General features: G+C 70.1%; 61 protein-coding genes (1 of these 61 running past the window's edge). 41 read left to right on the top strand and 20 right to left on the bottom strand.

Annotation, left to right across the window (positions count from 1 at the left end):
- From AC067M_RS09755 to AC067M_RS09770, 4 genes are all read left to right on the top strand, one after another.
- Window positions 1-706, top strand: a 706-nt coding sequence (locus tag AC067M_RS09755; RefSeq protein ID WP_478696475.1) for a zf-HC2 domain-containing protein, incomplete at its 5' end; no start/stop codon positions are given.
- Between the two features lie 76 nt (window positions 707-782).
- A complete protein-coding gene (locus AC067M_RS09760; protein WP_478696476.1) occupies window positions 783-1,664 on the top strand; it encodes an ABC transporter ATP-binding protein in 882 nt (293 codons plus the stop codon).
- Window positions 1,661-3,196, top strand: a complete 1,536-nt coding sequence (locus AC067M_RS09765; RefSeq protein WP_478696477.1) for an ABC transporter permease — start codon at window positions 1,661-1,663, stop codon at window positions 3,194-3,196. Before AC067M_RS09760 ends, AC067M_RS09765 begins: the two co-directional genes overlap by 4 nt.
- On the top strand, window positions 3,189-3,893 hold the full coding sequence (locus AC067M_RS09770) for an ABC transporter (RefSeq protein WP_478696478.1): 705 nt from the start codon (window positions 3,189-3,191) through the stop codon (window positions 3,891-3,893). Before AC067M_RS09765 ends, AC067M_RS09770 begins: the two co-directional genes overlap by 8 nt.
- A 36-nt stretch (window positions 3,894-3,929) precedes the next feature.
- Here the strand turns inward: AC067M_RS09770 and mshD are convergent, their stop codons facing one another.
- Window positions 3,930-4,856 carry a mycothiol synthase gene (gene mshD, locus AC067M_RS09775; protein ID WP_478696479.1) on the bottom strand — a complete coding sequence of 309 codons (927 nt, stop codon included), beginning with the start codon at window positions 4,854-4,856 and terminating at the stop codon, window positions 3,930-3,932.
- Between the two features lie 253 nt (window positions 4,857-5,109).
- Between mshD and AC067M_RS09780 the strand changes: the two genes are divergently transcribed.
- The 7 genes from AC067M_RS09780 (at window position 5,110) to AC067M_RS09810 (ending at window position 13,898) form a co-directional block, all read left to right on the top strand.
- A complete protein-coding gene (locus AC067M_RS09780; RefSeq protein WP_478696480.1) occupies window positions 5,110-6,927 on the top strand; it encodes a bifunctional metallophosphatase/5'-nucleotidase in 1,818 nt (605 codons plus the stop codon).
- A gap of 80 nt (window positions 6,928-7,007) precedes the next feature.
- Window positions 7,008-8,207 (top strand): LmeA family phospholipid-binding protein, encoded by a 1,200-nt coding sequence (locus tag AC067M_RS09785; protein WP_478696481.1) that lies wholly within the window; start codon window positions 7,008-7,010, stop codon window positions 8,205-8,207.
- A 327-nt stretch (window positions 8,208-8,534) separates the two neighbouring features.
- A complete protein-coding gene (locus tag AC067M_RS09790; RefSeq protein ID WP_478696482.1) occupies window positions 8,535-9,032 on the top strand; it encodes a hypothetical protein in 498 nt (165 codons plus the stop codon).
- A 224-nt stretch (window positions 9,033-9,256) separates the two neighbouring features.
- The gene (locus AC067M_RS09795) at window positions 9,257-10,882 is read left to right on the top strand and encodes a hypothetical protein (protein ID WP_478696483.1); all 1,626 of its coding nucleotides are present in this window, start codon (window positions 9,257-9,259) and stop codon (window positions 10,880-10,882) included.
- Window positions 10,879-11,628 carry an ABC transporter ATP-binding protein gene (locus tag AC067M_RS09800; RefSeq protein ID WP_478696484.1) on the top strand — a complete coding sequence of 250 codons (750 nt, stop codon included), beginning with the start codon at window positions 10,879-10,881 and terminating at the stop codon, window positions 11,626-11,628. Before AC067M_RS09795 ends, AC067M_RS09800 begins: the two co-directional genes overlap by 4 nt.
- The gene (locus AC067M_RS09805) at window positions 11,625-12,842 is read left to right on the top strand and encodes an ABC transporter permease (RefSeq protein ID WP_478696485.1); all 1,218 of its coding nucleotides are present in this window, start codon (window positions 11,625-11,627) and stop codon (window positions 12,840-12,842) included. The genes AC067M_RS09800 and AC067M_RS09805 overlap by 4 nt, the downstream gene beginning before the upstream one ends.
- Window positions 12,843-12,851: 9 nt before the next feature.
- Window positions 12,852-13,898 (top strand): hypothetical protein, encoded by a 1,047-nt coding sequence (locus AC067M_RS09810; protein ID WP_478696486.1) that lies wholly within the window; start codon window positions 12,852-12,854, stop codon window positions 13,896-13,898.
- A 178-nt stretch (window positions 13,899-14,076) separates the two neighbouring features.
- On the opposite strand, the gene AC067M_RS09815 is transcribed toward AC067M_RS09810, so the two are convergent.
- From AC067M_RS09815 to AC067M_RS09835, 5 genes are all read right to left on the bottom strand, one after another.
- Window positions 14,077-14,805 (bottom strand): PH domain-containing protein, encoded by a 729-nt coding sequence (locus tag AC067M_RS09815; RefSeq protein WP_478696487.1) that lies wholly within the window; start codon window positions 14,803-14,805, stop codon window positions 14,077-14,079.
- 87 nt (window positions 14,806-14,892) lie between these two features.
- Window positions 14,893-16,965: a pectinesterase family protein gene (locus AC067M_RS09820; protein WP_478696488.1), complete on the bottom strand. Its 2,073-nt coding sequence runs from the start codon at window positions 16,963-16,965 to the stop codon at window positions 14,893-14,895.
- Between the two features lie 88 nt (window positions 16,966-17,053).
- Window positions 17,054-17,920, bottom strand: coding sequence for a hypothetical protein (locus AC067M_RS09825; RefSeq protein ID WP_478696489.1), 867 nt, complete (start codon window positions 17,918-17,920; stop codon window positions 17,054-17,056).
- Between the two features lie 159 nt (window positions 17,921-18,079).
- Window positions 18,080-19,009 carry an aminoglycoside phosphotransferase family protein gene (locus AC067M_RS09830; RefSeq protein ID WP_478696490.1) on the bottom strand — a complete coding sequence of 310 codons (930 nt, stop codon included), beginning with the start codon at window positions 19,007-19,009 and terminating at the stop codon, window positions 18,080-18,082.
- Window positions 19,006-19,263, bottom strand: coding sequence for a hypothetical protein (locus AC067M_RS09835; RefSeq protein ID WP_478696491.1), 258 nt, complete (start codon window positions 19,261-19,263; stop codon window positions 19,006-19,008). The genes AC067M_RS09830 and AC067M_RS09835 overlap by 4 nt, the downstream gene beginning before the upstream one ends.
- Window positions 19,264-19,452: 189 nt before the next feature.
- Between AC067M_RS09835 and AC067M_RS09840 the strand changes: the two genes are divergently transcribed.
- The 5 genes from AC067M_RS09840 to AC067M_RS09860 all read left to right on the top strand — a co-directional run bounded on the left by AC067M_RS09840 (window position 19,453) and on the right by AC067M_RS09860 (window position 21,051).
- Window positions 19,453-19,794, top strand: a complete 342-nt coding sequence (locus tag AC067M_RS09840) for a Scr1 family TA system antitoxin-like transcriptional regulator (protein ID WP_478696492.1) — start codon at window positions 19,453-19,455, stop codon at window positions 19,792-19,794.
- Complete coding sequence (locus AC067M_RS09845; RefSeq protein ID WP_478696493.1) at window positions 19,791-19,991, top strand: DUF397 domain-containing protein; 201 nt, start codon at window positions 19,791-19,793, stop codon at window positions 19,989-19,991. The genes AC067M_RS09840 and AC067M_RS09845 overlap by 4 nt, the downstream gene beginning before the upstream one ends.
- Complete coding sequence (locus tag AC067M_RS09850) at window positions 19,991-20,212, top strand: DUF397 domain-containing protein (RefSeq protein ID WP_478696494.1); 222 nt, start codon at window positions 19,991-19,993, stop codon at window positions 20,210-20,212. The genes AC067M_RS09845 and AC067M_RS09850 overlap by 1 nt, the downstream gene beginning before the upstream one ends.
- Before the next feature lie 135 nt (window positions 20,213-20,347).
- The gene (locus AC067M_RS09855) at window positions 20,348-20,695 is read left to right on the top strand and encodes a DUF6247 family protein (protein WP_478696495.1); all 348 of its coding nucleotides are present in this window, start codon (window positions 20,348-20,350) and stop codon (window positions 20,693-20,695) included.
- Window positions 20,692-21,051 (top strand): hypothetical protein, encoded by a 360-nt coding sequence (locus tag AC067M_RS09860; RefSeq protein WP_478696496.1) that lies wholly within the window; start codon window positions 20,692-20,694, stop codon window positions 21,049-21,051. Before AC067M_RS09855 ends, AC067M_RS09860 begins: the two co-directional genes overlap by 4 nt.
- Here the strand turns inward: AC067M_RS09860 and AC067M_RS09865 are convergent.
- The 4 genes from AC067M_RS09865 to AC067M_RS09880 form a co-directional block, all read right to left on the bottom strand.
- A complete protein-coding gene (locus tag AC067M_RS09865; protein ID WP_478696497.1) occupies window positions 21,026-22,486 on the bottom strand; it encodes a sensor histidine kinase in 1,461 nt (486 codons plus the stop codon). The two genes, AC067M_RS09860 and AC067M_RS09865, sit on opposite strands and share 26 nt — an antisense overlap.
- Window positions 22,487-22,494: 8 nt before the next feature.
- Window positions 22,495-23,229, bottom strand: a complete 735-nt coding sequence (locus AC067M_RS09870; protein ID WP_478696498.1) for a response regulator transcription factor — start codon at window positions 23,227-23,229, stop codon at window positions 22,495-22,497.
- A gap of 95 nt (window positions 23,230-23,324) precedes the next feature.
- Window positions 23,325-23,504 carry a hypothetical protein gene (locus AC067M_RS09875; RefSeq protein ID WP_478696499.1) on the bottom strand — a complete coding sequence of 60 codons (180 nt, stop codon included), beginning with the start codon at window positions 23,502-23,504 and terminating at the stop codon, window positions 23,325-23,327.
- A 42-nt stretch (window positions 23,505-23,546) separates the two neighbouring features.
- Window positions 23,547-24,581, bottom strand: coding sequence for a S1C family serine protease (locus AC067M_RS09880; protein WP_478696500.1), 1,035 nt, complete (start codon window positions 24,579-24,581; stop codon window positions 23,547-23,549).
- Window positions 24,582-24,871: 290 nt separating this feature from the next.
- Between AC067M_RS09880 and AC067M_RS09885 the strand changes: the two genes are divergently transcribed.
- Window positions 24,872-26,629 carry a trypsin-like serine protease gene (locus AC067M_RS09885; RefSeq protein ID WP_478696501.1) on the top strand — a complete coding sequence of 586 codons (1,758 nt, stop codon included), beginning with the start codon at window positions 24,872-24,874 and terminating at the stop codon, window positions 26,627-26,629.
- Between the two features lie 45 nt (window positions 26,630-26,674).
- Here AC067M_RS09885 and AC067M_RS09890 read toward each other — a convergent pair whose 3' ends face one another.
- Together AC067M_RS09890 and AC067M_RS09895 are read right to left on the bottom strand one after the other, a co-directional pair.
- On the bottom strand, window positions 26,675-27,697 hold the full coding sequence (locus AC067M_RS09890) for a LacI family DNA-binding transcriptional regulator (RefSeq protein WP_478696502.1): 1,023 nt from the start codon (window positions 27,695-27,697) through the stop codon (window positions 26,675-26,677).
- 86 nt (window positions 27,698-27,783) lie between these two features.
- On the bottom strand, window positions 27,784-28,563 hold the full coding sequence (locus tag AC067M_RS09895) for a winged helix-turn-helix transcriptional regulator (RefSeq protein WP_478696503.1): 780 nt from the start codon (window positions 28,561-28,563) through the stop codon (window positions 27,784-27,786).
- A 171-nt stretch (window positions 28,564-28,734) separates the two neighbouring features.
- Between AC067M_RS09895 and AC067M_RS09900 the strand changes: the two genes are divergently transcribed.
- The 7 genes from AC067M_RS09900 to AC067M_RS09930 all read left to right on the top strand — a co-directional run bounded on the left by AC067M_RS09900 (window position 28,735) and on the right by AC067M_RS09930 (window position 33,853).
- Entirely contained in the window at window positions 28,735-29,607 is an 873-nt protein-coding gene (locus AC067M_RS09900) for an alpha/beta hydrolase (RefSeq protein ID WP_478696504.1), read from the top strand.
- A gap of 39 nt (window positions 29,608-29,646) precedes the next feature.
- Window positions 29,647-29,901: a MoaD/ThiS family protein gene (locus tag AC067M_RS09905; protein WP_478696505.1), complete on the top strand. Its 255-nt coding sequence runs from the start codon at window positions 29,647-29,649 to the stop codon at window positions 29,899-29,901.
- 3 nt (window positions 29,902-29,904) lie between these two features.
- Window positions 29,905-31,059, top strand: a complete 1,155-nt coding sequence (locus tag AC067M_RS09910; RefSeq protein ID WP_478696506.1) for a hypothetical protein — start codon at window positions 29,905-29,907, stop codon at window positions 31,057-31,059.
- 103 nt (window positions 31,060-31,162) lie between these two features.
- Window positions 31,163-31,897: an LmeA family phospholipid-binding protein gene (locus AC067M_RS09915; protein WP_478696507.1), complete on the top strand. Its 735-nt coding sequence runs from the start codon at window positions 31,163-31,165 to the stop codon at window positions 31,895-31,897.
- Between the two features lie 406 nt (window positions 31,898-32,303).
- Window positions 32,304-33,143 carry a sulfurtransferase gene (locus AC067M_RS09920; protein WP_478696508.1) on the top strand — a complete coding sequence of 280 codons (840 nt, stop codon included), beginning with the start codon at window positions 32,304-32,306 and terminating at the stop codon, window positions 33,141-33,143.
- A gap of 61 nt (window positions 33,144-33,204) precedes the next feature.
- Window positions 33,205-33,492 carry a DUF1416 domain-containing protein gene (locus tag AC067M_RS09925; RefSeq protein WP_028421436.1) on the top strand — a complete coding sequence of 96 codons (288 nt, stop codon included), beginning with the start codon at window positions 33,205-33,207 and terminating at the stop codon, window positions 33,490-33,492.
- Between the two features lie 97 nt (window positions 33,493-33,589).
- Window positions 33,590-33,853, top strand: coding sequence for a DUF3099 domain-containing protein (locus AC067M_RS09930; protein ID WP_478696509.1), 264 nt, complete (start codon window positions 33,590-33,592; stop codon window positions 33,851-33,853).
- Between the two features lie 37 nt (window positions 33,854-33,890).
- Here the strand turns inward: AC067M_RS09930 and AC067M_RS09935 are convergent, their stop codons facing one another.
- On the bottom strand, window positions 33,891-34,253 hold the full coding sequence (locus AC067M_RS09935) for a DsrE family protein (protein WP_478696510.1): 363 nt from the start codon (window positions 34,251-34,253) through the stop codon (window positions 33,891-33,893).
- Window positions 34,254-34,492: 239 nt separating this feature from the next.
- Here AC067M_RS09935 and AC067M_RS09940 point away from each other — a divergent pair, with 239 nt between their 5' ends.
- The 5 genes from AC067M_RS09940 (at window position 34,493) to ygfZ (ending at window position 38,318) form a co-directional block, all read left to right on the top strand.
- Window positions 34,493-35,068: a heme-binding beta-barrel domain-containing protein gene (locus AC067M_RS09940; protein ID WP_478696511.1), complete on the top strand. Its 576-nt coding sequence runs from the start codon at window positions 34,493-34,495 to the stop codon at window positions 35,066-35,068.
- A gap of 111 nt (window positions 35,069-35,179) precedes the next feature.
- Window positions 35,180-36,226: an N-6 DNA methylase gene (locus AC067M_RS09945; protein WP_478696512.1), complete on the top strand. Its 1,047-nt coding sequence runs from the start codon at window positions 35,180-35,182 to the stop codon at window positions 36,224-36,226.
- Window positions 36,223-36,876: a restriction endonuclease subunit S gene (locus tag AC067M_RS09950; RefSeq protein ID WP_478696513.1), complete on the top strand. Its 654-nt coding sequence runs from the start codon at window positions 36,223-36,225 to the stop codon at window positions 36,874-36,876. Before AC067M_RS09945 ends, AC067M_RS09950 begins: the two co-directional genes overlap by 4 nt.
- Before the next feature lie 28 nt (window positions 36,877-36,904).
- Window positions 36,905-37,342 carry a Fur family transcriptional regulator gene (locus AC067M_RS09955; protein WP_478696514.1) on the top strand — a complete coding sequence of 146 codons (438 nt, stop codon included), beginning with the start codon at window positions 36,905-36,907 and terminating at the stop codon, window positions 37,340-37,342.
- Between the two features lie 10 nt (window positions 37,343-37,352).
- Window positions 37,353-38,318: a CAF17-like 4Fe-4S cluster assembly/insertion protein YgfZ gene (ygfZ, locus tag AC067M_RS09960; protein ID WP_478696515.1), complete on the top strand. Its 966-nt coding sequence runs from the start codon at window positions 37,353-37,355 to the stop codon at window positions 38,316-38,318.
- Here ygfZ and dtd read toward each other — a convergent pair.
- Entirely contained in the window at window positions 38,315-38,740 is a 426-nt protein-coding gene (dtd, locus tag AC067M_RS09965; RefSeq protein WP_478696516.1) for a D-aminoacyl-tRNA deacylase, read from the bottom strand. The two genes, ygfZ and dtd, sit on opposite strands and share 4 nt — an antisense overlap.
- A gap of 168 nt (window positions 38,741-38,908) precedes the next feature.
- Here dtd and AC067M_RS09970 point away from each other — a divergent pair, with 168 nt between their 5' ends.
- The 3 genes from AC067M_RS09970 to AC067M_RS09980 all read left to right on the top strand — a co-directional run bounded on the left by AC067M_RS09970 (window position 38,909) and on the right by AC067M_RS09980 (window position 42,098).
- Window positions 38,909-39,526, top strand: a complete 618-nt coding sequence (locus AC067M_RS09970) for an RsiG family protein (RefSeq protein WP_478696517.1) — start codon at window positions 38,909-38,911, stop codon at window positions 39,524-39,526.
- A gap of 93 nt (window positions 39,527-39,619) precedes the next feature.
- Entirely contained in the window at window positions 39,620-40,876 is a 1,257-nt protein-coding gene (locus tag AC067M_RS09975) for a GNAT family N-acetyltransferase (RefSeq protein WP_478696518.1), read from the top strand.
- Window positions 40,877-41,180: 304 nt separating this feature from the next.
- Window positions 41,181-42,098, top strand: coding sequence for a winged helix-turn-helix domain-containing protein (locus tag AC067M_RS09980; RefSeq protein ID WP_478696519.1), 918 nt, complete (start codon window positions 41,181-41,183; stop codon window positions 42,096-42,098).
- Between the two features lie 39 nt (window positions 42,099-42,137).
- Here AC067M_RS09980 and AC067M_RS09985 read toward each other — a convergent pair whose 3' ends face one another.
- On the bottom strand, window positions 42,138-42,326 hold the full coding sequence (locus tag AC067M_RS09985; protein WP_393622362.1) for a hypothetical protein: 189 nt from the start codon (window positions 42,324-42,326) through the stop codon (window positions 42,138-42,140).
- 171 nt (window positions 42,327-42,497) lie between these two features.
- On the opposite strand from AC067M_RS09985, the gene AC067M_RS09990 reads away from it, so the two are divergent.
- The 7 genes from AC067M_RS09990 (at window position 42,498) to AC067M_RS10020 (ending at window position 49,344) form a co-directional block, all read left to right on the top strand.
- Entirely contained in the window at window positions 42,498-43,382 is an 885-nt protein-coding gene (locus AC067M_RS09990; RefSeq protein WP_478696520.1) for a GntR family transcriptional regulator, read from the top strand.
- Window positions 43,382-44,179: an HAD family hydrolase gene (locus AC067M_RS09995; protein WP_478696521.1), complete on the top strand. Its 798-nt coding sequence runs from the start codon at window positions 43,382-43,384 to the stop codon at window positions 44,177-44,179. Before AC067M_RS09990 ends, AC067M_RS09995 begins: the two co-directional genes overlap by 1 nt.
- 11 nt (window positions 44,180-44,190) lie before the next feature.
- A complete protein-coding gene (locus AC067M_RS10000) occupies window positions 44,191-44,952 on the top strand; it encodes an HAD family hydrolase (protein ID WP_478696522.1) in 762 nt (253 codons plus the stop codon).
- A gap of 117 nt (window positions 44,953-45,069) precedes the next feature.
- On the top strand, window positions 45,070-45,975 hold the full coding sequence (locus AC067M_RS10005; RefSeq protein ID WP_478696523.1) for an ATP/GTP-binding protein: 906 nt from the start codon (window positions 45,070-45,072) through the stop codon (window positions 45,973-45,975).
- A 140-nt stretch (window positions 45,976-46,115) separates the two neighbouring features.
- On the top strand, window positions 46,116-46,748 hold the full coding sequence (locus AC067M_RS10010) for a TetR family transcriptional regulator (protein WP_478696524.1): 633 nt from the start codon (window positions 46,116-46,118) through the stop codon (window positions 46,746-46,748).
- Between the two features lie 40 nt (window positions 46,749-46,788).
- Window positions 46,789-48,807, top strand: coding sequence for a HelD family protein (locus tag AC067M_RS10015; protein WP_478696525.1), 2,019 nt, complete (start codon window positions 46,789-46,791; stop codon window positions 48,805-48,807).
- Between the two features lie 63 nt (window positions 48,808-48,870).
- Window positions 48,871-49,344, top strand: a complete 474-nt coding sequence (locus AC067M_RS10020; RefSeq protein WP_478696526.1) for an HAD domain-containing protein — start codon at window positions 48,871-48,873, stop codon at window positions 49,342-49,344.
- 8 nt (window positions 49,345-49,352) lie between these two features.
- Here AC067M_RS10020 and AC067M_RS10025 read toward each other — a convergent pair whose 3' ends face one another.
- Window positions 49,353-50,267 carry an NAD(P)-dependent oxidoreductase gene (locus tag AC067M_RS10025; protein WP_478696527.1) on the bottom strand — a complete coding sequence of 305 codons (915 nt, stop codon included), beginning with the start codon at window positions 50,265-50,267 and terminating at the stop codon, window positions 49,353-49,355.
- Between the two features lie 71 nt (window positions 50,268-50,338).
- On the opposite strand from AC067M_RS10025, the gene AC067M_RS10030 reads away from it, so the two are divergent.
- Window positions 50,339-50,725: a winged helix-turn-helix transcriptional regulator gene (locus tag AC067M_RS10030; protein ID WP_478696528.1), complete on the top strand. Its 387-nt coding sequence runs from the start codon at window positions 50,339-50,341 to the stop codon at window positions 50,723-50,725.
- A gap of 54 nt (window positions 50,726-50,779) precedes the next feature.
- Here AC067M_RS10030 and AC067M_RS10035 read toward each other — a convergent pair whose 3' ends face one another.
- The 4 genes from AC067M_RS10035 to AC067M_RS10050 form a co-directional block, all read right to left on the bottom strand.
- Window positions 50,780-51,487: an HAD family hydrolase gene (locus tag AC067M_RS10035; RefSeq protein ID WP_478696529.1), complete on the bottom strand. Its 708-nt coding sequence runs from the start codon at window positions 51,485-51,487 to the stop codon at window positions 50,780-50,782.
- Complete coding sequence (locus AC067M_RS10040) at window positions 51,487-52,371, bottom strand: GntR family transcriptional regulator (RefSeq protein WP_478696530.1); 885 nt, start codon at window positions 52,369-52,371, stop codon at window positions 51,487-51,489. Before AC067M_RS10040 ends, AC067M_RS10035 begins: the two co-directional genes overlap by 1 nt.
- Window positions 52,372-52,405: 34 nt before the next feature.
- The gene (locus AC067M_RS10045; RefSeq protein WP_478696531.1) at window positions 52,406-53,656 is read right to left on the bottom strand and encodes an aminoglycoside phosphotransferase family protein; all 1,251 of its coding nucleotides are present in this window, start codon (window positions 53,654-53,656) and stop codon (window positions 52,406-52,408) included.
- Window positions 53,657-53,991: 335 nt separating this feature from the next.
- Window positions 53,992-55,206 (bottom strand): acyltransferase family protein, encoded by a 1,215-nt coding sequence (locus AC067M_RS10050; protein WP_478696532.1) that lies wholly within the window; start codon window positions 55,204-55,206, stop codon window positions 53,992-53,994.
- A gap of 112 nt (window positions 55,207-55,318) precedes the next feature.
- On the opposite strand from AC067M_RS10050, the gene AC067M_RS10055 reads away from it, so the two are divergent.
- On the top strand, window positions 55,319-55,462 hold the beginning of the coding sequence (locus AC067M_RS10055; RefSeq protein WP_478696533.1) for an nSTAND1 domain-containing NTPase. The gene runs 3,615 nt beyond the window's last position; the window shows 144 of its 3,759 coding nt (coding positions 1-144); it begins with the start codon at window positions 55,319-55,321; the stop codon falls past the right edge of the window.

The raw sequence follows: 55,462 nt of genomic DNA on the forward strand, positions 1-55,462 counted from the left end.
CCATCCCCCTAGACTCGACGACGGTGGGGAGAGCCGAGGCGCCGGGCTGGATGCGCTGGGGTCTGGACTGCTGGAGGGGCTGCTGGTGCGGCTCGGTGTGGCCGGCCACACCGCGCGGCTGCTGACCGCGACGCCGGTGCTGCGCCGCTCCTGGCTGCTGGCGGTGGCGTTCGTCCTCGGCCTCACCGTGCTGGCCGTGTATGTCGTCGACGAACCCGCCCTGTTCCTCGCGCTCGCCCCGCTGCTGCCGCTCGCGGGAGTGGCACTGTCGTACGGCCCCGGGCTCGACCCGTCCTACGAACTCGCCGTCGTCGCCCCGATGCACGGGTTCCGGCTGCTGATGGTCCGCACGGTCGCCGTGCTGACCGCCGGCCTCGCGCTGAACGGCCTGGCGACCCTGGCCCTGCCGGAGTACGGACTGCTGGCCCTGGCCTGGCTCCTGCCCGCTCTCGCCCTCACGGCGACGGGCCTGGCGCTGATGCCCCGGCTGGGCCCGGTCCTCGCGCCCGCCCTGGTCGGCGGCGCGTGGCTGACGCTGCTGGTGGTGGCGAAGCAGCACACCCACGGCACGCTCGTGCCCTTCACCACGGCCGGGCAGTCCGCCGCCGCGGCGCTCGCGGTCCTCGCCGCCCTGCTGCTCTTCCAGGTCCGCGACCGGTTCGACGCCCGCCCCACCGGCGGCTTCGCGGGCGGGGGTGCCGCGTGAACACGCCCCCAGGGGCTGTCCGGTGCGCCGGACACACCCCGACCCCGGCCGCCCACCGCACTTTCAGGAGCCCCGCATGACCACCGGCCCTCTCACCGGTCCCACCACCGTCACGGCCACCGGCCTGAGCCTCCGCTACGGCGGCACACGCGCCCTCGACGACGTCTCACTGGAGCTGACCCGCGGCGTGACCGGGCTCCTCGGTCCCAACGGCGCCGGCAAGACCAGCCTGCTCCGGGTGCTCGCCACGGCCGTACCTCCCGACGGCGGCGCGTTCACGGTCCTGGGCCACGACCCGAGCAGGACGAAGGGCCGCCTGGCCGCCCGCCGCACCCTCGGCTACCTGCCCCAGACCCCCGGCTTCCACCCGGACTTCACCACCTTCGACTTCGTCGACTACGTGGCGATCCTCAAGGAACTGACGGACCGCGCGGCCCGCCACCGCGAGGTACGGCGGGTGCTGGAGGCCGTCGACCTCCAGGACGTGCGCGGCAAGCGCATCAAGCGGCTCTCCGGCGGAATGCGGCAGCGTGTCGCCCTGGCCGCCTCCCTCGTCGGCGACCCGGAGTTCCTCGTCCTCGACGAGCCGACCGTCGGTCTCGACCCGGAACAGCGCATGCGCTTCCGCGAGCTGGTCGCCCAAGCGGGCGAGGGCCGCACGGTCCTGCTCTCCACCCACCAGACGGAGGACGTGGCGATGCTCTGCCACCGTGTCGTCGTCCTGACCCAGGGCCGCGTCCGCTTCGACGGCACCCCGGCCGAACTGACCGCCCGCGCGGCCGGCCGGGTCTGGGCCAGCGCCCAACGCGACCCGGGCGCACTGGCCGGCTGGCGCACCGGCACCGGCACCTTCCGCAACGTCGGCGACCCGCCGGCCGGCGCCGACCTGCTCGAACCCACCCTGGAGGACGGCTACCTGCTCGCCCTCGACGGTGAGAACACGCAGGTGACGACGTGAGCACCACGATCACTCGACCCACCCCCGCGGTGACCGAGCCCGCACCCGAGCCCCGCCGCACGGCGGCCGTCCTCGACCTCGCCCGCTTCGAGGCCCGCGAACTCCTGCTCCAGGTCCCGATCCTGGCCGTCTTCGGCCTCTACGTCGTCTACGCGGGCGCCCGCTTGCTGACCCAATCGGGCGGGACCGACGACTACCCGATCCTCAACCAGGTCGACCGTGCCACCCAGGCAGCACCCCTCTTCCCGGCCCTCGCCCTGCTCATCTGCGTCAACTCGGCCGCGCTGCGCTCCCGCAAGCACCACACCGCGGCGCAGTTCGAGGTCCACCCCATGGAGCCGTGGCGGCGCACCCTCGCCCACATGCTGTCGGCGGTGCCGTACGCCGCCCTGACCGCCCTCGTCGTGGCGGTCGAGTTCGCCTGGGAGGCGCTGAAGCCGGGCGCGATCGGTCACGGCTCGTTCGGTGAGCTGGCCGTGGGCCCGCTGGCCGTCCTGCTCGCCGGGGTCCTCGGCGTCCTGCTGGCTCGCCTGCTGCCGTCGACGTTCGTCCCGATGATGTTCGCGATCGTCGGCTACCTGGCCCTCATTTTGGCCTCCGGGATCGAGGCGGAGGGCCACCGCATCGGCTGGCTGTCGCCGCTCATCTTCCAGGACAGCGGCGGCGACCCGGTCCCCGCCGACCTGCTGGGCCGCCCGGCCGACTGGCACGCGCTGTACGTGACGGGCCTGTGCGTCCTGCTGGCCTGTGTGGCGGTCCTGGTCTCCGGCGGCCGCACCCGTGTCATCAAGGCGGTGACCGCGATCGCCGTCGCGGTGACCGCGGTGGGCGCGATCGGTCAGGTCTCAGGCGACGTGCCGGCCCTGGAGAAGGCGCGGGAGACGGCGTACAAGACACCGGAGAAGGTCCAGTCGTGCGCCACGTACGCCGGCTCGACGTACTGCTCGTTCCCCGAGTGGAACGGGGTGCGGGGCGAGTGGGCCGAGGTGGCCGCCCGCGTCCGGGCGGCGGCCGGGGACCAGGCCCGGGACACCCCGCTTACGGTGCGCCAGCGCATCGACACCAGCGGGGGTCTGGAAGCCGATGCCTACCTCAATCCGTCCCGCACTCCAGGCCAGGTCACGGCCGGCACCCGCTGGGGCGGCAACCGCGTCCCCGAGTTCGCCGTCGCGGTCGCCTCGGTTCTGGTCGCCGGCACGGAGGACGAGGCCGGGACCATGTGCGACGCCCGCACGATCACCGTCATGTGGCTGGCCGTCGGCACCGTCCCCCACCCGCTGGACTCCTTCCGCAATGTCCGGCTCGACGACTCCACCGACGGTTCGGCGGTGATCCTGGCCCCCACGGAACCGCTGACGATGACCACCCAACAGACCTCGGTCTTCCGCGCGTTGCTCGACCGGCCGCGCGCCGAGGTGGAGGCCCGCTTCAAGGCCCACTGGACGGAACTGACCTCACCGAAGACGACGACGGCCCAGGCGGCGAAGCTGCTCGGGGTCGAGGCACCGAAGGGGGCGGACAACTGTGAGTAGTGAGGCGGGCGACCGTACTGGACAGACGGAAGGGGGAGCGCCGGAGCTGCGTGTGCTGCTGCGGGCCCTCGTGCCCCCGGTGTGCCGTGCCCTGCCCTGGCGGGCGCTCGCGGTGGCAGGCGCGCTCGGACTGCTGCTCGCCGGGAGCACCAGACTGCCGGACCGGCCGCCGAGCCCCGGGACCGGCCTCGCCGTGCTGCGCATCGTGGCCCTGCTCGGCGCGCTCGGCCTGGCCTTCCTCCTCGACGATCCTGCACGGCACACCACCACGGGTGTCCCGGTGCGTCGCCCGGTCCGTGCGGGCCTGCGCCTGGCGCTCGTCGCGCCGCTCGCGGCGGTCTGGTGGACGGCGGCCCTGTTCCTCATACCGGCGACGTCCCGCCCACCCGCCGCCTTCCTCACCCTGGAGGCCCTGGCTCTGGCCGCCTGCGCCCTCGTCCTTCCTGCCACCGTCATCCGCTTCACGACGGAGACGGAACCCGGCCGGGCCGCGGCCTTCTGGCTGGGGATCGCGACCCTCACCGCGGGCCTCGTCCCCGACAAGTGGGGCCTCCTCGTGGCCGAGGGCACGCAGCAGTGGGGCCCGGCGCACGTGCGGTGGGCGGTGCTGCTGGGGGTGGCGGCGGTGATGTGGGCGATATGCCTGCCGGAACCGTTGAGGCGCCGGTCGATACGTCTCAGTCCGTCCGGCGTTTGAGGGCGAGGCCGTTCAGGCCCCCTTCCTCACCTCGCCTCACGTCTCTGTCCTGTACATCAGATCCACCTCGTGCGTCACGAACCCCAGCCGCTCGTACACCGACACCGCTGCCTTGTTGTCCGCGTCGACGTACAGCATCGCCGTCGGCAACCCCTGTGCCGCGAGATGCCGAAGGCCGATCGTGGTGAGGGACTTGCCGAGGCCGCCGCCCTGGGCGCCGGGGGCGACACCGAGGACGTAGACCTCACCGAGCTGTTGCTCGGCGTGGACCTTGGTCCAGTGGAAGCCGACGAGCCGGTCCCCGCGGAAGGCGAGGAAGAAGCCGGCCGGGTCGAACCAGGGCTCGGCCTTGCGGTCGTCGAGGTCGCGCTGGGTGAGGGAGCCCTGTTCCGGGTGGTGGGCGAAGGCGGCGGCGTTGACGGCGAGCCAGGCCGCGTCGTCGGCGCCGGGGACGAAGGCGCGGACGGTCACGCCCTCGGGGAGGACCGGGTCGGGCAGGTCGAGGTCGGCCAACGGCCGCCGCATCTGACGCAGTTCCCGGAAGAGGGTGAGCCCGAGGACCTGGGCGAGGTGGCGGGCGGCGGAGTGGCCGCCGTGGGCCCACACCCGCAGCCGCTTGCCGGAGGCGGCGAGAAGGGCGGAGCCGAGCGCCCGGCCGTGGCCGTGACCGCGGTGGGAGGGGTGCACGACCAGTTCGGCGGCCGGTGCCTCGACCGGGTCGGTGTCCTCGAGCTGCGCATAGCCGACGAGTTCGTCGCCGACGCTCAGCAGCAGATGGGCGACGCCCTCGCGTTCGCGGCCGCGCAGCTGGAGCCGCCCCTGCTCGGACACCGCCTGCTGGCCGTCGTTGCGGGCGGCGTCGGCGAGCAGGGCGAGGACGGCCTCGGTCTGGTCCGGGGAGAGCGCGGAGTAGGTCTCGATGGAGCGGGAGCCGTAGGGCCGTACGGTGTCGTCGCTGGTCATGCGTATGAGGGTAAAGGGAGGGCCGGGCAAAGTGGCGGCACGGGGGAAGCCGAAGAGGAAGTCCGAGGGGAAGGCCGAGGTGAGGGCCGAGCCGTAGGCCAGGAGGGAGACCGAGCGGGGGGCCGAGAAGGAGGCAAAGAGCAGGGCAAAGGGAAACCAGGATGTAACCATGAACCCCCTGTCGCGCTACGCGCGTTGACCCTAGGCTGCGCCGGACGGGGCCAACCACCTCAAGCAAGCCACAGGGGGGCGAATGCCAGCCACGACCCAGCAGCACCCGACCCGCAGACGCCGTATGTACCGGATCGCCGCGGCCGCCGCCGCACTCACCACCGCCGGCGCGCTCGCCGCCGCGCTGCCCGCGACCGCGTCCGCCGGCGAGAGCCACAAGCCCGGCGGCCACGGCTACCTGCCGAGCCGCTACCAGGACGTACAACTGCTGTCCTTCAACGACCTGCACGGCAACCTGGAGCCGCCGTCCGGTTCGTCCGGCCGGGTCACCGAACTGCAGGCGGACGGCACGACGAAGACGATCGACGCGGGTGGCGTGGAGTACCTGGCGACGCACCTGCGCGAGGCGCGCAAGGGCAACAAGTACTCCGTCACCGCCGCGGGCGGCGACATGGTGGGCGCGTCCCCGCTGATCTCGGGTCTGTTCCACGACGAGCCGACCATCGAGGCGCTGAACAAGCTGGACCTGGACGTCACGTCCGTCGGCAACCACGAGTTCGACGAGGGCGCCAAGGAGCTGGGCCGTCTGCAGAACGGCGGCTGTCACCCGACGGCCGGCTGCTACACGAACGAGGAGTTCGGGGGCGCCGACTTCCCGTACCTGGCGGCCAACGTCCTGAACGAGAAGACCGGCAAGCCGATCCTCAAGCCCTACTGGGTGTGGAAGAAGAACGGCGTCAAGATCGGCTTCATCGGCGTGACGCTGGAGGACACCCCGGGCGTCGTCTCCGCCGAGGGCGTCAAGGGCCTCAAGTTCAAGGACGAGGTCGAGACGATCAACAAGTACGCCAAGGAGCTGGAGCGCCAGGGCGTGAAGTCGGTCGTGGCCCTGATCCACGAGGGCGGGCTCCCGGCGTCTACGTCGTACAACTACGACTGTGACTCGCCCGGTGGCGGCGACGGCATCTCCGGCCCGATCGTCGACATCGCCAAGAACATCACGCCGAAGGTCGACGCCCTCGTCACGGGTCACACGCACGCCGCGTACGCGTGCACCATCAACGACCCGTCGGGTAAGCCGCGCACGGTCACCTCGGCCGCGTCGTTCGGCCGCCTCTACACGGACACCACGCTGACGTACGACCGTTGGACGGGGGACATCGCCCGTACGGCGGTGAAGTCGGCGAACCACGTGGTCACCCGGACCGTCGCCAAGGCGCCGGACATGACCGAGCTGATCAGCAAGTGGAACACCCTGGCGGCCCCGATAGGCAACCGCGCCATCGGTTACGTCTCCGCCGACGTCCCCAACACGGGCACGGAGTCCCCGATGGGTGACCTGATCGCGGACGCGCAGCTCTGGTACGGCAAGAAGCTCGACGCGGAGACGGACCTCGCGCTGATGAACCCGGGCGGAGTCCGGGCGGGCCTCACCTACGCGGCCAAGGGCAGCGAGGGCGACGGGGTGGTGACGTACGCCGAGGGCTTCACCGTGCAGCCGTTCTCCAACACCGTGAACCTGCAGAACTTCACCGGCGCCCAGCTGATCCAGGTGCTCAAGGAGCAGGTGAGCGGCTCGAACGCGGCCTCGCCGAAGATCCTCCAGCCGTCGGCCAACCTGACGTACACGCTGGACCTGACGAAGACCGGCGCGGACCGGGTCGTCACGGACTCCATCAAGGTCAACGGCACGGCGGTGGACCCGGCCGCCACCTACCGCGTCGCCACGAACAGCTTCCTCGCGGGCGGCGGCGACGGCTTCACCACGCTGGGCCAGGGCACGAACGACCTCGTCGGCGCCGACGACCTGACCGCTCTGGAGCAGTACCTGACGGGCAACTCCTCGGCGTCCGCGCCGATCGCGCCGCCGGCGACGAACCGGATCACGGTCGTTCAGTAGCGTTCAGCAGATCGTGAGCTGGGTCGCATAACCGGAGTAGAAGTTGCGGGTGGGGGGCATGTGCATGGTCGGATGGATCGATGCGTTCCCCCCACCACACCTCAACGCATCCCTACCCGAACTCCTATGAGGAGCCCGGGCCTGAGCTCTACCCCGAGCCCGGGCCCGAGCTCTATCCCGAGGCCGGGCCCGAGCCGGAGCCCGAACCCTGGGCCCCGCCGCATCACGGCCGCAGTCGTCGGCGTCGTCGGCGGGGCCGCTTCGCAGGTCTGCCGTTCGTGCTGAAGACGGTCGTCGCGCTGGCGGTCGTCGCCGCCTTTCTCACCCTTGCGGACCGCTGGGCCCTTCTCTACGCCGAACACAAGGCGGGGGACTCCCTCAAGGACCGCCTGAAGCTCACCGCGGCACCCGAGGTGGAGATCGGCGGCTTCCCCTTCCTGCCCCAACTCGTCGGCGGACGCCTGGACTCGGTGAAGGTGACCGTCCCGGACGTGGCAGCCGACCGGGTCACGCTGGCCGCGGTGTCGGCGTCCGCCCGTGACGTACGGCTCGACGGTGACGGGCCGACATCGGTGCGCGGGGCCCGTGTTCCCGAGCTGCACGGCGACGTCCTGCTGTCCTTCGCCGACATGAACCGCGAACTCGGCGCGTCCCAGGTGACGTTCACCGGCGCGGGCCGCGACCGCGTCTCGGCCCGTGGCACCCTGCCGGTCGCCGGGCACGATCTGCGGCTGCGGGCCGACGTCCGCGTGCAGCGCAACGGCGATCAGGGCATCGCCACGGAGATCGGTGGAATGCGCCTGGACATCGGGGACCTGGCGACGTACCGGCCCGGCTCCCGCCCCTCGGAGGGCCTGCACCTGACGCCGAAGTCGGCCGCCGACCTCGCCCGTGAGACCCGCAAGGTGCGGGCGCTGCTCGCGGTGCCGTCGGTCGTGGAGCGTATGGGCGTGCCCGACGCGACCGTTCGCGAGGCGCTGGACAACGACGACCGGCTCGCCGCGCTGACCGGCAATCCGCGCTTCGTCCATCAGGCCATGCGGGTCAACCTCCTCGACCTGGCCCTCGCCCACCCCGAAGTGCTGGACCGCCTGGGCTTCGACCCGGCCCTCCTCGACGCCCTCTCCGGCCTCACCCGCCCGGTCCTCACCGACCGGCTCTCTCTCGCCTTCCGGCTGCCGGAACTGCCCCAGGGTGAGCTGCGGCTGCGGGACGTACGGGTGGAGAAGGACGGGATCAGGGTGCGTGTGGCGGGGCGGGGCCTGGCGTTCGGTCAGTAAGGGCGCGACTGGCGTGTTCTGGTCAAAAGATCCCCATGTCGTCGTGAAGGAGTTGTGGCTGGATTTACCTTTTCGTGGTGCGACGAAGACCAGTTTTTGAGTTATTCCACACAGGTCCATGGAAAAGCGGGGTCCGAGAGGTGAAAAATCTGCTCACGGTTCCTCTCTTTTCTGTGATCTGGAGCACTCGGCCGGATGATCAAGGTCCTTGCGTGGCTGGATCTTTGTGATTTCAATAACCCCTGCAACGGCGCCCGGTGACTCGGGCGCCGTACGTGACGGCTGACAGACCGGTCGCCGTCTCGTTCGTCTCACGGGGAGATACAAATGAAAACGGGTATACGCATGCGCCTGATGTCGGGGGCGGCCGCCGCGTTCGCGGCCGGGGCCCTCGTCCTGACGGCCGCGCCGGCCCACGCCACCTCGGCGTCCACCTCGGTGGGCCTCCCGGGCGGCGACAAGGTCACGATCAACGCCTGGCACTGCGGCTTCTACGTCAGCGCGTGTGACTGGAAGGCGTCGACCAAGCTGTCCGGGACCAACCCCCGCAAGGCCAAGTGGATCCAGAACCGCACGGAACTGGCCGCTCACGGCATCAGCGTCTCCATCAAGATCTCCAAGAACCCCGAGGCCACGCTCACGATGAAGAGCCGGTCCCTGGGGGAGGTGCGCTGGAAGAACACCAACGCCAACATCTCCGACACCTACGGCCAGATGAAGCCGGGCGGCACCACCACGTACGTCTCGACCAAGAGCTGCGGCTCGGCTCAGGTGACCAGCTCGATCAAGGTCAGCGAGAAGTGCGCCTACGCGGGCGCTGCCTGATCTTCCACCAGTGAGGGTGTCACACCGTCAGGGCCCGGCGGTGTGGCACTTTTCGCTGCGGTCCAACATGGCCGCTCGATGAATTGCGGGACGACGCACGGGGGCGTTCGGTGAAATTCGGTTCGGTGACGCGCGGCGGAAAGCCGGCGTCCCGCTTGGCAGGGGCGGTCATGTGCGCCGTTCTCGTCACGGCATGCACATCCACTTCTGGCTCTTCTGATTCCGTGCAGCGTGAATCCGCCGCTGCCCGGCAATTCGACCTCCTGGTCAGTAAACAGAACGGCTACTACTACCACCCGTTCCTGCGGAACCAGCCGGCCGCCCCGGAGGCGCAGTCCTATGCGCTGCGGACGCTTTCCGAGCTGGGCCGCGATCCGAAGACGAGCGCGGCGAGGGCGGAGGTCGAGTCGCTGCGCCGGGAGGCGCTCGAGGCTTCCCCGCTCTGGGGCCGCGACTGGCTGATCCCGCTGCGGCAGGCCGGTGCCGGTACCGCGCTGGGCGCGAGCGATGCCGCGGCCGTGAACAAGCTCCGGGCCAAGGGCGGCTGGTACGTCGACTCGGCCCTCGGCGACGACAGCGACGCGGCACGCCTCGGTGCCACCTGGGCCGCCCTCGAAGTGCTCGACGCACTCGGGTGCCTGGACGGCCTCCCGGCGTCGGACCGTTCCGCCACCGTCTCCTGGCTGCGTTCGCTGACGAAGCTGACGCAGCCCACGAAACCCACGCAGTCCACGCAGCAGGTCGGGAAGCCCCGGCCGCTCGACGAGAGCAGCGCCCTGGCCCGCTCGTTGTACCTGCTGAAGGAGCCAGTCCCCGCCACCCTCACCCGGATCGCCGCGCCGCGTACGGACGACTTCGCCGACCTCACGCCGGACGCCCGGGCGACCCGGCTCGACGACACCTACAGCTACACGCTGATCCAGCAGGCCGCGGGGAAGCGGCCCGTCGTGAACCGCGAGGTCTGGGAGCCGGTGCTCAGGGACGGTGCCACGACGCTGACGTACGAGCAGCTCTACGAACTGGTCCACGTGCTCAAGGCGGCCGGTTCACCCAAGGCCGTGTTCGCGCCGGTGCTGAAGCGGCTCGACGGCGAACGGCTCGACGACGGGACGGTACGCGACCCCGACGCCTACATCGGCAACCCGGACGCCTCCCTCTTCGTACAACGCCTGCGCGTGCTGGCCGGCTGGTCGAGGAAGGACCCAGGCCTGCTGGCGGCCCTCGATCGCGAGGAGAAGTCCGACGACGCCAGCCAGGAAGGTGCCGAGCGACTGAGCCGGGCCGCCCTGCTGAAGGTCACCGCGGGCGGTGGCGCCGGCGAGCAGGCAAGGCAGCTGTGCGCCGACCCGCAGGTGCTGCCCACCACCGTGACCGAGCAGAACGCCACCCAGTGGCAGCGCACCACCCTCAACTGCGCCGACGCCGGGGCCTCGACGCCCGTACCGAAGATCGGCACCTGGAAGACGGACACCCCGGAGCGGGTGGTCGCGGCGGCCACGGTCGCCGTCGGCCTCGCCGACCTCGGACAGCGGGACGACATCCCGTCCTGGATCACCGCCGACGCCCTGGAACACTGGGCGCGAAATCCGGTCCGGTTCACCTCCGTCTACACCTACGCCCTCGTCGTACGGGCCTACTTGCTGGTCGGCGGCGCGATGGACGCACCGCTGCGCGAGGCCCTGGCGCGCGGTGTCACGCCGTACAAGGGCTGTCCCGGACTGCCCGGCCTGTACCAGGTCGGCGGCGGGGACCCCGCCTGCGATCTGAAGACCACCTGGGGTGTGTGGACCCTGGACCGGCAACTGCACGGCGCCATGGGCTGGCTGCCGGCCACGGAGAACGGAAAGTGAGCGAGAGTCCGGTGAACGCACTGCTGCGGGCCGAGGGCGTGGGCAAGTCCTACACCCTGCGCGGAAGGAGGGTCGACGTCCTGCGCGGAGTCGACCTAGCCGTGAGAGGCGGCGAGGTCACGGCCCTGGTCGGCCACTCGGGCTCCGGGAAGACCACGCTCCTGCACATCCTCGGGCTGCTGACCCCGCCGGACAGCGGCCGGGTGTTCGTGGAGGACACGGACGTCTCCGGCCTCGGCGACGGCGCGTTGGCGGATCTGCGCCGCGGTCGGCTCGGGTTCGTCTTCCAGTCGTACAACCTGCTGCCGCAGCACTCGGCACTGCGCAATGTCGTCCTGCCGTACGTCGGCCGCCGCGCCGAGGGCGAGGCACGCGCGCGTACGTTGCTCGAGCGGGTCGGGCTCGCGGAGCGTGCCGACCATCTGCCCAGTGAGCTGTCGGGCGGTGAACAGCAGCGGGTGGCGCTGGCGCGGGCGCTGATCAACGACCCGACCGCCGTGCTGGCCGACGAGCCGACCGGGAATCTCGACTCGGAGAGTGAGGACGTGCTGCTCGGGCTGTTCCGCGAACTGGCGGACGAGGGCCGGGCGGTGCTCCTGGTCACCCACAACCCGGCGGTGTCGGACTTCGCGGATGTGGTGCACCGCCTGGAGGGCGGTGCGTTCACGCAGGTGGCGGCCGACCAGCCCGTGGGCGAGCGGTCCAGGGCCAACACGCGGACCACGCGGACGGAGAGCGCCGAATGAACGTCTTCAGTCTGGCGCTGGCCAACGTCCGCGCCCTGCGCCGCCGCCTGATCGGCCTCGTGACCATGGTCTCGGTCGCCGCCGCCGTCTGTCTCGGCGCGTTGGGCATCGCCGACAGCGCCCAGGGCGTCACCGACTCGGGCGTCACGGAGAGCAGCGCCAACCGCAGCATCACCGTCGACCGTCCGGACTCCCGCCCCGACACCCCACAGTTGACGGACCGTACGGCCGCCCGGCTCGCGAAACTGCCGCACGTCGAGTCGGTGCAGCACCGCGCGCAGGTGTCGTTCGGGGTGCTGACCAAGGCGGGCGACACCGTCCTGCTGTACGCGACGACGTACCGGCCGGCCCTCACCCCGCCGGTCACGAAGTCCATCCGCAAGGATCTCTTCCCGCTGAGGCCCGGCGAGATCGTGGCGCCGGCCGCGTCGCAGGGCGTGGACCTGAGCAAGCTGGTCGGCCAGAAGATCGACATCGAGACCACCCGCTACGTACGGCAGGGCGAGGGGACCGGAGTCAGTGGCCACGCCCGCCTGGTCGGGGTGTACGACCCGACCTGGCAGCTGGACAACCCGGATGCCGCCTACGCCGCCGACTCCACCGTGGTCAGGTGGGCGGCCCAGCGGTCCGGCGAGCCGGAGAAGAGCTACCTCTCCACCATCGGATACGACCAGCTGACCGTGGTCGCGAAGACGGCCGCGGACGTGCCGGACGTGACGCAGGCCGTGCAGAAGCTGGGTTATCCGGCGGTCACCCTTCAGCAGCAGCTCAACGCGCTGCCCGGTGTCCTGGAGATGATCAAAATGGTCGGCCGGGTGCTGCTCGGCGTGCTCGGTGTGCTGGCGTTCGTCGGTGCGATCACCGTGACCGGCGCCCTGTCGCGACAGCGCGCGCAGGAGATCGGCATCCTCAAGGCGGTCGGATTCCGTACGAGGTCGGTGCTGGCGATGCTCGTCACCGAGATGGCGCTGGTCGGAGCCGTGGCCGCGCTGCTCGGCACCGTGCTGGGCGCGGTGCTCGGCTCGGGTGCCGGGGCCCTGCTGCGCGGCAGCGCGGACCTGGCGCCGTACGTCAAGGGCTGGGTGCTGCTGCCGTCGGCGGGCACTCTCCTGCTTCTTCTCGGACTGACGGTGCTGGTGGTGGCGATGGGTTCGCTGGCCCCGGCGCGCAGGGCCGCGAGGATGTCCCCCACAGATGCGATGAAAGACTGGTGAGCCACCCCCATGGCACGTTTCACGACCCGCCGCTCCCTGTTTGTGCCCGCGCTCTTGTCCTCACTCGCCGCCACGGCCGTGCTGACGACCGCCTGCTCCGGCCCCGGCGGTGTCGACCTGGGCAAGGACTGGAAGGGCTCCACGACCTTCGTGCTCGCCAAGGTCGACGGCCTGGTCACGGTCGTCGGGATCAACCCGGACAAGGCACGGGCGGAGAGCCTCGCGGTCGTCCCGCAGCAGGCCGATGACGACGACGCCGTCAGCCCGCAGATCGTCGAACTCGCCGACGGGCGCTGGCTGCTCACCGTGCCCCGCAAGGGCAACAAGCCCGACCGGCGCTACGAGATCTCCCGCAAGGACCATGTCCTCGACGGCCTCAGCGCCGACGAGCGCCTGCGCCGCCTGCTGCCCGGCAAAACCCTGGTCGCCGAGGTGGCCGGGCTGCCCGACACCAAGTCGGCTCGACAGGCCACCGCGTCCACCGTGCTGGTCAAGGACCCCACCCACTGGACGACCAAGCGCGAGCTGAAGATCCCCGGCACCGTCGGGCTCGCGGCATCGGACCCTTCAGCGGACCGTATCTGCCTGGGCAACGACTCGAAGGTCTTCGCCGCCGACCTGACCACCGGCCAGGTGACCCCGGTGTCGGTCCCGCGCGGTCTGGACGTCGAGAACCTCGCCTGCCCCGCCGGTCACCCGGTCATCGTGGGCGGCACTTCATCGAGCACGTCCGGGACGGTGAAGGCCACACTCACCCGCGCAGCCGCCGAAACGACGGTCTCGGTGTCCGGCGGCCGAGTCGACGCGGTGTCAACCACCGGCTCGTCACTCCTGATCGCGACGGCCACGGGCGGGGACACGGACATCCTCGAACTCGACACCACCACCGGCAAGGAACTCCACCGAGCCCGGGTCAAGGGCACGGCAGCCTCCCTGGGCATCACCTCCACCTCCGCGGGCTGGCTCCTCTACACGGAGAAGACGGTGACCCGCGTGGACCCCGCCACGGGCCGCACCAAGAGCTTCGACCTGCCGGGAACGCTGCTGGACAGCTGAGCGGACCCGCCCCGGAACGCGCCCGCCTTCTTTTCCCCGACCGGCCTCGCGGCCACGGGCGTTGAAGGCGGACGCGTCCGGACAGCGGCATACAGCGGCTCACGTCAGCCCTGCGATGACAGTCGGGTCAGGAAGTTCGCGTTGCCGGGGGCCCTGCTGGACACCTGACGGGGGGAGGTCAGGGTTTCCGTAGGTGATCCGGTACCTGCGACTCCCAGCGCCAGTGCAGCAACGCTGCGAGGAGGGTGAAGGAGGCTGTCGGGACGCATACGAGGAGCAGGACGGGGCGGACGACGGCGCCGGAGAGGGCCTCGGCGAACAGCACCACCAGCATGACCAGCAACACGACCACCGCACCGGTCACCGCCCGCTGCCACGCCTTGCGGTGTCCCGCGCGGCGGCGGATCCGTTCCTCCACCTCGGGCCGCCGCGCCCAGGCCGCCCCGCGCCGCAGGTGGGCGGCCTCGCGCAGGGCGCCGACCTCCGCGCGGAGGCCGTAGAGGCCGGGCAACTGCCAGTCGTCGAGGAAGGGGAGACGGGTGCGGCGGCCGTCTTCGCAGTACAGGTAGGCGAACCAGCGGGGCCCGTCGGTGCGCTGGGCCGGGCCGGGTTCGATGCGGAGGTCGTAGACGTCGGGCCAGGCGAATCGGTGGACCCGCAGGGGGCCGTACGCGGTGATGCCCTCGGGGCCGGCGACCGTGCGGCCCCGCCAGTGCAGCAGCGCGGCCCAGCCCAGGACCGTCAGCACCAGCGCCGTCGGGGCCGCTCTGCCCCACCACGGCATGACGTGGTGGTCGCGGGTCAGCTGGAACAGGGCATTCCCGAGACAGATCACGATGAAGCCGAGCGGGCGGCCCGATGTCCGTCTGCGTCGGCCGTACTCCCGTCGGAAACCGACCTCGCCCACCGCACCTCCCCGGGCGCGCGGTTCCAGGTGAAGGCGCGACCGGGGAGATGCTAGGCGCCCCAGGTGAGAACGAAGGTAAACGTGGCGTCAGGAAGCCGACGGAGTCCAGCCGGCCAGCCAGTCCGCGACCTCCTGGTTCGCGGCCTGGGCGTCGGTGAGGATGGGGCGGTCCGAGGTGGCGCCACCCGAGCCGGCGCCGGTGTTCTTGTACTCGGCGAAGCGGTCGTCCTTCCAGGAGAAGCCGCTCATGTCGGTCCACGGGGTGGCCTTGATCGCGGCGCTCAGGCTGGTGTTGCGGACGGTGGTCTGCGGATCGAGGCTCGCGTCGCCGCCGGCGTGCCAGGGGCGGCCGAGGTAGAAGCTGCGGTCGGAGACGTCACCGTTGATCGTGGAGTTGGCGATGAGGATGCCCTTGCGGTTCGCCGCCGTGCTCGGAGCGGTGACGTAGCCGGCCGACGTGCCGTTCCAGCGCTTCTTCAGGGTGATGACGGACTTGTCGATCACGGCGGTGGCCCGGCCGAAGATGAAGTCGACGTTGCCGATGACGTACGAGTTCGTCATGTAGACACGGCCCAGCTTGTCCTTGGACGCCGTGTCCACCAGCAGCGTGTCCTGGTCGCCACTGACGATGACGCCGTCGAGGAAGATCCTGTCGGCGGCGGTGCGCAGGGCGACCGCCTGGTTGGCGATGTCCTGGTGCGCGGCCTCGTCGAAGTCGTTGGAGATGGTCAGGTTGCGGGCCTGGAAGTCGTCCGCCTCGACGGCGACGGAGGCGCTGCCGCCGGTGCCGTACGTGCCCCCGCCGGGCTTCGGAGTGCCCGACGCGTTGTTGTAGACGATCACCGTGTCCTTACGGCTGGCCCCCGTGCCCTGGATGGTGACGTGCGGCTTGTTGGACGGGACCTTGACCAGCTCGCGGTACGTGCCCGGCTTGACGGCGATCACCACGCGGGAGGTGTTGTTCGCGGGTACGGCGTTCACGGCGGCCTGGACGGAGGTGTACTGGCCGCTGCCGTCCTTGGCGACGGTGAGGGTGGTGGCCGCGGCCGCCTTCGTCGTGGCGGTGGTGCCGATGGAGGCGCGCGGGCCCACCCCCGCCTTGAGCAGCGCCGGCACGTCCGCCGCCTTGTCCAGCGTGTACGCGTAGTACTTCTTCGGGTCCCAGGCCGCACCCGAGCCGCCGTTCTCGTTACGGCCGCTCGTGCCGGAGAGGACGTTGCCGCGCTGGACGACGGTGGCCGTGGCGTCACGCGTCACCGGGTTCTTCAGGCCCTGGAAGTAGGAATTCTCAAGCACCATGTTCGTCTTGCCGCGCGAGTAGTTGCCGTACGAGGCGGTGATGGAGGTGCCCGCCGCGTCCTCCAGGTAGTTGTTGTAGAGGTGCGCGTGGGCGACGTTGTCCGTGGAGGGGTTGCGCTGCTCGGTCTCGCGGATCCAGTTGTGGTGGATGGTCATGTCCGCGGTGACGTTGTCGGTCCAGCCGATGCCGAACGCCTTGTTCTCCTGGCTCAGCTTGTTCCAGGAGACCGTCAGGTACGTCGTGTCCTTGCGGCTGTCGATGAGCCCGTCGGCCATGTGCCGCAGGTCGTTGTGGTCGATCCACACGTGGTGCGCGCCGTCCATCTGGATGGCGTCGAAGTCGTGCTCCTTGTCGTTCCACACGCCCTGGTACGCGTCACGGATCGTGAGGTTCCGGATGATCACGTTGTGGACGCCCTGGCCGAGGAAGAAGCCACCGCCGACGATGTGCCCGGAGGTGCCGGCACCGACGATGGTCTTGTGCGACTGGACCTTGATCTCTTTCCCGACCGGGTTCATGTTGATGGTCGCCGCGACGACGATGACGTACGGCTCCGGGGCCGTCGCGTACTTCTCCAGGTCGGCGAGCGTCTTCACGGTGACGGTCTTGCCGTCGCGTCCGCCGTAAGTGCCGTTCTGCCCGAGCGCGTTGACCGACGCGAAGCCGTCCGCGGCGGCGGTGGCCCAGGCGGGAGCGGCGGCGGTGGCGGTGGCGGCGGAGGCCTGGCGGGCGTCCGTGCCGAACATGCCGAGGTCCGTGCCGTAGCTCAGGACGCCGGCGGCGATCAGAGCCAGCGGGACGCCCGCCACCACGGCGGTGCTGCGCCTGCGGTGGCGGGCCTTGCTGCGGATCTCACTCATGCGGGTTCCGTTTCCGTGCGGGGGGATGACCGCTGTGCAGTCGCCTCCCCGCACGGAAAGGTTGCCGCCGACGCGACCGCTTTCCGGCCTACTTGGAGCAGGTCTTCGGGTCCAGCTTCTGCTCCCACTTGTCCTCACGGCCGTCGGGCTGGCCGTTGGGCAGGAGCTTGTCCGAGGTGCCGTCGATGTAATAGCCGTAGGAGTAGATCGTCTTCCACTGGGCGTCCCGGCCGCGCCAGGTGTTCACCGTGGCCTTGTTGCCGTTGTCCTTGTCCCAGCTGTACTCCTCCACCTGGAAGACCGGGTTGACGCGGACCACGCGCTGGTACGGCGTCCAGGTCACGGCGACCTGCGTGCACGGCGGGATGGTCTTCTCGCTGCGGCGCTCGAACGACGAGGTCTTCTCCCAGCCCCACTCGTAGCCCGCGCTGCCGCCCAGGCTGCCCGAGAAGATGCTCTTCGCGAGGGAGAGGCTGATCGAGCCGCCCACGCTCTTCTTCGCGAACGTCTTGGTGCTGTAGCTGCTGACGAAGGTCTCCTTGTCGTCCTTCGATCCGTGATTGCCGATCCACGGCGAGGTGCGGACGGTCTCGCCCTTGGTGGACCAGGTCGAGGCCTGCGCGTAGCCGCACCAGCCGCGGAAGACCTCCCACGGGCCGGCCGGTATCCACAGCGGGGCGATGTCCCGCAGGTACTCGTCGTGGGTCTTGAACTCGCCGGTGTCGACGTTGTACGCGCCGTAGACGCCGGTCAGGCTGGTCTCCTGGTTGCAGAGCCGCTCGATCATCAGGTCGGTGTCGCCCGGGTCCGTACCCCGGACGTTGGTCGCACCGCCCGGCCCACTGCCGGCCGCCTGCGCGGAACCGGAGCCGGCCAGCAGACCGGTCAGGGCGAGGGCGGTGGAGGCGGCGACGAGGCCGCCCTTCTTGAGAGTTGACGTGCGAAGGAGACGCATGGGGGGTGGCTCACTCCTGCTATGCGGTCACAGGTGCGGTGGGGCACCTGTCTGACAGCCGGAGAAGATCGCAGATAACTCACAAGTAGGGTTCGGATCAGGTGAGGAATGACAGGACATTGACAGGAAGCTGGGGGCGCCTGTCGTCGTATGTCCGCTTTACGTGAGCAACTCAGCAAGCTGATCCGCGAGTTGGGTGAGCCAGTCCAGTTGAGGCCCCCCGCGGGCGATGCGGAATCCGTGCCGGCGGCCGTGGAACGCGGTCGTGACGGCATGGAACTGGGCCCAGCGGCGTACGCGTTCGCGATCGAGTTCGGCGGCTTCGGCGAAGAGGTCCAGGATGCGGTGGATGGCCTTGGGGAGATCCACGTCCCGCGCTGCGAGCAGTGCCGGCAGGCGCGACTTGAGCAGGGTGCCGCCGTCGTAGGCGGGGTCCCCCACGTAGCCCTTCGGGTCGACGGCCAGCCAGGGCTCACGGTCGGCGCGGAGGATGTTCCGGGCGTGGAGGTCGCCGTGTATGAGGGTGTCGGGCTGTACGCGGCCCAGTTCGCGGACGGTTGCGAGCGCGGCGTCGAGGGTGCGACGGGACATGGCGTGGGTGAGCTCGATGGCGTCGCGGCGGATCTCCTCCTCCCAGGTGTCGGCCTGGGCTTGGAGCCGGGGGAGGTGGGGTGGCGCGGGTAGGGCGAGCCGACGAGCGAGCTGCCCGGCGACGATCACGATCTCATCGCCGTCCTCGATCTCGGAGAGGGTGGATGTGTGGGCCCGCTCCAGGAGCATGGCGAAGTGTTCGTCCGCGCGGTCGTGGAGGAGTACGGCGCCGTGACCACGCCATGCGGTGAAGGCGTCGGGCTCGTGGACGTTGCCGGGGTGCGGAAAGGACACCTTGAGCACGGCGGCAGTCCCGTCCGGCCGTCTTACGGGGACGATGAGGCCGACACCGCCGTGCAGGACGTCTCCGTCGGGCAGGCAGGCCCAGCGGTCGAGCAACGTGCTTACGATCTCCGGCAGTTCGGCGAGCCAGGCCGCTCCGGCCTCTCCCTCGCGCTCGGCGGTGCTCGTGGCGAAGGCCTCCGGTACGTCGATCATTCGGGCACCCTACGCTCCGCGATGCGGAGTACGTCTCCCAGGGACTCGACGGCCCTGGTGAGCGCGAAACGTACGGCTCGCTCACCGGCCTTGGGATCGGCGAGCACGGCTCTGGCCCCTTCGAGGACCTGCTCTCCCGAGGCGAGTTGAGCGGCCTCGATGTCATCGGCGAGGCGGGAGAGCCGACTGTCGTGACGGTCGGTGCTGAGGTAACAGGGCTTGCCGTCGGGGGTGGCCCAGGGCAGGAGCCTCATGCGCAGACCTCCTGTCGGCGTCGCGCCTGCAGCTTGCGCTCGCGTCGCTCTTCCTCGGTGAGGAGGTAGGGGCGTACGAGGTTGTGAGCGGGCTCGAAGGGCCAGACGTCGAGGGGAGGGCCGGGGGGCCGGGGAGGGTGCGGCGGCGGTAGGCAGGGCGGCTGGGGCGGGGCGGCACGGTGTCGGCTCGTGGACGAGGTTGCGCTCCGGCGACCTGCTGCCCGCGCCAAGACCTGGCACGACCAGCTGCTTCATCTTGAGTCCGCAGCGATGTGGCCCAATCTCGTACTCCAAGTGCTGCCCTTCTCGGCAGGGGCTCACCACCACATGACGGGATCGCTGACGCTGCTTTGGCAGGAAGATGGAAGTGCCGTTGCTTACAAGGAAGGCAACGGTTGCAGTCAGCTGGACGAGGATCCAGACGAGGTTCTGCGGCGACGACTGTCCTACGATCGGCTCCGCGACCTGGCGCTGTCCCCGTCGGATTCGCTGGCGTTCTTAAGGGGCGTACTGGAGGAGCACAGATCATGACGCACTCTCCCGACCTCAGCATCGCCAGGTGGCGCAAGTCGAGTTACAGCGAAGGGGGAGCCAACGACTGCGTGGAGGTCGCGGACGGCTACCCCGGCATAGTCCCCGTCCGCGACAGCAAGGTCGCCGACGGCTCACTGCTCGTCTTCAGGGCGACCTCGTGGACGTCGTTCCTGACACAGCTCAAGGGCGACTAGTGCACACCACCCCCGACCTCACCACCGTTGTGTGGCGCAAGTCGTCCTACAGCGATGGCGGACAGACGAACTGCGTCGAGGTCGCCCACGGCTACCCCACCCTCGTCCCTGTCCGAGACAGCAAAACCCCGGCGGCCCGTCCGCTGCTCCTCTCAGCCGCCTCCTGGTCCGTCTTCGTGGACGGGGTCAAGGGGGAGACGGGGCTGCACACCTTCGGGTGACGTCACTCGGAGTTCCTGACCGGCGATGCTTCGCCACCAACAAGCTGATCTTGTGCTCAGGACACGGGCGACTGATCCAGGAAGTGCGAGGCGGCTATGGTCGTAGACACGGCGCGGCGAAGGAGGGCATCGACCATGACTGCTCACGCTACAGAGAACGATCCGGTCATCCCTCCCATGCCCGAGCGGACCCCGAAGGCATTGCGTGAGGCCATCGCCGAGCATGCCCCCGTGCTCCTTCCTGACTTCGACGAGCACTGGAAGTGGGCGATTGCCGACACTTACGACCTTGGTCCCGTGCCCGCGTTCATGGCCCGCTGGTGGGGTGAGTACGCCATCGCCCGCGACCCCAAGCTCGACGCGCACGTGCACGATCTCGAGCACCGCGCCGCGGAGTCCACCGACATCGCCGAAGCCAGGGCTCTGCTCGAAGAGGTGGCGAAGATTCGCTATCGGGTGCGAGAACTGGAGCCCGGCGAGTGACTGACGGTTTCATGGGGCCGCCTTGGCAGATGGACTGGCGGCTCGATGCTCTCGCTGCCCGCGAAGCGCTGCCGGTGCACGCACGGGAGATGGTCGACGCTGCGCGTGCCGAACTGGTCACGGCGAAAGATCCGTATTTCCGGGGCATCGAGACTGATGCCGACCTGCCCGACGGCATGAAGGTCAGGCCGGACCGGTCCAGCGATCCGAAGGGCCGTCACATCTTCTTCTTCGCCCACGGAAACGGCTGGCTGAAGTACGTCTTCGTGCCCCGCGTCGAAGATCCCCAGATCGTGGTGGAGGAGATCTTCTGGCAGGGAACCGGACCTCTTACGGAATCTCCGGCGGAGCCATAGGCGCCCCCGGCAGCCGTACGGTGACCACCGTGCCGCCCCCCTCCGCGCGAGCCAGCGTCACCTCGCCGCCCCCCTGCTGTACCGTCCGCGCCACGATGGACAGGCCCAGCCCCGACCCCGGCAGAGCTCGCGCACTCTGCGAGCGCCAGAAGCGGTCGAAGACGTGGGGGAGTTCGTCCTCGGGAATGCCAGGTCCGTGGTCCCGTACCGTCAGGACACCCTCGCTCAGCCGCACCTCGATCGTGCCGGCCTCGGGGCTGAACTTCACCGCGTTGTCGAGGATGTTGACGATCGCCCGCTCCAACGCGGCCGGTTCCGCCCGTACGTACCAGGGGTCCAGCGACGCCGTGATCGTCAGCTCGGGGCCGCGCAGGCGGGCTCGCCGCAGGGCCGCCTCGACGGTGTCCTCCAGTGACACCACCTGGACGCGTTCTCCCCGCTGGCCCTCCGAGCGCGACAGCTCCTGCAAGTCTCCGATCAGCGCCGCCAACTCCGTCATCTGCGCCTTCACCGACGCCATCAGTGCCTTGCGGTCCGCCTCGGGGATCGGGCGGCCCGTCTCCTCGCTGCGGGTGAGGAGCTCGATGTTCGTGCGGAGCGATGTCAGGGGAGTGCGGAGTTCGTGGCCGGCGTCCGCGATCAGCTGCTGTTGCAGCTCCCGCGAGCTCGCCAGCGCCGACGTCATCGAGTTGAACGAACGCGACAGGCGCGCCACCTCGTCCTCGCTGTCCTCGTCGACCGGGATGCGGATGCTCAGATCCTCCGTGCGCGCCACGTGTTCCACGGCCTCCGTCAGCTTGTCGACCGGGCGCAGGCCCGCCCGCGCCACCGCCAGACCTGCCGCGCCCGCGCCCACGACTCCGATGCCGGAGACGGCGAGCAGGATCAGGGCGAGTTCGTTGAGGGTGGACTGGGTGCCCTTGAGGGGGATCGCGACGAGGAGAGCGGCCTGCGCGAATGGCTGGGGCTCGCTCCCCAGGCCCTGGCTGACGTACAGCGGCGTGGTCAGCACCCGCACCGCGTTGCCGTCCTCGTCCGTGCCGTTGCGGGTGACCTCCTTCCGGCTGGTCACGTCACCGACGAGATCCTTGTCCGCGTCGGTGACCTTGACCGTGCCCTCGGAGTTCGACGAGACGCACGCTTTGCCGTCCGCCGTGACGAGCTGGAGGTAGATCGAGTCCCGCACCCGGAAGTCACGGCGGGTGTCCACCGGCGTCTCGGGGCAGTCGGTGAGGGTGCTCGCGACAGCGGCGTACGGCTGGGGCCCCGCCGCCTGTTGCAGATCCTCGTCGAGCTGGTCGTACAGCTTCCCCTGCACGATGAACCAACACGTCACCGACACCGCCGCCACCGCGAACGCCACCGCCGCCGCCACCAGCAGCGCCAGCCGGGACCGGATCGGCAGGGAGCGGAACCGGCGTACGACCCTGTGCACCGAGGAACTCACTCAGCGCCGCCCTGTCGCAACACGTACCCCACACCCCGCACCGTGTGCACGAGCCGAGGCTCGCCGCCCGCCTCCGTCTTGCGGCGCAGGTACATGACGTACACGTCGAGGGAGTTGGAGGAGGGCTCGAAGTCGAAGCCCCAGACCGCCTTCAGGATCTGCTCTCGGGTGAGGACCTGGCGCGGGTGCGCCATGAACATCTCCAGGAGCGTGAACTCGGTGCGGGTCAGTTCCACCGGGCGCCCGCCGCGCGTGACCTCCCGTGTCGCGATGTCCATGCGCAGGTCGGCGAAGGTGAGGGCGTCGTCCTCCTCGACCGCGTCCGCCACGGCCGCCGCATAGGAGCTGCGGCGCAGCAACGCGCGGACGCGGGCGAAGAGTTCGTCGAGTTCGAAGGGCTTGACCAGGTAGTCGTCGGCGCCCGCGTCGAGGCCGGTGACGCGGTCGCCGACCGTGTCGCGGGCGGTCAGCATGAGGATCGGGGTCGTGTCGCCGGCGCCGCGGATGCGGCGGGCGGCGGTCAGGCCGTCCATGCGGGGCATCTGGATGTCGAGGACGACCAGGTCGGGGCGGTAGGCCGTGGCCTTCTCCAGGGCGTCGGCGCCGTCGACCGCGACCTCCGTGTCGTAGCCCTCGAAGGCGAGGCTGCGCTGGAGTGCTTCGCGCACCGCCGGCTCGTCGTCGACGATCAGGATGCGCTGGGGGTCACGGTCGCCTTCGGCGGGGCTCATGGGCTCGGGATCCTCGGGTGCGGTGGGACGACAGGGGCGGGCGGAACGCTTTCAGCCTCGCATGTTTCCCGGTGGGAACGTGGGGGGAGAAGGGCTCAGCCGCGGGCCGGCGTACGGCGGCGGCCGCGGGCGGTCGCCCGGTGGGCCTTCGTCGTAGGGGGCGTGACCTCCGGCGCCCGGCCCACCGGCGCGTGCAGTGCGCACGCCACGCCGAGGGCCAGGCCGAGATCGGCCGTGCCGGCGCCGGTCACCGGATGCGAAACCTGCTTGATCATGACGTACTCCCTGACTCGGTGCTCGTCGCTCGTGGGGACGGCTCAGTCGTCGGAGCCGCCGGCCCGCAGACCGGCCAGGTCGGCTTTGACCGTGTCGACCGGGATGGCGAAGCCGAGGCCCACGCTGCCCGCGTCCGAGGAGGAGGACGAAGCGGCCGAGTACATCGCGGAGTTGATGCCGATGATGTTGCCGTTCATGTCGATCAGCGCGCCGCCTGAGTTGCCCGGGTTCAAGGACGCGTCCGTCTGGATCGCCTTGTACGTCGTCGTGGACGAACCGGTGTCGCCGTTGAACTGCTGACCGCCGAACTCGAACGGCCACCCCCCGCCCTGCTCCTGCTGTTGCTGCTGCCGGCCCTCGTCCGTGGAGACGGTCACGTCCCGGTTCAGGGCGGAGACGATGCCGCTGGTGACGGTGCCGGTCAGGCCCTCGGGGGAGCCGATCGCCACCACCGTGTCGCCTACGTCCACGCCGGAGGAGTCGCCGAGGCTCGCCGCCTTCAGACCGGAGGCGTTCTCCAGCTTGATCAGCGCCAGGTCCTTCTTGCTGTCGGTGCCGACGACGTTCGCGGTGTACGTCTTGCCGTCACTGGTCCGCACCTTGATCGACGAGGCGCCGGAGACGACGTGGTTGTTGGTGACGATCTCGCCGTTGCTCGTGATGATCACACCGGATCCGGTGGACTCACCGGCGTTCGAGTTCGCGTTGATCTCGACGATGCTCGGGCTGACGGCGGCGGCTATCGCCGCGATGTCGCCCTTCTTGCTGGAGGGCACCACGTTGGTCGTGGTGCTGCTCGCGGTGGCCTGGTCCTTGCCGGTCAGCTCCTGGATGCCGTAGGCCGTGCCGCCGCCGATCGCCGCGGCGACGATCGCCACGGCGGCGAGCAGCGCGACCGGGCCACGGTTGCGCTTCCTCCTCGGTGCGGAAGCAGGCGCCGGTGCGGGTGCCTGGGCGACCGTCGGGTCGTACGGCGGCGGAGGCGGCCACTCCGGGTTCACCGGGGCGGAAGACACCTGCTGCTGGTCCTGGTACGGGTTCTCGTACTCGCCGCTGCGGCGGATGCTCTCGGTCATGGAACAGAGAGTCGCGCCCGACCATGAGAGCTTCCTGAGTCCTCCCTGAGAAGCCCGACAGAACCTCGTATGCCCGATATAAAGCCGCACCGGGAGCGCTCCCGGCGGGTCAGGGAAACGGGAGATGGCCGGGGAGTGAGATCACGGCCTGCGGCGAACGAAACCTTGCCGGCACTGCTGTGAAGGAGGTGTGCAAAGGGGCTGTTGGGGCGCAATCTTGCTTGGTTCTGCATCTCAGCCACCTCCCTCACCCCACTTCAGCCCACTTCAGCCTTTTTCAGGAGCCTTGAGTGATACGTGCCCTGCGCGGCCGCTGGAGACGCCCCGTCACGGCCCTCCCCGCGACCGCCCTCGCGCTCGCCCTGAGCTGTGCCAGCCTCCTCGCCGCCCAGCCCGCGACCGCGGCGGACGGACCGGCCGGACTGCCCGCGGCGGGTGTCGTCGCCCCGTCGGAGACCCCGCAGCCGACCGCCTCCACCAAGGAACTGCACGACCGCCTCATCGCGGCGGCGAAGTCCCAGGCGACCCCGGCGACCAAGCCGGCGAAGACGCCGTTCATCATCGGCGGCGGCGAGACGACGATCTCGAGCGCCCCGTGGATGGTCCAGCTCGCCTACTACGACGACACCACCGGCGACGGCTACTTCTGCGGCGGCACCCTCGTCGCCCCCAACAAGGTCCTCACCGCCGCCCACTGCGTCGCGGGCCTCGACTGGGCCAAGAACGGCTCCGTCCTGGCCGGCACCACCGACCTCGACGACACGAGTTCGGGCGACCTCGCCGGCGTCTGGCGCCAGTGGACCCACCCGCACTTCAACGGCGACACCCTCCAGAACGACATCGCGGTCCTCACCCTCGACCGCCCGCTGGAGCAGCCCTGGCTGCGCCTGGCCGCCTCCAACGACAGCACGCTGTACAAGGCGGGCACCAGCGCCAAGGTCTACGGCTGGGGCCTGACCTCCGGCGCCGACGGCGCCGACCTGTCGGCCAAGCTGCGCACCGCGACCCTTCCGATGGTCGCCGACTCCACCTGCAACAGCGCGATGCGGTCCGTCCTCGGCGAGGACGACTTCGTCGAGGGCTCGATGATCTGCGCGGGCACCCCCGCCACCGGCACCGACGAGGGCACCAACAGTCCCTGCAACGGTGACTCCGGAGGTCCGCTGGTCGCCGGCGGCAAGATCGTCGGCATCGTCTCCTGGGGTGTCTCCGGCTGCACCGCCAAGGGTGCCTACCCGGTCTTCACCAAGGTCTCCTCGTACACCTGGGCCGCCCAGCCCCGCATCGACGACACCGACCTGTCCTTCGACGGCCGCGCCGACATCCTCGCCCGTACGCCCTCCGGCGGCCTCTTCGAGCAGGACAGCAAGGGCACCTCGCTCGCCCAGCGCGCCTTCCAGGGCAGCGGCTACGAGACCATCAGCTGGGGTCTGCAGGCCGACCTGGACCGTGACTTCTTCCAGGACCTGATCGTCCGCGACAAGACCGACGGCAAGCTGTACCGCAGCTACCTGGACCACGCCTCCGACGAGTACACCTGGATGCAGATCAGCTCCGTCTGGGGCGGCTACAAGTCGTACGCCATCCCGGGCGACCTGACCGGCGACGCCCGACCCGACCTGGTCGCCGTCGACTCCGACGGCTCGGTCTACCTCTACCCCGGCAAGGGCAACGGCCAGTTCTACGCCAAGGTCAAGATCGTCGACCGCGCCTGGAAGGGCGTGCGGATCTTCGGCCACGGCGACCTCTCCGGCGACGGCAAGGCCGACCTCCTGGTCCGCAACAGCTCGGGCGTCCTCTACCTCTACCGGGGCACCCAGCAGCAGAACACCCCGTTCTCCGCCCGGGTCCAGGCCCGTACCGGCTTCACCTTCACGTCCTACGTGGCCAACGGTGACGTGACGGGCGACGGTATCGCCGACCTCATCACCCGCGATTCGTCCGGCAACCTCTGGCTCTACCCCGGCACTAACAAGACGTCGAGCAGCCTGTTCGGCTCACGCATCAAGCTGGGCACGGGCTTCAACCAGTACAACCTGCTGTTCTGAGAGCCGCGTTGGGCCGGTCTCGCAGAGATGCGGGGCCGGTCCGGCCTACTGGCAGCCGCAGGACGTGCGAACAACCAACCGCGACGGAAACACCTTCAACCTCTCCCGCCGCGACCCCGCGACCCGCACCCCGTCATCCAGCACGAGATCAACCGCGGCCCGCGCCATCGCCGACCGATCCGACGCCACAGTGGTGAGCGGCGGATCCGCCAACGCCGCCTCCTTGATGTCGTCGAACCCGGCCACGCCCAGCTCCCCCGGCACATCGATCCGCAGCTCGCGAGCCGCCCGCAGCAACCCGATCGCCTGGTCGTCCGTGGAGCAGAAGACCGCCGGCGGCCGCTGCGGCCCGGAGAGGACCTCCAGCGCGACCCGGTACGCGTCGTACCGGTTGTACGGCGCCTCGAACAGCCGCCCCTCCGTCGATATCCCCGCCTCGGCCATCGCCCGCCGCCAGCCCTCGACGTGGTCGGAGACGGGGTCGCCGACCGAGGGGGTCTCCGCGGTACCGCCCATACAGGCGACGTAGTCGTAGCCGTGCTCCAGCAGATGCCGTACGGCGAGCTGTGCGCCCCCCAGGTCGTCGGTGACGACGGCGACGTCGTCGATGGCCTCGGGCCGCTCGTGCAGGAGGACGACCCGGGCGTCCCACGCCTCGATCTCCGCGGCGGCGAGGTCGTTCAGCGCGTGGCTGACGAGGATGAGTCCGGAGACGCGCATGCCGAGGAACGCCCGCAGATAGTGGACCTCGCGCTCGCTGACGTAGTCGGTGTTGCCGACGAGCACCATCTTCCCGCGTTCGGAGGCGGCCTGCTCGACCGCGTGCGCCATCTCCCCGAAGAAGGGCTGGCGGGCGTCCGGGATGATCAGGCCTATGAGGTCGGTGCGCCGGGACGCCATCGCCTGGGCGACCCGGTCGGGCCGGTATCCCAGTTCCTTGATCGCGGCGAGGACACGCTCGCGCGTGGCCGGGGCGACCGGCCGGGGTCCGTTGTTGATGACATAGCTGACAACGGCGGTGGAAGTTCCCGCCAGCCGCGCCACATCATCCCGAGTCACCTTGGCCACGCGCGGAGTCTACGCGGATGGATCCGCTCTGGGCAGGGCGTCATGCCCCCGCGCTGCACGAGGACAAGGCCCTGGCCGCGCGTCCGCTATGCCTCCGCCCTGGCCTCCGTTGCGTCCAGAGCGGCCGAATCGTCCGTATTCTCCGGCTTTGCCTGGTCTGCCTTGCCCTTGGCCTCGTCGGTGGTCCGCTCGGCCTTCTCCGGCGTAACGAATCGATAACCGACGTTCCGGACGGTTCCGATCAGCGACTCGTGCTCGGGGCCGAGCTTCGCGCGCAGCCTTCGTACGTGCACGTCGACCGTCCGGGTGCCGCCGAAGTAGTCGTAGCCCCACACCTCCTGCAGCAGCTGCGCCCGCGTGAAGACGCGGCCCGGGTGCTGTGCGAGGTACTTCAGCAGCTCGAACTCCTTGAAGGTGAGGTCGAGGACGCGGCCCTTGAGCTTGGCCGAGTAGGTCGCCTCGTCGACCGACAGGTCGCCGTTGCGGATCTCCATAGGGGAGTCGTCGTTGACGATCTGCTGCCGGCCCATGGCCAGACGCAGCCGCGCCTCGACCTCAGCGGGACCGGCGGTGTCGAGCAGGACGTCGTCGATGCCCCAGTCGGCGGTGACGGCGGCGAGGCCGCCCTCGGTGACGACGAGGACGAGCGGGCAGCCAGGGCCGGTCGAACGCAGCAGCTGGCACAGGCTGCGAACCTGGGGAAGGTCGCGGCGACCGTCGACCAGGATGACGTCGGCGCCGGGGGTGTCGACGAGGGCGGGGCCCTCCGCCGGAGCGACCCGCACGTTGTGCAGGAGCAGGCCGAGTGCGGGAAGCACCTCCGTCGACGGCTGGAGGGCATTGGTCAGGAGCAGCAGAGAACTCATACGTCTGGTTCCTCCTCGGTCCCTGCGAGGACGTTTGTTGGTACAGCACCGCTCTGCGATCCCGAAGGCCCGTACACCTGCGGTTTCCCGCGTCGTATACAACGCTTCCGAAAGCACAAAAGGACCCGGGGGCTACGCTGCCCGAGTCCTCTGTCCAGCAGAATAGCCCACATGAGCACTGGTCGGGCAGGTCATGTGGCGCGATCCATCCCTCGTCCGAATGACGAGACACCCAGATGTGTGCCTTTGCGGACGTTTCTGCGCACGGTCGACGGCGTTCCGATCCATTCCGTATACGACCCGGGTGCGGCCGTATACGACGCCCGGCGGCCACCTTCCGTTGACCCGGTGTTCGTGATCGCACACGGATTCACCGGCGCGGTGGACCGCCCGCACATTCGACGGGTGGCGCGGGCCTTCGGCCGGCACGGAGCCGTCGTCACCTTCTCCTTCCGCGGGCACGGGGCGTCGGGCGGACGCTCGACCGTCGGCGACCGCGAGGTGTACGACCTGGCGGCCGCGGTGCGCTGGGCCCGCGAACTCGGGCACACGCGCGTGGTCACCGTCGGCTTCTCCATGGGCGGCTCCGTGGTGCTGCGGCACGCGGCGCTGCACAGTTCGGACGGCACAGCGGCCGACGCCGACGACATGGCCCGTACGGACGCGGTGGTCTCCGTCAGCGCGCCGGCCCGCTGGTACTACCGGGGCACCGCCCCCATGCGGCGGCTGCACTGGCTGGTGACCCGCCCCGAGGGCCGTCTGGTGGGCCGCTACGGGTTCGGTACGCGCATCCACCACCGGGAGTGGGACCCGGTCCCGCTCTCCCCTGTGGAGGCCGTCCCGCGCATCGCGCCGACCCCGCTGCTCATCGTGCACGGCCTGCAGGACGGCTACTTCCCCGTCGATCACCCCCGGATGCTCGCGGCCGCCGCCGGTGACCACGGGGAACTCTGGCTGGAACCCGGCATGGGCCACGCCGAACACGCGGCGGACGACCGGCTGCTGGCCCGCATCGGGGACTGGGCGGCGGCGCGGGCGGGCTAGCCTGACCGTGTACACCGCCGAGTCTGATTGAGGAAACCGATGGCAAAGGTCACGGTGCGCTACTGGGCCGCCGCCAAGGCCGCCGCCGGCGTCGCCGAGGAGCCGTACGACGCGGCCACGCTCGCCGAGGCGCTGGACGCGGTGCGCGAGCGGCACCCGGGTGAGCTGACCCGCGTGCTGCGGCGATGCTCGTTCCTCCTCGACGGCGATCCCGTGGGCACGCGCGGGCATGAGACGGTACGGCTGGCCGAGGGCGGCACGGTTGAGGTGCTCCCGCCGTTCGCAGGAGGGTGAGCAGTGAGCAACCAGCCGTATGAGGGGGCTCCGTACGACGGGGCTCCGTACGAGGAGGGGTACGACCCCTACGCGCAGCAACAGCAGCAGGGGTGGGCTCAGCAGCAGGCGTACCCACAGGAGCCGTACCAGCAGGAGCCGTACCCGCAGCAGTACCCGCAGCCCTACGAGGACCCGCAGCAGTACACGCAGCAGTGGCAGGGGCAGACCTGGGAGACGCAGGTGCACGCGCCTGTGACCGCGCCGCAGGGATACGAGCCCCCCGCTTACGCGGAGCCCGGCGCTGCGGGCCCTGCCCACCCGTCCGGCCCCAGCGGGACGACTGCCCAAGGCGGCGGCGACGTGTCGGCCGGTGGCGAAGCTCCCTCCTACGGCCCCGCCACCGTCGCCGGAAACTCCCGCCTCACCGACGCCCAGCGCGCCCGCCAAGAAGGGCGCTCCCCGATCATCGAGCCGGGCATGCAGCCCGCCGCCCTCACCGCGCTGCTCGGGCTGCTGCTCTCCGGTGCCGCGGCGATCGGGTCGTACGGCCTGGTCGTACCCCTCGTCCTGCTCCAGGCCGTCACCGCGGCGGGCTGGTTCCGGCTGAACGGGATGTGGCCCGCCCGGCAGGGCATCGCGCTGGCGTTCCTGGGGGCGCTGGTGTCGGACGTGGCGCTGCTCGTGGCGGGCCGGGACAACGCGCCGGCCGCGATCCTCGGCACGCTCGGCGTGTGGGTGCTGCTCTGTCTCGTCCTCCAGCTGCGCTCGCACGCGGACCCGGACGAGCGGATGTACGGCCTGATGGCGACCGTGACGTCCTCGGCGCTGGCCATCGTCGCGACGGGATACCTCGCGTCGGAGCCGGACGCGGTCACGGTCGGCGCGGCCGCGGTGGCGGTCGCCGTACTGGCCCGTGCGCTGCCGCTGCCGACCCCCGCCTCCGTGGTCGTCTCGCTGCTGGCCGCGGCCGGTGCCGGGATCGCGGTGGGCGGGCTGACGGACCTGGGGACGCAGGGCGCCCTGCTGGGCGCGGGAACGGCGGTCTGCGCGCTGATCGGGCACCGGGTCGCGAGCTACGACTACCCGTCGCGGTTCGTGCACTTCACGGCGGGCGTGGCCCTGCCGCTGTCCGCCGCCGCGCCGGTTGTGTGGGTGCTGGGGCGGGCGCTCGGCTGACCTGTGTACGTGTCACAGGTGATCGACAAAAGCCCTGTGGCCCCGCGACCCAGGGTTACCGTGGGCTGTCGTCGTCACGGACAGCCAAGTGGGGGAACACGGCATGCGCGCGCTGCGGACACTTCTGATCACCGTCATCGTTCTGGGCGTGCTGTTCGTGATCGTCGACCGGGTCGCGGTGCACTTCGCCGAGGGTGAGGCTGCGGACCAGCTGAAGTCGAGCGAGAACCTGGCGTCCACGCCGGACGTGTCCATAGGCGGCTTCCCCTTCCTCACCCAGGTCGCCGACGGTGAGCTCGACGAGGTCGAGGTCGGCATCAAGGACTACGAGGCGCCCACGGGCACCGGCGGCAAGACCATCCGGATCGACGACATGAAGGCCGAGATGAAGGGCGTCACCTTCTCCGGCGACTACAGCTCCGCGACCGCCGCCTCCGCGACGGGGACCGCGACCATCGCGTACGACGAGCTGCTCAAGGCGGCCAAGTCGGAGCCGACGCGGGTCGGGCCCGCGGTGAGCGCGCAGGTGGTGGGCCTGTCCGACGGCGGCAACGGGAAGATCAAGGTCCAGATCGACGCGACCGTCCTCGGTGTGAAGCTGCCCAAGCCGGTCTCCGTGCTCAGCTCGGTCACGGTCGAGGGCGACACCGTGCGGGTGCGTGCCGACTCGCTGCCCGACCTCGGGATCGACCTCGCGGAGAGCGCGATCCGCTCGATCACCGACTTCCAGCAGACCATCGAGCAGCTGCCGGGCGGCATCCGGCTGGACAAGGTGCAGGCTGTGCAGGACGGTGTGGAGATCACGGTGAAGGGTTCGAACGTCAGGCTCGCCGGGTAGGACGGCGTTCGGTGAAGGCCATGTGTCCGACCAGCGAGACGCCGGTGTCCGCTCCGTAGATCGAGTGGGTCAACCGTGGAACGCGGGCGCCCGGGAACCGTGCGGGACATGGTCGGGCGCCTTCTGTTCTCACATCCTGGACGATCGCATCTCATAATGCGACACACCGGTGACATGCCAGCCTCTCCCTCCCTACGATCGACAACCATGAAGCGACAGGCGGATCTCACGAAGCGGCGGGCAGTAGACCTGTGCCGCGTCGCCGCCATGCTCTGTCGCCCCTTCTGAGTGGAAGCGCCGACTTCCGCATCCCCCACTGCCCTGAAGAGGGCATATGTGTGCTGCCCCAACCCGTGCGGCACCTCACTTGCACGCCCCGCCGCAACTGCCCCGGAGGAGAAACAGCATGAGCCGCAGCGACGTCCTGGTAGACGCCGACTGGGTCCAGGAGCACCTGGACGACCCGAGCATCGCCATCGTCGAGGTGGATGAGGACACGTCGGCGTACGAGAAGAACCACATCCGGAACGCCATCCGGATCGACTGGACCCAGGACCTCCAGGACCCGGTCCGTCGTGACTTCATCGACCAGGAGGGCTTCGAGAAGCTCCTGTCGGCGAAGGGCATCGCCAACGACACGCTGGTGGTCCTGTACGGCGGCAACAACAACTGGTTCGCGTCCTACGCCTACTGGTACTTCAAGCTGTACGGCCACGAGAACGTCAAGCTGCTCGACGGTGGCCGCAAGAAGTGGGAGCTGGACGCCCGCGAGCTGGTCGAGGACGTGCCCGAGCGCGCCACGACCGACTACAAGGCCAAGCCGCAGGACAAGTCCATCCGCGCCTTCCGTGACGACGTCGTCGCCGCGATCGGCTCGCAGAACCTGGTCGACGTCCGTTCGCCCGACGAGTTCTCCGGCAAGCTGCTCGCTCCCGCGCACCTGCCGCAGGAGCAGTCGCAGCGTCCGGGTCACGTCCCGAGCGCCCGCAACATCCCGTGGTCGAAGAACGCCAACGACGACGGCACCTTCAAGTCGGACGACGAGCTCAAGGAGCTCTACGCCGAGGAGCAGGTGGACCTGGCCAAGGACACCATCGCCTACTGCCGCATCGGTGAGCGCTCCGCGCTGACCTGGTTCGTCCTGCACGAGCTGCTCGGTGTGCAGAACGTCAAGAACTACGACGGTTCCTGGACCGAGTACGGCAGCCTCGTCGGCGTGCCGATCGAGCTCGGCGCCAACAAGTAAGCGAAGAAGCAAACCCATCCCGACCGGCCTTCCTTCCGGTCAGACCCCTCTGGAGAAAGACATGTGTGGAGCGAAGGCCGGCGGCCCCGACGCCTCGACGATCAAGCCCGGTGAGACCACGATCCAGGGTCAGGTGACCCGCGACGGCGAGCCGGTGACGGGCTACGTCCGTCTGCTGGACTCGACCGGCGAGTTCACCGCGGAGGTCCCCACCTCCGCCACGGGCCAGTTCCGGTTCTACGCGGCCGAGGGCACCTGGACCGTACGCGCCCTCGTCCCCGGCGCCACCGCCGACCGCACGGTCGTCGCCCAGAAGGGCGGCCTCGCGGAGGTCGCGATCGCGGTCTGAGCAACCTCAGCACCGTAAGGAGGGCCGCACCCCCCGGGTTGGACGCCTGGGGTGCGGCCCTTCGGCATGCACGCGCCTTCGGACCTACCCTGAACCTATGTACGCACGGCGACGACACATGTACTTCGCCATGATGGGGACCTGCATCGGTCTCTTCGTCCTGGCCTGGGGAGTCGTACGCCTCTGGTCGGTTCCGGCGGCGGTGGGGATGTGTGTGGTGGCCATGGTCATCCCGCCCGTGGCGGCGATGGTGGCCAACCGGCGCGGCCCCGAGGACCGCTGGTGGGACGACCCTTCGGGGGACCCGAAGTCCGACGAGTGGTGGGACGAGCTGGACGGCAAGAAACGCCCCCGCCCGTAGCGGCCGTGTCTCAGGAGCCGTACTCAGGACCCGTGTCTCAGTAGACGAGCGCCTGCGTCTCGTCCCCGAGTGCCTCCTGCACGAACACCTGCGCACCCGCGATCCGTACGCCCTCGATGACGTCCTTCTCCGTGATCTCCCGCCGGGCCGCGCACTGCGTGCACAGCGTGACCCGCCCGCCGGCCAGCAGCGAGTCCAGCAGATCGGGCAGCGGCGCGGCATGCGGCAACTCGAACTCCGCGGCCCGCCCCGGCAACGCGAACCACGCGGACTCCCCGGTCAGCCACAGCGACACCTCCACCCCACTGGCCACAGCCACCGCCGCCACCGTGAACGCCTGCGAGCAGCGCTCAGGAGCATCGACCCCGGCAGTCACCTTGATCACGAGCTTCTTCGCCATGCCCGCATCGTAAGCCCGGCACCGGGAGGGCCCACCTCACAAGGAGAGCCCGACCCCGGCCGCGTAAGCTGGGGCCCGGCTCTGTCGTATGACCACCCTCGCTCAAGGAGCACCCGTGGAGATCTTCTTCGAAACCCTGCTGGTCCTGGTCTGCGTCGGCGTTCTCGCCTTCGCGGGACTGACCGTGAAGAAGCTTTACCAGGGCCAGCGCTGACCACGTCGTCTAGGAACTTCCCCTCATGATCGAGATCCCGTCCGACCTGCACAAGGACCTCGTCCCGCTCGCCTTCCTGCTCGGCAACTGGGCCGGCGCGGGCGTGCACGACTTCCCCGGCTCGCAGAAGTGCAACTTCGGGCAGGAAGTCAGCTTCAGCCACGACGGCCGGGACTTCCTGGAGTACCACTCCCGCACCTGGGTCCTGGACAACGACGGCAACAAGGTGCGGCCGCTGGAGACGGAGTCCGGCTTCTGGCGCATCGTCGAGGCCCGCAAGGTCGAGGTCACCATGACCCGCGACGACGGCGTCATCGAGATCTGGTACGGCGAGCTGGCCGACAAGAAGCCGCAGATCGACCTGGTCACGGACGCCGTCGCCCGCACGGCCGCCTCCCAGCCCTACAGCGGCGGCAAGCGGCTGTACGGCTACGTCAAGAGCGACCTGATGTGGGTCGGCGAGAAGCAGACCCCCGAGGTCGAGCTGCGCCCCTACATGTCGGCCCAGCTGAAGAAGGTCGTCACCCCGGAGGAGGTCGAGCGCTGGGCCAAGGCCCTGCCGGACGACATGCCGGACGACGGCATCGCTTTCTTCAAGTAGGCGCCCCTCCACGGCTTCAGGGCCCCGTCAATTCTGCGGGGCCCTAACACGCTCGCCCGCACCAGCGCCGGCTCCGCGCAGGAGAGCCGAGCGGCGTTCGACCATGCCCTGGTGCGGTGGCGGGCAGCGCACGCGCGCGAGGGCGGTGCGTTCTTCACTCCGCCCTCCGTGAGCCGGGTCATGGCCGGGGCGCTGGCCACCGTTCGGCCCGGGGCGGCGCGGGTGCACGATCCGTACGGCCGTACCGGAGAACTGCTCGTCGCCTACCTCGATGCGGTCGCCGCGCACGGTGACAGCGCGCTGCCCCGCATCAGCGGCCGGGTGCCCGAGGGCCTGGAACGGCAGGTCGCGCAGATGAACCTGCGGGTGCACCACGGCCGTGCCGTGCGGCTCGGCGAAGGACCGTTCACCCCAGCGCTCGACCCTTTCGCCGATCCCCTCGGCGCCTTCGACGTGCTGTTGACCAACCCGCCCTTCGGCCGTCGCCTGGAGGACGTGGCCCCGCCGCCGTACTGGTCCTACGGCGCTACCCGCCGGACCGAGTTCGACTGGCTCCAGTACGCCGTCTCGCGGCTCGCTCCCGAGGGCAGGGCAGCCGTGCTGATGCCGGCAGGGGCCGCTTTCAACGCCGGTGCCGCTGAGACCGTGCGGGCCGGGCTGGTCGAGGCCGGGGCCGTGGAGTGCGTGATCGCGCTGCCCGCGGGGCTCTTCACACTCACCGCTGTCAAGACGCAGATCTGGTTCCTGCGCGCGCCCGGCTCCGAGGAGGCGACGGACGTCGAGGTGCTCTTCGTGGCGGGTGAGCACCTCGGACACCACGTCACCCGGACTCAGCGGTCCCTGTCCGACGACGACATCGCGCGGCTGGTGGGGGAGTACGTGTCCTGGCATACGGCCCGTGCGGAGGGGCGCTCCTTCGCGGGCACCCCCGGCCTGAGCCGGGCCGTACCGGTGCCGGACGTGGCGGAACAAGACCACAGCCTGGACCCCTCGCGGTATCTCCGGGCGCCCGGACAGGCCTCGGCCGCCGGTGCGGCCGGCCCGGCCGAGACCCGGGACCGGCTGGCGAGGTTGAGCGAGGACATCGCGACCCTGCAGGCGCGAGCGGAGGCGGCCGACGCCGAAGCGGCCCGGTGGCTCAGGAGGTACGGACTGTGACGACGACCGACGCACTCGAGCCGCGGGGCGGCTGGTCGCGTCGCCCCCTGCGGGAACTGTGCGCGTCCATCCAGGCCGGGCCGGGCCAACGCGGCCAGGACAGGAGCCGTACGCAGGCGGACGGCGGAACCCCAGTTGTCCTGCCCCGCGACCTGCGAGGTCAGCGGATCGTCACTGAGGAAACCGCGGTCGTGCCCGCTGTCCCCCGGGACCGGGCGCGGACGCTGGTGAAGTACCAGCTGGCCGCAGGGGACATCCTCCTCACCCGGACCGGCACCGTGGGCCGCTGCGCACTGGTCACCGAGGAACACGCGGGCTGGCTGTTCCACCCCAACCTGGTACGGCTGAGGCTGTCCGAGGCGGGGCCGGTCGGGGCTGCGTATCTCGCTGCCTATGTGAGTGCGACCGCCGCACAGGACTGGATCAGGACCCGGGCGGCCGGTGCGGTCATCCCGTCACTGAGCATCCGCACTCTGGGTGAGCTGCCCGTGCTCTTGCCCCCGGCCGCCGAGCAGGCGGCGATCGGAGCCACGCTCGCCGCCCTCGACGACAAGATCCAGGCGCACGCCGATATCGCCGCAGCGACCCGTGCCTACCGCAGCACGCTTGCCGACGCCCTGATGAACGGCGTCCTGTCGGACGAGCCATGACCTGGCCGCCCCGTCCTAGACTGGGCGTGTGGTGAGCACCGACTGGAAGAGCGACCTCAGGCAGCGTGGCTACCGGCTGACGCCGCAGCGTCAGCTTGTTCTCGAGGCTGTGGACACCCTGGAGCACGCGACCCCCGACGACATCCTCGTGGAAGTGAGGAAGACGGCGTCGGGGGTCAACATTTCCACCGTGTACCGGACCCTGGAACTCCTGGAGGAGCTGGGTCTGGTCAGTCACGCGCATCTCGGGCACGGGGCGCCGACGTACCACCTCGCCGACCGGCATCACCACATCCACCTGGTGTGCCGGGACTGCCAGAACGTCATCGAGGCGGACGTGAAGGTGGCCGCCGAGTTCACGGCCAAGCTGCGGGAGACGTTCGGCTTCGACACCGACATGAAGCACTTCGCGATCTTCGGCCGGTGCAAGGACTGCTCTCTGAAGAGTTCAACTACCGAGTCGTAGGCTTACGTATATGAAGAGCCCCCTGCTGTCCCTGCCCGGCGCCGTCCCCGCCGAGGGCGTGGACGAAGGCGTAGCCGCCCACTACGGCGACCTGTTCCGCGAACAGCGCGCCCTCGCCGACGGCACCGGCTTCGTCGACCTCTCGCACCGCGGCGTCCTCTCCGTCTCCGGCGACGACCGGCTCAGCTGGCTGCACCTGCTGCTCACCCAGCACGTCAGTGAGCTGCCCGTCGGCGAGGCCACCGAGGCCCTGATCCTCTCCGCGCACGGCCACATCGAGCACGCGCTCTACCTCGTCGACGACGGCGAGACCGTCTGGGCCCACGTGGAGCCCGGCACCCAGGACGCGCTGATCGCGTACCTGGAGTCGATGAAGTTCTTCTACCGCGTCGAAGTCGCCGACCGCACGGACGAGTTCGCGGTCGTGCACCTGCCGGCCGGCTCCATCGCCGAGGTGCCGGAAGGCGTCGTCGTGCGCGAGACGCCGTACGGGCGTGATCTGTTCCTGCCGCGCGCCGACCTGGAGGCGTACGCCGAGAAGGCCGGCCCCGCGGCCGGGATCCTCGCCTACGAGGCGCTGCGCGTCGAGCACCACCGCCCGCGCCTCGGCTTCGAGACCGACCACCGCACCATCCCGCACGAGCTGGGCTGGATCGGCTCGGCGGTGCATCTGCAGAAGGGCTGCTACCGCGGCCAGGAGACGGTCGCCCGCGTCCACAACCTGGGCAAGCCCCCGCGCCGGCTCGTCTTCCTGCACCTCGACGGCAGCGAGGTCCACCTGCCGACGCGCGGCACCGAGCTCCGGCTCGCGGACGACGGCCCGGACGGCCGGAAGATCGGCTTCATCACGACCTCCGTACGCCACCACGAGCTCGGCCCGGTCGCCCTCGCGCTGGTCAAGCGCAACGTACCGGTGGACGCGCCCCTGGTCGCCGACACCACGGCCGCCGCACAGGAGGTCGTGGTCGCGCCCTAGACCTCGACCAGGACCGTGAACGGGCCGTCGTTCGTCAGGGACACCCGCATGTGTGCGCCGAAGCGGCCCGTCTCCACCGTCGCGCCCAGGGCGCGCAGCTGGGCGACGACCTCGTCCACGAGGGGCTCGGCGACCGAGCCCGGGGCGGCCGCGTTCCAGGTGGGGCGGCGGCCCTTGCGGGCGTCGCCGTAAAGGGTGAACTGGCTGATCACGAGGAGCGGGGCGTCGATGTCGCTGCACGACTTCTCGTCGTGCAGCACCCGCACCGACCACAGCTTGCGGGCGAGCTGGGCCGCCTTCTCCTCGGTGTCCTCGTGGGTGACCCCGACCAGGACGCACAGCCCCTCGCCGATGATCTCCCCGACCGTCTCGCCGTCCACGACGACGCTCGCGCCGTCCACCCTCTGCACCACTGCACGCATAGGACCATCATGCCGGGTGACGAACCGCGGTCCGCGTTTGGTCCGGACCAGGCATCTTTTTGATCCTTAAGCCCCTATCTGCGGCCGTTCGGGGGCACTCGGTCACATAGGGGCCACTTGGGGTGGCACGATGCTGGCACACGCCGGTCGAGGGGACGGTAGAGGCACATGAGCACACCGAGTACCGGGCAGCCGTCCGGGGCTGTCTCGTTGACCCGTGAGGGAGACCGGGACAGCCCCCGACCGCCCACGCAGCGCACCGACAGCCCGCTGCTGCCCGTGAATCCGCCCGAACACGACCTGACCGTGCTGAGCCTGCCCGAGCTGCGCACCCTGCGCTGGGACGCCCAGCGCGACGAGGCCGATCTGAGCTACGTACGGCGGCTGTTGCAGGGCCGGATCGACATCCTGCGGGCGGAGCTGGCGCGGCGCGGTCCCGCGTCGGTCGTGGCGTCGGGGGAGTCGTCCGTCGTGGAGCGGCTGCCGGAGATCCTCACGGACGCCCCGGCCCGCCACCGTTCCTCGGCCCGCCACGTCACGCTGGGCACGCCGCACAACGAGGAGTACCGGCGGCTGGCCGCGGACATGCTCGGCGAGGTCGAGCTCTCCGACCTGGGCGCGCGCACGGACCTCGAGCTGAACACCGCGATGGGCCGGCTCGTCCGCTACGAGCAGCAGGTCTCCCGGCGCAGGCAGCGGTTGCAGCGCACGGCCGACGACTGCAGCGCCGAGATCACCCGCCGCTACCGCGACGGTGAGGCCCAGGTGGACGACCTGCTGGTGTGAGAGCCCGCCGACGCGCGGGAGGGGGCGGGGCGCCGGTCGGGGCCCGGGGAAAACCTCACGACACCCTGACCACCGTCCCCCTACCGTGGGCCCATGACCCCCCGCGCCGACATCGACGTACGTCCCATCACCGAGGCGGAGCTCCCCGAGTGGCTCCGCGCCATCAACGCCGGCTTCCTGCGGGAGCCCGTCACCTCAGCGGCCGAACTCGAAGGCCGGCGCGCCCAGTTCGTGGCCGGCCGCTATCTCGGCGCCTTCGAGGGCAGCCGCTGCGTAGCGACCTTCAAGTCCTTCGCCCAGGAGCTCACGGCCGTGGGCGGCACGACCGTTCCCGCGAACGCCGTCACGGGCGTCTCGGTCACCGCGACGCACCGCCGCCGCGGCCTGCTCACCCGCATGATGAGCCAGGACCTGGCGGCGGCGAAGGAGCGCGAGGACGTGGTCGCCACGCTCATCGCCGCCGAGTACCCGATCTACGGCCGTTACGGCTTCGGTCCCGCCACGTCGACGAGCGAGTGGACGATCGAAGTGCCGCGGTCCGGCCTCGACCCGCGGTGGGCCGGTCCTGAGGACGGCGGCCGGATCGACCTCGTGGACGGCGAGGACGTCCGCAAGCTGGGCCCCGGCCTGCACGAGCGGATACGCAGGGCGCAGCCTGGCGCCGTCAGCCGCGACGAGATGTGGTGGCGGGTGAACACCGGTGACGTGCCCTTCGAGCCCTCGTGGACCGAGCCCTTCTACGCCGTCCACCGCTCGCCGGACGGCGAGGTGCAGGGTCTGCTGTCGTACCGCTGCGACGACCACTGGGCCGACGGCAAGCTGCAGCCGGCGAACACGGCGAGCGTGCGGTGGCTGATCGCGGCGAGCCCGGCCGCCGAGCGTGCGCTGTGGCACTACCTGTGCTCGATCGACTGGGTCGTGAAGGTGAAGTCGGGCTGGCGGGCCCCCGACGACCTGCTCCCGCTCTACCTGCCGGACCCCAGGGCGGCCAGGATGACCTGCCAGGCGGACTGGCTGTGGGTGCGGCTCCTGGACGTCGTACGGGCCCTTGAGGCGCGTTCGTACGACGGTGAGGGCTCGCTGGTGCTGGAGGTCGCCGACGGGGCCGGGCTGGCCGGGGGCCGCTACCTGCTGGAGGCGTCGGCGGCCGGGGCGTCCTGCACGCGGACCACGCGCGGTGCCGACCTCGCCCTCGACGTGCGGGAGTTGGCGGCGCTGTGGCTGGGCGACGAGTCGGCGGTGCGGCTCGCGGCGCTCGGCAGGGTGCGGGAAGAACGAGCGGGCGCCGCCCGGTCGGCCGACGCCCTGCTGCGTACGTCCAGGCGGCCTTGGTGCCCGGACCTGTTCTGAGCTCCTCCCGACGGACGGTGGGGACGGTGGGGAAGTACTGCATCCGTAGCTGTGCTCTGGTGAGCTGTATGGAGTTGTCGGTGTGGAGTTGTCGGTGTGAAGTTGTGGCTGTGCCCTGCCCTGTGGAGTTGTGACTGTGCTGGATGGCCGGGCTCCCGGCTCCCCTCCGGAGGGGAGCCCGGTCCTCCAAGTTTGACCATGTCGTTGGAGTTGGCGACCAACTTCACTGTACTTATCTCCGCTTGGAAGCGTCTCATAACCACCTTCCCATGAACTGCCGAAAGATGGCGGGAAGTTGTAGTGTTTGGTTGTGGACCCGGAACATGCCCCCGTCAATGGACGGAAGAGGCCACAACGGCCACAGAAGTCACCCCACGAAGTGGCCGAGGAGCTGCGCACGCGGATCAGGTCCGGCGTGCTGCGGCCGGGCGAGCGCATGCCCACCCAGGCCAGGCTGGCCGACGAGTTCGGGGTCGAGCGCGGAGCCGTACGCCAGGCCCTGCGCATCCTCCAGGCGGAGCACCTGCTCACCAACGTTTCGAAGGGCAGCCCGGCCACCGTCGCCCCGGACCTGGGGCACGCCCGCGCCCTGGCCGGTCCGGCCGCCCCGCCGCTGCCCACCACCGTGGCCCTCACCCCGCGCATAGCCGAAGCGTTCGCGGCCACCCACGTCGAGATCGACGCCCTCTGTCTGACCTCCATCTCCCTCACGCTCGCCCTCGGCGAGGCGCTGCGCCGCATCCACGCGGGGGAGCTGAAACCGGCCAAGATCGACGTCCGGGTCCTGCTGCCCAGCCGGGACATCGTTCTCGCCTTCCCGACGCTCGTGGACGCCGCCACCGAGCACAACCGGCTGCAGCACCGCTGGTTGGCCCAGCGCAACGCCCAGGGGCAGGTGCTGCGGCACAACCTGCTGGCGCTGCGCGCGACGCACGGCATCGACGTGCGGGTCACCTTTCGCGCGGTGCCCTTCACCCCGCCGGTGAAGCTGTATCTGCTCAACGGCTCCGAGGCGCTCTTCGCGTACTACACGCTCGCGCGGCGCGAGCAGGAGATCGACCACGAGCAGTTGGAGATGTACGACGCCGAGGGCACCCGGTCGATGCTGTTCGCCTTCGCCCAGAGTGCCGGGCTGCGTGACACGACGTTCGTGGAGCAGTCCCGCCTGTGGTTCAACGCGCTCTGGGAGACGATCAGTTCGGAGCTGGTGCTCACGAGCTGATCGTCCCCCACGGCGGCTGACCCGGGTGACTCGCCCTCCTCACAGGGCGGGTCCCGCGACCAGGAGGGCGAGCACGACCGCCCCGACGGAGCTCACGGCCGGGCTCTTGGCCTTGATGCCGACGGTGAGCAGCATCAGGCCGATGAAGCCGGCGGCGCCGTACTTCACCTGGATGGCCTGTTCGAAGCCGACGATGAAGACGGCGGAGAGAATGGCGAGGGCAGGCATGATGGTTCCCCCTTAGGTGCTCCCGGGCGTTGTCGAGATGTCGAGACGGAGGCAAAACTTCCGCCAACTTCATCAAGTTGGCAGCCAACTCTGTATAGGTTGTCCCCACTTGGCAGCTACCTATAAACAACTTTTAAACAACTCCCCATAGATGGATCAGGGTTGTAGCGTTTGGTCGTGACTCAGGAGAACGTGGCAGTGAACGGCAGCAGAAGAGTTTCGCCGCAGGAGATCGCCGACGTGCTCCGCGAACGGATCCGAGTCGGAGAACTCAAGGCGGGGGACCGCCTGCCCACCCAGGCCGAACTCGCCGAGGAGTTCGGCGTGGAGCGCGGCACGGTTCGCCAGGCCCTGCGGGCACTTCAGGACGACGGCCTGCTCAGCAACGTCAGCAAGGGCAGCCCGCCGCGCATCGCGGAACCGGCGCCGGCCCTTGCCCGCGAGGAGCCCCGGCCGACGATGGTGGGACTCGCGCCGCGGCTGACCGAGACCTTCTCGGCGAAGCAGGTGCGCATCGACGTCGTCTGTCACACGGCGGAGACCCTGATGCTGGCGCTCGGTGAGTCGCTCCGGTTGATCCACGAGGGCCGGATCCGCCCCGAGACGATCAACGTGCGCATCCTGGTGCCGTCCCGTGACATCAACCTCGCCTTCCCCGTCTCGGTGGAGGGTGACGGAGTCGGCGACCCGGTCCACCAGCGCTGGCTGTCGATGCGCAACGCCCAGGGCCAGGTCCTGAGCCACAACCTGCTGGCCCTGCGCTCCACGCACGGCATCGATGTCCATGTCGCCTTCCGCGCACTGCCGTTCACCCCACCGGTCAAGTTGTACCTGCTCAACGGGGAGGAGGCGCTGATCGGCTACTACACCCTCACCCGGCGGGAGGAGGAGTGGGGCAGCCAGACCCTCGACATGTACGACGCCCTCGGCTCCAAGTCCCTGCTCTTCTCCTTCGTGAAACGAACGGGTCAACGCGACGCCGCGTTCGTCAAGGAATCCCAGAAGTGGTTCGACGCCCTCTGGGAAACCATCACCTCGGACGTAACACTCTCCTAGTGACCTCTGAGACGACGCAGACTGAACAGGCGGCCGAAGGACCTGAGAAGGACACGGAGAACCTCCGGGAATTGATCACCCGTGCCCGTGTCGTGCTGTGGGACTTCGACGGGCCGATCTGCCGGCTCTTCGCAGGACACTCGGCGGAACACGTGGCGGACGAATTGACGGAGTCGTTGGAGGGGCGCGGACTGCGCGGGTTGTTGACGGATGCCGAACGGCGGAGCCTGGATCCACACGTCGTCCTGCGCGCCGTCGACCGCCGGCGTCCCGGCAGTGACCTGGCGGTGGAGCTGGAGGAACGTCTCACTCAGGAGGAGCTGCGGGCGGCGGAGTCGGCCATGCCCACGGCCTACGCTGACGTTCTGATACAGACCTGGACCGCGGCGGGCGTCCGGTTGGCGATCGCCACGAACAACTCCGCGCGGGCCGTGCTCAAGTATCTGGCGAGCCGTCGGCTGGTCCAGTGCTTCGGCCAACACATCTACGGCCGGACGCAGGACCTGCACCTGCTCAAGCCGGACCCGGACACCCTCAACCGGGCCCTGCAGGCGCTGCGTACCCCACCGTCCGCCGCGCTGTTCATCGGCGATACCCCCTCGGATGTCCAGGCCGCGAGCAAGGCCGGCGTGGCCTTCGTCGGCTATGCGCGTAACGAGCGGAAGGCGACGCTGCTCAAAGAGGCAGGGGCGGAGCACGTAGTGGGCTCTCTGAGTCCCCTGCTGGAGGTGGTCCGGGGGCGAGCCCTGAAGGACGCCGAACGCGTTGTTGCAAGCATTCCGAGAGAGAGCCATTAGCCTCTGCAGCCATGCCCCCTCTGCCACAGGACACCGGGCCCGAAGACGGACCGATCCTCGACGACCCCAGCCGGATGCGGGAACTGTCGCGGCACATGAGGCGTGGGCGCTGTGTGCTGTTCGACTTCGACGGGCCGCTGTGCCGTCTCTTCCCGGACGGGGCGTCGGCTCCTCTGGCGGACGTACTGCGTCGACACCTTGCCGGGCGCGGCGCCCTGGATCTGCTGCCTCCGGACGCCTTGGTGTCCATCGATCCGCAGGCTGTGCTGCGCGCAGTGGATCAGGCCCGGCCTGGTGATGCTCTGGTGGCCGAACTGGAGCAGCTGCTCGTGGCGGGCGAACGGGCCGCCGCGGCGATCGCGCCACCCACGCCGGACGCGGACCTGTTGGTGCGGCGACTGGGGAGCGCAGGGGTGCGCATGGCGGTGACCACGAACAATTCGCCCTCGGCAGTGGCCGTGTATTTGAAGAGAGCAGGCCTCTATGAACATTTCGCAGGTCACATCCACGGCCGCACCGACAATCCCAGGCAGCTGAAGCCGAATCCGCACTGCCTGCTGCGGGCGTTGGACGGGCTCGGGGCGAGGGCCGACGAGGCCGTGATGATCGGCGACACGGCTACGGACCACCGAGCAGCGGACCTTGCCGGCGTGGCCTTCGCGGGGTACGCGGCGGACGCGGACGAGGCGAAAGGGCTCTGGGAAACGGGTGTGGACTTCGTCTTCTCCCGCTACGACCTCCTGTCCCTCATGATTCCACCGCGCTCTTCCTGACAGCCGTTGCACCGGGCACGATGAACAGGCTCGGATCAACGCACATGTCGGACGGGGGATTTGGTGGCATCGCTGAGAAGCAGAGTCACGGCCGGCTGGGCGCGTGCGGAGAGCACGGTGTCCCGGCTTCTGCTGCTGGCGGTCTTCGTCGTCGGTCTGATCGCACAGTTCGTGAAGCCGGTGGGTGACGCGCTGGAGGGAAAGGCCTACATCGGCGGGGCGTTGCTGAGCCTGGTCGGCTATGTGCTCTACAGCGAGGTGCAGCGGCTGAACACGGCGCACGAGACCCAGCGGGAGATGACGGAGAACCTGCGGGACATGATCCAGCGGCTGAGCTCGGCTCAGCAACCGGGGGCGGGTGCGCAGGTCACCCCGGAGGCGCTGGTGGAGAAGTTCAGGGAAGCGCTTCGGGACGGAGAAGAAGTCGAATTCGCCGTGATCGGTTTCACCGGAGAGACTTTCGCTCCCCCGTTGAAACAGTTGCTCGGAAGCCTGCCCCGTAATTCGGACCGGAAGGTCACGGTCCGGGTCCTGGTCCCCGACTTCACCCAGGAGATACAGGTGCCCGGCCTGATACGGGCGGACGGAAAGATCACGGACGCGCTCGGCTTCCGGCGGCACCTGGTGGAACAGATCAGTGGGTACGAGGCAGAGCTGAGGGGAATGAAGCGCAGGATGCAGCACAACGGGCAGGGCAGGCTGCTCGTCGACTTCCGCGTCATGCATATGTCGCCGTCACTCAAGCTCTACCTGATCAACAACGAGCAGGCGTTCGAAGGCATCTACGACAAGATCGAACTGCGCCCCGACGAGTACAGCCCAGACCCTCGAGAGGGGGACCAGTTGCTGGACCTCATCGGGCACGACTCGCTGCTGACGCACTGGCACAGGGACGACGGACGCCGGGCGCGCGAGATCATCGACCGTCGCCGCGAACTCTTCGACACACTCTGGAACGTGGCTCACGGACTCTCGGCAAACGCCCTGACCGGCGATCCCAACGGTTCCTCGGCGGCCTCCTGACCCCCACTCTCGGCCTCGCCCGGGTCCGGCACCGGGGCCGGCAGCCTCACCAGGAGCAGCGCCTCCGGGCGCCGAACTCCTACGCCTCGGTCGGATTGAGGCCAAGCGTCGACGGGCGGACGATGCGTAGGCTCGGCGGCATGAGTGAGATCGGGCTGCGGGAACGCAAGAGGCAGCGGATGTACCAGGCCGTGTCGGACATCGCCGTCCGGCTCTTCCTCGAGAAGGGGTTCGACGCGGTGTCCGTCGCCGAGGTCGCCGCCGCGGCGGAGATCTCCAAGCCCACCCTCTTCCGGTACTTCCCGGCCAAGGAGGACCTTGTCCTGCACCGGATCGCCGACCACGAGGACGAGGCGGCGCGGGTCGTCACCCGGGCGGCCGAGGGCGTCTCCCCGATGGGGGCGCTGCGCCGGAACTTCCTCGACGGTCTCGACCGCTGCGACCCCGTCACCGGCCTCAACGACCACCCCGAGGTCCTGGCCTACCACAGGCTCCTCTACGGCACGCCCGCCCTGGCCGCCCGTATGTACGCCCACCAGGAGCGCTCGGAGGCGGCGCTCGCCGAGGCTCTCGGCGGCGATCTGGCGGCACGGCTCGCCGCCGCCCAGATCGTCGTCGTACAGCGGGTCCTGGCGCTGGAGAACTGGCGGCGGATCGCGGACGGGGAGCGGTTGGAGGACGTGCGGGAGGACGCGGTGGCGGCTGCGGAACGGGCGTTCGGGCTGCTGGAGAAGGGGCTGCCGTGGCTCGCGGAAGAATCTAAGTCTCGGTAAAATATTTAACCGAGTAACGTTTTCTGGGTACGCTCGACGCATGACGACGAGCCTCGACCACCAGCTGCACGCCGAACGCACCCACCACGACACCTGCCGTTCCGCACTCGCCGCCATGATCGAAGGCGCCGACGAACACGTCGTCACCGGGGAGGACGTCTCCGCCTCCGGTGCCGACGCCGAGGTCCTCGGGTACCGGCTGCGCAGCCGGGCCAAGGAGCTGCGGGAACTGCCCGAGGGGCCCCTGTTCTTCGGGCGGCTGGACTTCGCCGGGGGTGAGCACGACGGACTGAGCTACCACGTCGGGCGGCTGCGGATCAGCGAGCACCCGGCCGCCCCGCCCCTCGTCGTCGACTGGCGCGCTCCCGTCTCCCGCGCCTTCTACCAGGCCAGCGCCCACGCCCCGCAGGGCGTCGCCGTCCGCCGCCGCTTCGGCTGGGCCCCGGGCAGCCGGGGGGACTCCGCCGACCTCACCGGTCTGGAGGACGAACACCTGGGCCGGGGCGAGTCCGGGCCGAGCGACATCGTCGCCCGGGAGATCGAACGGCCCCACGTCGGCCCGATGCGTGACATCGCGGCGACCATCCAGCCGGAGCAGGACGACCTCGTACGAGAGGACCTCACGGTCTCGGTGTGCGTGCAGGGCGCCCCCGGCACCGGCAAGACGGCCGTCGGCCTGCACCGCGCCGCCTACCTCCTCTACACCCACCCCGAGCGCATCCGGCGCGGCGGTCTGCTCATCCTCGGGCCGAACCGCACCTTCCTCTCCTACATCGCGGAGGTGCTGCCCTCCCTGGGCGAGACCGGCGTACGGCAGTCCACCCTCGCCGACGAGATCGCGCGCCACTCCGTCACCGGGGCCGACGACGAGCGGGCCGCCCGTGTGAAGCACGACGCGCGCATGGCCGAGGTGCTGCGGCGGGCGCTGTACGCGCGCGTGGACGTCGCCGGTGCCGGCGACCTCGCCGTGCCGGACGGCTCGTACCGCTGGCGGGTGTCGGGCGAGGAGCTCGCGCGGATCGTGTCCGGCGTGCGGGCGGAGGAGCCGCCGTACGGCGTCGGGCGGGAGCGGGTGCGGATGCGGATCGTGCGGCGGATCCTGGAGCAGGCCGAGCGGCGCAGCGGGCCGCCCCCGAACGCGTGGGTGCGGGGGCTCGAACGGGCCCGGGCGCTGAGCGCGTACGTCGACGCCGTGTGGCCGAAGGTGCGCCCAGAGGAGGTCGTCGCCCCGCTCCTCTCCGACGCCGGGGAGTTGGCGCGGGCGGCGGAAGGGCTGCTGGACGCCGACGAGCAGCAGGCGGTGCTGTGGACGCGGCCGCCGCGCTCGCCGAAGTCCGCGCGCTGGTCGGCCGCCGACCTGGTCCTGCTCGACGAGGTCGCCGGGCTCATCGAGCGTCCTGAAGGGTACGGGCATGTCGTCGTCGACGAGGCGCAGGACCTCTCCCCGATGGAGTGCCGGGCGATCGCGCGCCGGGCGGACTTCGGTTCGATGACGGTGCTCGGCGACCTGGCCCAGGGGACCACGCCGTGGGCCGCCCGGTCGTGGCCGGCGCTCCTCGCCCACCTGGGGAAACCGGACGCCGCGGTGGTCCCGCTGACCACCGGTTTCCGTGTCCCGGAGGCGGTGCTCACCCTCGCCAACCGGCTGCTCGACCGCCTCGACGTCGACGTCCCGCCGGCCCGCTCCCTGCGCCGCGACGGCGCACTCAACCTCCGCGAGGCCGACGGCGACCTGCCGGCCGCGGTCGTGGCCGCCGTACGCGACGCCCTCACCCAGGAGGGATCCGTCGGTGTCGTCACGGCGGACGCGGACACCGCCCGGGTACGGGAGGCCCTGCACGCGGCGGGCCTGGAGCCCGCGGGCCCCGACGATCCGGCCGCCCGCCTGACCGTCGTACCGGCCGGCCTCGTCAAGGGCCTCGAATACGACCATGTCGTCGCCGTCGAGCCCGCGGCGATCGCGGAGGCGGAGGAGCGGGGAGCCCACCGGCTGTACGTGGTCCTGACCCGGGCGGTGTCCCGCCTGGACGTGGTCCACGAGCGGCCGCTGCCCTTCTGAGAAACCGGCCCGGCCCGGTAAGCCATTCGCCAGAAGTGCCGTCGACGGCGGATCCTGTCCCCGATGCTCCTCTTCCTCGACGTCGACGGCACCCTGCTCCCCTTCGGATCGCCGCGGCCCTACCCCGTGTACGACGGACCCGCCGCCCTGTCCGCCGAACACCCCCTGCTGAACCGGATCGACCCGGCCCTCGGCCCGCGGCTGCGGGCGCTGGGCTGCGAGCTGGTGTGGGCGACGACCTGGCTGGACGACGCGAACGCCTGTGTGGCGCCCTGGCTGGGGCTGCCCGCGCTGCCCGTGATCGACCTGCCGGACGAGGAGGAGCCTCCGCACAGCCGCCTGCACTGGAAGACGAGGCCGCTGGTCGCCCGTGCGGCAGGGCAGCCCTTCGTCTGGCTCGACGACGAGATCACCGGCGCCGACCGGGCATGGGTGGCCGCCCACCACCCGGCCCGGTCCCTCCTGCACCGCGCCGACCCCCGCGACGGCCTCACGGAGGCGGATTTCACGGTCGTACGGGAGTGGCTCGGGGCCTGACCCGGCGGCTACTTCCCGCCGAGCAGCTCGACGACCCTCATGTACCCGTCGGTGCCGTGGCCGCGCGCGATGACCCTGCGGGCCTGCCCCTCGGCCGCGCGCATCACGCTCGCCTCGATGCCGTGGGCCTCGGCGGTCTCGACGACGTGGGCCATGGTCGAGACCGTGGAGGTGATCGGGTTGAGCTCGCCGGAGAAGGTGCCGCTGTCGACGTCGCCCGCCCACTCCTCGAACAGCGGAGGCAGGATGGTGGCGATGCCCTGGGCGAAGGGGGCCAGCTCCCGCGCGGTGATGCCCTCGGCCCGCGCGACCGCCAGGGCGTGCGCGTAGCCCGCCATCGCCGTCCAGAAGATGTCGAGGAGCGCGACGTCGTAGGCCGCGGCCCGGCCGATGTCCGTGCCGAGGTGGGTGTGGGTGCCGCCCAGGGCGTCCAGGGCAGGCCGCACCTCCTGGTGAAGGTCCTCGGGGCCGCTGTAGATGAACACCGCGTCCGGTGTGCCGATGCTCGGGGTCGCCGTCATGATCGCACCGTCCAGGTAACGGATGCCGTGTGCGGCCGCCCAGTCGGCCGTGGACCGGGCCCGGCCGGGGGTGTCGGCGGTGAGGTTGACGACCGTACGGCCCTTGAGGGCGGCCGTGACCGGCTCGTCGCGCAGGATGCCGTCGGCGGCGTCGTAGTTGACGACGCAGACCACGGTCAGCGGGCTCGCGGCGACCGCCTCGGCGGCGGACGCGGCGCCGAGCGCCCCGCGTTCCACCAGCTCCCGGTCCCGGCCGGGGGTGCGGTTCCACACCGTGGTCCGCACTCCCGCGTCCAGGAACGCACCGGCCAGCGCCCGGCCCATCGGGCCCAGACCGAGGACGGTGACGGCCAACTGGTCGGTCGGCTGGTCGGCGGACTGGTCGGCAGGCTTGGAGGACATGCTTCAACTCCCTGAAAAATAAGTACGGTTATGATGACCGAGATCGACAATTGCTGACGAATGGGACGGGAATGACACGCGAGCGCGCCAAGGACCCGAACGTCTGTGGAGTCACCGCCGCGATCGCCGTGATCGACGGCAAGTGGAAGACCTCGCTGCTGTGGCTGCTGGAGTCCGGCCCGCACCGGCCCGGTGAACTGCGCCGGCGACTGCCGGGGCTCAGCGAGAAGGTGCTGACTCAGGCACTGCGCGAGATGGAGGAGGACGGGCTCGTGCACCGAGAGGTGCACGACGTTCTGCCGCTGAAGACCGTCTACTCCCTCACCGGCTTCGGCCGGGACCTCTCCGAGGCCATCGCGCCCCTCTCCGACTGGGGCCACCGCCGTCTGGACAGACTCGCCGCCCGCACCACCAGCTCCCCCGTCCTGTCCGTCACGGCGGCCCCGTCGGCCACCTGAGACCAGCCTCGCCGGGACGGCGGGCGGTGCCAAGTACGTACAAAAAAGTGGGTACTACGGGCGCTTGGCCCGGACCGCCTTCAGGACGGGTTCCAGGGTTTCCACGACGCACTCGGCGCCGGCGTCCATGAGGAGCTTGGCCTTGCGTTCGTTGCGCGCGTAGCCGAGGAACGGCACTCCGGCGTTCTCGGCGGCCACGAGGTCGGTGGGCGCGTCGCCGATCATCAGCGCGTCCGAGGGCGCCGAACCCATGGCGTGCAGCGCCCGGTTGAGGCAGTGCGGGTCGGGCTTGAGGAGGTGGAGGTCCTGGGTGCGGCCGTAGACGTGGGGAGTGAAGCAGGACACGAGGCCGCGGCTCGCCAGGTACCTGTCCACGGACTGCGAGGAGTTGTTCGTGGTGATCGCGAGGCGCGAGCCCACCGCGGTCCAGGTCCGTATCAGGATGTCGGCGTACGCGGTGGGCATGGCCGACTCCGTGGCCTGCAGTTCCTCCTGCGTGAGACGTCCCTCCAGCTCCCCCACCAAGTCAGTGCCGGGGTATCGGCGGTCCAGGGCGCGCAGGACGATCTGCGGGTCCGGTGTCTCGCGCTCGGCGTCCGTCAGCAGGCCGTGCAGACCTCTGGCCTCCAGCCACTCCACGAGGTCGTCCGCCACCTGTTCCGCCCGGTGCCGTGCGAACAGCCGGCAGATCGGCCCGTCGAAGTCCCAGAGCACGACTCGGGCACGAGTGATCAGCTCTCGCAGTTGCTCGCTATAAGTCACTAGGAGAGTGTCAGGTCCGAGGTGATGGTTTCCCAGAGGGCGTCGAACCACTTCTGGGATTCCTTGACGAACGCGGCGTCGCGTTGACCCGTTCGTTTCACGAAGGAGAAGAGCAGCGACTGGGCACCGAGGACGTCGTACATGTCGAGGGTGTGGCTGCCCCGCTCCTCCTCCCGCCGGGTGAGTATGTAGTAGCCGATCAGCGCCTCCTCCCCGTTGAGCAGGTACAACTTGACCGGTGGGGTGAACGGCAGCGCGCGGAAGGCGACATGGACATCGATGCCGTGCGTGGAGCGCAGGGCCAGCAGGTTGTGGCTCAGGACCTGGCCCTGGGCGTTGCGCATCGACAGCCAGCGCTGGTGGACCGGGTCGCCGACTCCGTCACCCTCCACCGAGACGGGGAAGGCGAGGTTGATGTCACGGGACGGCACCAGGATGCGCACGTTGATCGTCTCGGGGCGGATCCGGCCCTCGTGGATCAACCGGAGCGACTCACCGAGCGCCAGCATCAGGGTCTCCGCCGTGTGACAGACGACGTCGATGCGCACCTGCTTCGCCGAGAAGGTCTCGGTCAGCCGCGGCGCGAGCCCGACCATCGTGGGCTGGGGCTCCTCGCGGGCAAGGGCCGGCGCCGGTTCCGCGATGCGCGGCGGGCTGCCCTTGCTGACGTTGCTGAGCAGGCCGTCGTCCTGAAGTGCCCGCAGGGCCTGGCGAACCGTGCCGCGCTCCACGCCGAACTCCTCGGCGAGTTCGGCCTGGGTGGGCAGGCGGTCCCCCGCCTTGAGTTCTCCGACTCGGATCCGTTCGCGGAGCACGTCGGCGATCTCCTGCGGCGAAACTCCTCTGCCGCCGTTCACTGACACGTTCTCCGGAGTCACGACCAAACGCTACAGCCGGCACCATGTGTCGGCACCGAAGTCACCGGTAACTCCCCAGAATTCCCTGGGGGATGGCCTTGTCGCGAGGAGTGGGAGCGGTGCCCTTGAAGACCACGTTCGCCGGAGCGGCTCCCTCGGCCGGCAGCGCGTCGCGTACGGCGGGGGCGGGGAAGCCGGGGCGGTGGGGGAGCCGGCGGTCGGGCTCGAGGACGAACACCTGTGCGGCCCGATCGCGATGGGTGCGCAGGCCCGCGTCGCGTGAGGCCAGCCAGCGGAACAGGGCCCGCTCGATCACGGGCGCGTCCGGCACGCTCCTCAGGCGCAGGGGCCGCGCCGCCGCACGAAGGGCGCGCAGCACCTGCTTCGTGGCGGCGGCCAGGCCCGCCTCGCCGGGCGCGTCCTCCAGTGACCGTGCGGCGCGCATGACGTCGGGGTAGAGGGACTGCGCCTTCTCGAAGTCGACGTAGCGGGAGAGGTCCCGGCACATGCCGTTGGCGGCGGAGGGGCGGACCTGCTGCACGGCCTGGGCCCAGGCCTCGGTGACCTCGTTCCACTGGTCCTTCGGGTACCGCATGCGGACGAGGTGGGTGGCGAGGTCGTGGAGGGGGTCGCCGTAGCTGGCCAGCTCCCAGTCCACGAGGAGCAGGGAGGTGCCCTCGGAACGGCTCTCGACGATGACGTTGTCCCGGTGCAGGTCCGTGTGGAGCAGACCGTACGGCCGCCGCGCCATGGACGGCACCCGCCCGGCCAGCCGGACGAGGGCGTCCTCGGGGATGCCGAGTGCCTTGAACAGGCCGCCGAAGACGGGCCAGTTGGGCTTGCGGACCTGCTCGTCGGCGAGCCGGGCCAGCGTCCGCAGAAAGCCCTGGCTGTCCGTGAGGTCGCGGGGCCAGACGGCGGGCAGCGGCGGCAGCGCGGCGCGGCGCACCTGGGTGGTGCGGGCGAGGAGCCCGGCCAGCTCCTGGACGCGGAGGGAGTCGACGGGCTTGTCGTTGGGGCAGACGGCGGACAGGGGCTCGCCCTCCGCGTACGTGTGGATGGCGAAGCCGTGGCCCCTGGCGAGGCAGCGCGGCACATACGGCAGCGTCCCGCCGATCGCGTCGAGGATCGTCGGCTCGTTCTCCCAGGTGCGGATCACGACGGGCAGCGTCCCGGGGCGCGGGGCCCGCACCATCACGGGCGTACCCGGCTCCACACCCAGCAGCGGCGCGACCCGCTCCGTCGCCGGCAGGACGTGGTTCAGGTTGTGGTTCCCGCCGCTTTCCCGCCCCTGCTTCACGGCTCGTCCCACGAACTCGCCGATGATCCCGTACGGCGCGGGGCGGCCCCCGTGCACGGGACGGGGAGGAGGAGGTGCGCCCACTGGCCGCTCCGGTGACGAGACGAGGATGTGACGGACGGTATGGCAACGGTAAACACCTGGTGATTACTCCGCGCGCCGGCCACTCTTTTGCGTCAGGCATGCGCGGGTATTGCACGAGGCGCGTTCGAGGCTGGCCTGTTTTGTTCGCCATCCCATACGCACACACCGGAGCGGTTGCTCATTCGGTCCGCGCATGCTAGCGCACGCACCTCACATCCCACTCAAGCCACTCCCACAACACAGGTCCCTCAAGCTGCGGTTGATCACCTCATTCGCTCGTCACGTGGCTGTATGCGATGTACCAACCTGCGGCCCCACGTCTGGCTCGGTGCTTCGATGTAATGCTGGGTCAGCAAGCACAGGGGCAGCAGCACGGTGAAGAACGCCACTTCGAGCGCGAGACTGTCCTGCCACCGTCGGCCGATCGTGCTGTCGATCACCGCCAGCAGAACCGGATGCACCAGGTAGACCGAATAGCTGATCGTGCCCAGTCCGGTCAGCATCCGCGGTACGCGCCGGTGGCGCGACGCCAGTCCGGCGCCGAAGGTGAGCACAGCCAGCAGGAACGCGACAATCCAGCCGCGCCGTGTGAAGTGGTCACCGTCGCCGTACAGGTACGCACTCCCCACGGCACAGGCGACCACCATGACGGCGGCGCCGGCCGCACAGCGCCAGGTGCCCTGACCGTTCTCGGCGCGGTAGACGGCGGTTCCCAGGAACATCACGGCGAGGATCACCAGGCCCTCCCACAGCGGGACCGTGCCGTTGAACAGGACCAGGACGAGCGCCAGCACGCCACCCACCACACCCCCGAACCCCCGGAGCACGGGTGACCTGGCGCTCGCGCAGCAGATCGCGACCCCCATGGCGATCGAGGCGAACGCGATCAGCGGACCGGTGCCGACCATGCCGGACAGGGCGGAGGTCGGCAGCGCGACCCCTGCCGTCACGCTCACAGCGGCGAGCACGGCCAAGACGACGGCGACCCCCGCGGACCGCTGGTGAACGCGGACCGTGAAGAGAGCGACGACCAGCAGATAGAAGGACATCTCGTACGAGAGCGTCCACAGGACGAGGAGGAGATTCGGTGTCCCCAGCAACTCCTGGAGCATGGTGAGGTGGGCGAGTGCCACCGTGACAGCGCTCTGCCGGCCGAAGTCACGCAGCTCCGCGAGGCCCGAGAAGTCGATGGCAAGGAGCACCATGACGACGGCCGCCCACAGCGGGTACACACGGAAGATCCGTCCGATCCAGAACGTCCGGACGCAGCCCCGGCGCTCCAGCGACGCGGGGATGATGTAGCCGCTCACCAGGAAGAACACCATGATGCCGTAGCGGCTGGTATTGAACTGCGGCATCAACTCCCGCCGGAAGTCCCCCATGAAGGTGTACGACGAGTGGTCGAACACCACGACGAGTGCGGCGATGCCGCGCAATGCGTCCAGCCAACCCAACCGCGACGGACCGGCCGCCGTCATGGCTCTCAGTAATCGTGTTGTTGCGGTCACCTCACCGAGTTCAGCGGCCGGAGCATTGTTCGGCAGTACCGTTCTGGCGGCCGAACAATGGGCAGCTGGCGGGGGTGAGGGTGTGGCGGGTCGTCGTGAGGTGCCGGTGGATCCGGCGGCGGGTCCGGTGCAGCGGTTCGCGTTCGAGTTACGCAAGCTGCGGGCGGATGCCGACGGGATCACGTACCGGGCTCTGGCCCAGCGGGCGGGCTACTCGGTGACCACG

Source organism: Streptomyces sp. NPDC043427 (assembly GCF_056436655.1).

Bases quoted from the DNA above. Each gene is read 5' to 3' on its own strand.
- AC067M_RS09780 (WP_478696480.1), top strand. From the start codon at position 5,110: ATGCCAGCCACGACCCAGCAGCACCCGACCCGCAGACGCCGTATGTAC.
- AC067M_RS10030 (WP_478696528.1), top strand. From the start codon at position 50,339: ATGACACGCGAGCGCGCCAAGGACCCGAACGTCTGTGGAGTCACCGCC.
- AC067M_RS09880 (WP_478696500.1), bottom strand. From the start codon at position 24,581: ATGACCGAGAGCATCCGCCGCAGCGGCGAGTACGAGAACCCGTACCAG.
- AC067M_RS10010 (WP_478696524.1), top strand. From the start codon at position 46,116: ATGAGTGAGATCGGGCTGCGGGAACGCAAGAGGCAGCGGATGTACCAG.
- AC067M_RS09785 (WP_478696481.1), top strand. From the start codon at position 7,008: ATGCGTTCCCCCCACCACACCTCAACGCATCCCTACCCGAACTCCTAT.
- AC067M_RS09975 (WP_478696518.1), top strand. From the start codon at position 39,620: ATGACCCCCCGCGCCGACATCGACGTACGTCCCATCACCGAGGCGGAG.
- AC067M_RS09830 (WP_478696490.1), bottom strand. From the start codon at position 19,009: ATGATCGACGTACCGGAGGCCTTCGCCACGAGCACCGCCGAGCGCGAG.
- AC067M_RS09845 (WP_478696493.1), top strand. From the start codon at position 19,791: ATGACGCACTCTCCCGACCTCAGCATCGCCAGGTGGCGCAAGTCGAGT.
- AC067M_RS10025 (WP_478696527.1), bottom strand. From the start codon at position 50,267: ATGTCCTCCAAGCCTGCCGACCAGTCCGCCGACCAGCCGACCGACCAG.
- AC067M_RS09915 (WP_478696507.1), top strand. From the start codon at position 31,163: ATGCGCGCGCTGCGGACACTTCTGATCACCGTCATCGTTCTGGGCGTG.
- AC067M_RS09855 (WP_478696495.1), top strand. From the start codon at position 20,348: ATGACTGCTCACGCTACAGAGAACGATCCGGTCATCCCTCCCATGCCC.
- AC067M_RS09935 (WP_478696510.1), bottom strand. From the start codon at position 34,253: ATGGCGAAGAAGCTCGTGATCAAGGTGACTGCCGGGGTCGATGCTCCT.
- AC067M_RS10015 (WP_478696525.1), top strand. From the start codon at position 46,789: ATGACGACGAGCCTCGACCACCAGCTGCACGCCGAACGCACCCACCAC.
- AC067M_RS09970 (WP_478696517.1), top strand. From the start codon at position 38,909: ATGAGCACACCGAGTACCGGGCAGCCGTCCGGGGCTGTCTCGTTGACC.
- dtd (WP_478696516.1), bottom strand. From the start codon at position 38,740: ATGCGTGCAGTGGTGCAGAGGGTGGACGGCGCGAGCGTCGTCGTGGAC.
- AC067M_RS09940 (WP_478696511.1), top strand. From the start codon at position 34,493: ATGATCGAGATCCCGTCCGACCTGCACAAGGACCTCGTCCCGCTCGCC.
- AC067M_RS09985 (WP_393622362.1), bottom strand. From the start codon at position 42,326: ATGCCTGCCCTCGCCATTCTCTCCGCCGTCTTCATCGTCGGCTTCGAA.
- ygfZ (WP_478696515.1), top strand. From the start codon at position 37,353: ATGAAGAGCCCCCTGCTGTCCCTGCCCGGCGCCGTCCCCGCCGAGGGC.
- AC067M_RS09925 (WP_028421436.1), top strand. From the start codon at position 33,205: ATGTGTGGAGCGAAGGCCGGCGGCCCCGACGCCTCGACGATCAAGCCC.
- AC067M_RS09900 (WP_478696504.1), top strand. From the start codon at position 28,735: ATGAGCACTGGTCGGGCAGGTCATGTGGCGCGATCCATCCCTCGTCCG.
- AC067M_RS09820 (WP_478696488.1), bottom strand. From the start codon at position 16,965: ATGAGTGAGATCCGCAGCAAGGCCCGCCACCGCAGGCGCAGCACCGCC.
- AC067M_RS09930 (WP_478696509.1), top strand. From the start codon at position 33,590: ATGTACGCACGGCGACGACACATGTACTTCGCCATGATGGGGACCTGC.
- AC067M_RS09810 (WP_478696486.1), top strand. From the start codon at position 12,852: ATGGCACGTTTCACGACCCGCCGCTCCCTGTTTGTGCCCGCGCTCTTG.
- AC067M_RS09905 (WP_478696505.1), top strand. From the start codon at position 29,647: ATGGCAAAGGTCACGGTGCGCTACTGGGCCGCCGCCAAGGCCGCCGCC.
- AC067M_RS10020 (WP_478696526.1), top strand. From the start codon at position 48,871: ATGCTCCTCTTCCTCGACGTCGACGGCACCCTGCTCCCCTTCGGATCG.
- AC067M_RS10050 (WP_478696532.1), bottom strand. From the start codon at position 55,206: ATGACGGCGGCCGGTCCGTCGCGGTTGGGTTGGCTGGACGCATTGCGC.
- mshD (WP_478696479.1), bottom strand. From the start codon at position 4,856: ATGACCAGCGACGACACCGTACGGCCCTACGGCTCCCGCTCCATCGAG.
- AC067M_RS09790 (WP_478696482.1), top strand. From the start codon at position 8,535: ATGAAAACGGGTATACGCATGCGCCTGATGTCGGGGGCGGCCGCCGCG.
- AC067M_RS09895 (WP_478696503.1), bottom strand. From the start codon at position 28,563: ATGAGTTCTCTGCTGCTCCTGACCAATGCCCTCCAGCCGTCGACGGAG.
- AC067M_RS09835 (WP_478696491.1), bottom strand. From the start codon at position 19,263: ATGAGGCTCCTGCCCTGGGCCACCCCCGACGGCAAGCCCTGTTACCTC.
- AC067M_RS09870 (WP_478696498.1), bottom strand. From the start codon at position 23,229: ATGAGCCCCGCCGAAGGCGACCGTGACCCCCAGCGCATCCTGATCGTC.
- AC067M_RS09875 (WP_478696499.1), bottom strand. From the start codon at position 23,504: ATGATCAAGCAGGTTTCGCATCCGGTGACCGGCGCCGGCACGGCCGAT.
- AC067M_RS10000 (WP_478696522.1), top strand. From the start codon at position 44,191: ATGCCCCCTCTGCCACAGGACACCGGGCCCGAAGACGGACCGATCCTC.
- AC067M_RS09825 (WP_478696489.1), bottom strand. From the start codon at position 17,920: ATGCGTCTCCTTCGCACGTCAACTCTCAAGAAGGGCGGCCTCGTCGCC.
- AC067M_RS09920 (WP_478696508.1), top strand. From the start codon at position 32,304: ATGAGCCGCAGCGACGTCCTGGTAGACGCCGACTGGGTCCAGGAGCAC.
- AC067M_RS09805 (WP_478696485.1), top strand. From the start codon at position 11,625: ATGAACGTCTTCAGTCTGGCGCTGGCCAACGTCCGCGCCCTGCGCCGC.
- AC067M_RS09760 (WP_478696476.1), top strand. From the start codon at position 783: ATGACCACCGGCCCTCTCACCGGTCCCACCACCGTCACGGCCACCGGC.